38 protein-coding genes and 1 pseudogene (1 of these 39 only partly in view) are annotated in these 43293 nt (G+C 73.2%); 16 read left to right on the top strand and 23 right to left on the bottom strand.

Features of this window, described 5'->3' with window-relative positions; genetic code table 11:
- The 3 genes from ACFV57_RS03110 to ACFV57_RS03120 form a co-directional block, all read right to left on the bottom strand.
- Positions 1-160, bottom strand: partial view of a class I SAM-dependent methyltransferase gene (locus tag ACFV57_RS03110; RefSeq protein ID WP_385225053.1) — the start only. 566 nt of this gene lie to the left of the window's left edge; the window shows 160 of its 726 coding nt (coding positions 1-160); its start codon is at positions 158-160; its stop codon lies beyond the left edge, outside the window.
- Between the two features lie 7 nt (positions 161-167).
- Positions 168-1376, bottom strand: coding sequence for a glycosyltransferase family 4 protein (locus ACFV57_RS03115; protein WP_385225055.1), 1209 nt, complete (start codon positions 1374-1376; stop codon positions 168-170).
- Positions 1377-1633: 257 nt separating this feature from the next.
- Positions 1634-2581 carry a DUF3068 domain-containing protein gene (locus ACFV57_RS03120; RefSeq protein ID WP_385225057.1) on the bottom strand — a complete coding sequence of 316 codons (948 nt, stop codon included), beginning with the start codon at positions 2579-2581 and terminating at the stop codon, positions 1634-1636.
- Between the two features lie 202 nt (positions 2582-2783).
- Here ACFV57_RS03120 and ACFV57_RS03125 point away from each other — a divergent pair, with 202 nt between their 5' ends.
- Complete coding sequence (locus tag ACFV57_RS03125; RefSeq protein WP_385225059.1) at positions 2784-2927, top strand: hypothetical protein; 144 nt, start codon at positions 2784-2786, stop codon at positions 2925-2927.
- A gap of 13 nt (positions 2928-2940) precedes the next feature.
- Positions 2941-4176 carry a helix-turn-helix domain-containing protein gene (locus ACFV57_RS03130; protein WP_385225061.1) on the top strand — a complete coding sequence of 412 codons (1236 nt, stop codon included), beginning with the start codon at positions 2941-2943 and terminating at the stop codon, positions 4174-4176.
- Here the strand turns inward: ACFV57_RS03130 and ACFV57_RS03135 are convergent.
- Entirely contained in the window at positions 4142-5149 is a 1008-nt protein-coding gene (locus ACFV57_RS03135; RefSeq protein WP_385225063.1) for a GntR family transcriptional regulator, read from the bottom strand. The genes ACFV57_RS03130 and ACFV57_RS03135 overlap by 35 nt on opposite strands.
- A gap of 159 nt (positions 5150-5308) precedes the next feature.
- Between ACFV57_RS03135 and ACFV57_RS03140 the strand changes: the two genes are divergently transcribed.
- On the top strand, positions 5309-6961 hold the full coding sequence (locus ACFV57_RS03140) for an MFS transporter (RefSeq protein ID WP_385225065.1): 1653 nt from the start codon (positions 5309-5311) through the stop codon (positions 6959-6961).
- Between the two features lie 134 nt (positions 6962-7095).
- Here ACFV57_RS03140 and ACFV57_RS03145 read toward each other — a convergent pair whose 3' ends face one another.
- Both ACFV57_RS03145 and ACFV57_RS03150 read right to left on the bottom strand, forming a co-directional pair.
- Positions 7096-7734 (bottom strand): disulfide bond formation protein DsbA, encoded by a 639-nt coding sequence (locus ACFV57_RS03145; RefSeq protein ID WP_385225067.1) that lies wholly within the window; start codon positions 7732-7734, stop codon positions 7096-7098.
- A 169-nt stretch (positions 7735-7903) separates the two neighbouring features.
- Positions 7904-8335, bottom strand: a complete 432-nt coding sequence (locus tag ACFV57_RS03150; protein ID WP_385225069.1) for a MarR family winged helix-turn-helix transcriptional regulator — start codon at positions 8333-8335, stop codon at positions 7904-7906.
- 86 nt (positions 8336-8421) lie between these two features.
- Between ACFV57_RS03150 and ACFV57_RS03155 the strand changes: the two genes are divergently transcribed.
- The 6 genes and pseudogenes from ACFV57_RS03155 (at position 8422) to ACFV57_RS03180 (ending at position 16020) form a co-directional block, all read left to right on the top strand.
- Positions 8422-9444 carry an NADP-dependent oxidoreductase gene (locus tag ACFV57_RS03155; protein WP_385225071.1) on the top strand — a complete coding sequence of 341 codons (1023 nt, stop codon included), beginning with the start codon at positions 8422-8424 and terminating at the stop codon, positions 9442-9444.
- 94 nt (positions 9445-9538) lie between these two features.
- Positions 9539-9967 (top strand): organic hydroperoxide resistance protein, encoded by a 429-nt coding sequence (locus ACFV57_RS03160; protein WP_385225073.1) that lies wholly within the window; start codon positions 9539-9541, stop codon positions 9965-9967.
- Positions 9968-10302: 335 nt separating this feature from the next.
- A complete protein-coding gene (locus ACFV57_RS03165) occupies positions 10303-11355 on the top strand; it encodes a LacI family DNA-binding transcriptional regulator (protein WP_385225075.1) in 1053 nt (350 codons plus the stop codon).
- Positions 11352-13097: a sugar ABC transporter ATP-binding protein gene (locus ACFV57_RS03170; RefSeq protein ID WP_385225077.1), complete on the top strand. Its 1746-nt coding sequence runs from the start codon at positions 11352-11354 to the stop codon at positions 13095-13097. The genes ACFV57_RS03165 and ACFV57_RS03170 overlap by 4 nt, the downstream gene beginning before the upstream one ends.
- Before the next feature lie 127 nt (positions 13098-13224).
- Positions 13225-15113: pseudogene (locus ACFV57_RS03175) on the top strand (substrate-binding domain-containing protein).
- 7 nt (positions 15114-15120) lie between these two features.
- On the top strand, positions 15121-16020 hold the full coding sequence (locus ACFV57_RS03180) for a ribokinase (RefSeq protein WP_385225152.1): 900 nt from the start codon (positions 15121-15123) through the stop codon (positions 16018-16020).
- An 82-nt stretch (positions 16021-16102) separates the two neighbouring features.
- On the opposite strand, the gene ACFV57_RS03185 is transcribed toward ACFV57_RS03180, so the two are convergent.
- Together ACFV57_RS03185 and ACFV57_RS03190 are read right to left on the bottom strand one after the other, a co-directional pair.
- A complete protein-coding gene (locus ACFV57_RS03185; RefSeq protein WP_385225079.1) occupies positions 16103-17452 on the bottom strand; it encodes a pyroglutamyl peptidase in 1350 nt (449 codons plus the stop codon).
- 110 nt (positions 17453-17562) lie between these two features.
- Positions 17563-18270, bottom strand: coding sequence for a TetR/AcrR family transcriptional regulator (locus tag ACFV57_RS03190; protein WP_385225081.1), 708 nt, complete (start codon positions 18268-18270; stop codon positions 17563-17565).
- A gap of 133 nt (positions 18271-18403) precedes the next feature.
- Between ACFV57_RS03190 and ACFV57_RS03195 the strand changes: the two genes are divergently transcribed.
- Positions 18404-21085, top strand: coding sequence for a glycoside hydrolase family 3 protein (locus tag ACFV57_RS03195; protein WP_385225083.1), 2682 nt, complete (start codon positions 18404-18406; stop codon positions 21083-21085).
- A gap of 40 nt (positions 21086-21125) precedes the next feature.
- On the opposite strand, the gene ACFV57_RS03200 is transcribed toward ACFV57_RS03195, so the two are convergent.
- Positions 21126-21857: a DUF4097 family beta strand repeat-containing protein gene (locus tag ACFV57_RS03200; RefSeq protein WP_385225085.1), complete on the bottom strand. Its 732-nt coding sequence runs from the start codon at positions 21855-21857 to the stop codon at positions 21126-21128.
- Between the two features lie 247 nt (positions 21858-22104).
- Positions 22105-23010: an SGNH/GDSL hydrolase family protein gene (locus tag ACFV57_RS03205; RefSeq protein WP_385225087.1), complete on the bottom strand. Its 906-nt coding sequence runs from the start codon at positions 23008-23010 to the stop codon at positions 22105-22107.
- A 326-nt stretch (positions 23011-23336) separates the two neighbouring features.
- Between ACFV57_RS03205 and ACFV57_RS03210 the strand changes: the two genes are divergently transcribed.
- Positions 23337-23831 (top strand): DUF3145 domain-containing protein, encoded by a 495-nt coding sequence (locus tag ACFV57_RS03210; protein WP_385225088.1) that lies wholly within the window; start codon positions 23337-23339, stop codon positions 23829-23831.
- Positions 23832-23898: 67 nt separating this feature from the next.
- The gene (locus ACFV57_RS03215; protein WP_385225090.1) at positions 23899-24768 is read left to right on the top strand and encodes an NAD(P)-dependent oxidoreductase; all 870 of its coding nucleotides are present in this window, start codon (positions 23899-23901) and stop codon (positions 24766-24768) included.
- 108 nt (positions 24769-24876) lie between these two features.
- Here the strand turns inward: ACFV57_RS03215 and ACFV57_RS03220 are convergent, their stop codons facing one another.
- The 5 genes from ACFV57_RS03220 to ACFV57_RS03240 all read right to left on the bottom strand — a co-directional run bounded on the left by ACFV57_RS03220 (position 24877) and on the right by ACFV57_RS03240 (position 29872).
- Positions 24877-26142 carry a beta-ketoacyl-[acyl-carrier-protein] synthase family protein gene (locus ACFV57_RS03220; protein ID WP_385225091.1) on the bottom strand — a complete coding sequence of 422 codons (1266 nt, stop codon included), beginning with the start codon at positions 26140-26142 and terminating at the stop codon, positions 24877-24879.
- Positions 26143-26220: 78 nt separating this feature from the next.
- A complete protein-coding gene (locus ACFV57_RS03225; protein WP_073761647.1) occupies positions 26221-26469 on the bottom strand; it encodes an acyl carrier protein in 249 nt (82 codons plus the stop codon).
- A gap of 121 nt (positions 26470-26590) precedes the next feature.
- Positions 26591-27637, bottom strand: coding sequence for a ketoacyl-ACP synthase III (locus ACFV57_RS03230; protein WP_385225094.1), 1047 nt, complete (start codon positions 27635-27637; stop codon positions 26591-26593).
- 13 nt (positions 27638-27650) lie between these two features.
- Positions 27651-28592 (bottom strand): ACP S-malonyltransferase, encoded by a 942-nt coding sequence (locus tag ACFV57_RS03235; RefSeq protein ID WP_385225096.1) that lies wholly within the window; start codon positions 28590-28592, stop codon positions 27651-27653.
- A gap of 89 nt (positions 28593-28681) precedes the next feature.
- Positions 28682-29872, bottom strand: a complete 1191-nt coding sequence (locus ACFV57_RS03240; protein ID WP_385225098.1) for a PucR family transcriptional regulator — start codon at positions 29870-29872, stop codon at positions 28682-28684.
- 31 nt (positions 29873-29903) lie between these two features.
- Between ACFV57_RS03240 and ACFV57_RS03245 the strand changes: the two genes are divergently transcribed.
- On the top strand, positions 29904-30620 hold the full coding sequence (locus ACFV57_RS03245; RefSeq protein ID WP_385225100.1) for a pirin family protein: 717 nt from the start codon (positions 29904-29906) through the stop codon (positions 30618-30620).
- Between the two features lie 50 nt (positions 30621-30670).
- Here ACFV57_RS03245 and ACFV57_RS03250 read toward each other — a convergent pair whose 3' ends face one another.
- A complete protein-coding gene (locus ACFV57_RS03250; RefSeq protein WP_385225102.1) occupies positions 30671-31489 on the bottom strand; it encodes a serine hydrolase domain-containing protein in 819 nt (272 codons plus the stop codon).
- 199 nt (positions 31490-31688) lie between these two features.
- Here ACFV57_RS03250 and ACFV57_RS03255 point away from each other — a divergent pair, with 199 nt between their 5' ends.
- Both ACFV57_RS03255 and ACFV57_RS03260 read left to right on the top strand, forming a co-directional pair.
- Positions 31689-32162 (top strand): MerR family transcriptional regulator, encoded by a 474-nt coding sequence (locus ACFV57_RS03255; RefSeq protein WP_385225104.1) that lies wholly within the window; start codon positions 31689-31691, stop codon positions 32160-32162.
- Positions 32163-32170: 8 nt separating this feature from the next.
- A complete protein-coding gene (locus ACFV57_RS03260; RefSeq protein WP_385225106.1) occupies positions 32171-33199 on the top strand; it encodes an aldo/keto reductase in 1029 nt (342 codons plus the stop codon).
- A gap of 73 nt (positions 33200-33272) precedes the next feature.
- Here ACFV57_RS03260 and ACFV57_RS03265 read toward each other — a convergent pair whose 3' ends face one another.
- From ACFV57_RS03265 to ACFV57_RS03295, 7 genes are all read right to left on the bottom strand, one after another.
- The gene (locus ACFV57_RS03265) at positions 33273-34499 is read right to left on the bottom strand and encodes an acyltransferase (RefSeq protein WP_385225108.1); all 1227 of its coding nucleotides are present in this window, start codon (positions 34497-34499) and stop codon (positions 33273-33275) included.
- A 78-nt stretch (positions 34500-34577) separates the two neighbouring features.
- Entirely contained in the window at positions 34578-35744 is a 1167-nt protein-coding gene (locus ACFV57_RS03270; RefSeq protein ID WP_385225110.1) for an alpha/beta hydrolase, read from the bottom strand.
- A gap of 247 nt (positions 35745-35991) precedes the next feature.
- On the bottom strand, positions 35992-36672 hold the full coding sequence (locus ACFV57_RS03275) for a response regulator (protein WP_385225112.1): 681 nt from the start codon (positions 36670-36672) through the stop codon (positions 35992-35994).
- A complete protein-coding gene (locus tag ACFV57_RS03280) occupies positions 36669-38006 on the bottom strand; it encodes a sensor histidine kinase (RefSeq protein WP_385225114.1) in 1338 nt (445 codons plus the stop codon). Before ACFV57_RS03280 ends, ACFV57_RS03275 begins: the two co-directional genes overlap by 4 nt.
- Positions 38007-38215: 209 nt before the next feature.
- Complete coding sequence (locus ACFV57_RS03285; RefSeq protein WP_385225116.1) at positions 38216-39118, bottom strand: DUF4429 domain-containing protein; 903 nt, start codon at positions 39116-39118, stop codon at positions 38216-38218.
- Between the two features lie 189 nt (positions 39119-39307).
- Positions 39308-40531: an alpha/beta hydrolase gene (locus tag ACFV57_RS03290; protein WP_385225118.1), complete on the bottom strand. Its 1224-nt coding sequence runs from the start codon at positions 40529-40531 to the stop codon at positions 39308-39310.
- Positions 40532-40791: 260 nt separating this feature from the next.
- Complete coding sequence (locus tag ACFV57_RS03295) at positions 40792-41547, bottom strand: TetR family transcriptional regulator (RefSeq protein WP_385225120.1); 756 nt, start codon at positions 41545-41547, stop codon at positions 40792-40794.
- A gap of 114 nt (positions 41548-41661) precedes the next feature.
- Between ACFV57_RS03295 and ACFV57_RS03300 the strand changes: the two genes are divergently transcribed.
- The gene (locus ACFV57_RS03300) at positions 41662-43266 is read left to right on the top strand and encodes an MFS transporter (RefSeq protein WP_385225122.1); all 1605 of its coding nucleotides are present in this window, start codon (positions 41662-41664) and stop codon (positions 43264-43266) included.
- Positions 43267-43293: the final 27 nt, after the last annotated feature.

Raw genomic sequence — 43293 nt, forward strand, 5'->3', positions numbered from 1 at the left:
CGCCGATGTCCGCGACGACGCGGCCGGCGAGCGGCTCGTACCGTTCGATCTGGTCGGCGGCGTCCCGCGCGAGCAGGCCGTAGCAGTGCTCGGGGTCGTGCTGCTCGCGCAGGAAGGCGCGGAAGAGGGTGAGAGATCTGCGCAGGGAAGGGTCCCGCACCTCAGCATCACCGCCCGGCGGGGAGGTCGAGGTGCGCCTCGGCGTACGACTCGCCCGCCACCGCCCGGAAGCTGCGGACCGTGGCGCTCCACCGGAACCGGGCGGCCCGTCGGGCGGCGGCGGCGCCCAGGGCCAGCCGGCGCGGGTGGCTGAGCGCCAGCGTGCACCAGTGCGCCGCGAAGGAACTCTCGCCGCGCGCCAGCAGCCCGGTCACCCCGTTGTCGACCGAGTCGCGCAGGCCGGGGATGTCGAAACCGACGGCAGGGGTGTGCCGGGCAGCCGCCTCCATGACCACCAGGCCCCAGCCCTCGACCAGCGACGGATGCAGCAGCAGCCAGGCGCGGCACAGGAGTTCGTGCTTGTCCTGCTCGCTGATCCGGCCCGTGAAGTGCACGTCGGGCCCGGCCAGGGCCGCCAGACGGGCGCGCTCGGGACCGTCGCCGACGATCACCAGCCGGCCGCCGGTGACCGGCCGCACCCGCTCCCACAGGCGCAGCAGCAGGTCGACGCGCTTGTACTCGACCAGCCGGCCCATGGCCAGGAACAGCGGCTCCGGCGACTCGGGGAGCAGCGGCCCCGGCTCCTCCACACCGTTGTGCACCAGCCGGATGCGCTCGCGCTCCACACCGAGCCCGCGCAGCGCGGCGGCGGTCGAACCCGACACGGCGACCATGAGGTTGCCGCGGTGGGTGCCCGCCAGCGCCCAGTGCTCCAGACGGCGGCCGAGCCGGGCCGCGGGCGCCGGGTAGCGCATCCCCCACAGGTCCGTGTGGACGTGGTTGACCAGGCACAGCGTCGGTCCGCTGTGCCACAGCGGGGACAGGTACGGCATGCCGTTGCAGACCTCGACCAGCAGGTCGCACGCGCCGATCCGACGGCTGAACTGCCGCCGCACCCGCAGGTAGTGCCCGGCGTCGCCACCGGCGGAGAGCACCCGGTAGCCGCGGTCGGCAGCCGGACCGCCGCACAGCAGGGTGACCTCGTGGCCGTACGCGGTCAGCCCCTCGGCGATGCGGTCGACGAGCAGTTCGGAGCCGCCGGCCGCGGGGTTGCCCAGGTCGCGGCGGGCGAGGAAGACGATGCGGTGGGGGAGCGGGGGTGCCTGCCGTGCGGGGGGTGCGGCTGGTGCCTGCCGGGTGGCAGGTGTCTGCTGTGCGGGCGGTGCGGGCGGTGCTGGGTGTGCGGCGGACAAGGACGGTCGTACGTGCTGGGGCATGTGCGCTCCAACTCGTCTCAGGGTGCGGTACCAGTGGTGTGGGGGGACGTACTGCGTACTGAGTCGTGCGGACCTGCCGGCCTGGGACTGCGACTGCGGACTGCTGCTTGCGGACTGCGGACGGGAGGTGGGGGCCGGGTTACGGGGATGTCGGTGCGTGAGCTGGATAGTTTTCGCCGCCCTGTTCGATGCGGCTACTCACCGGCGTGACAATTTCGGCCCCGGCTCCGCCTGACGCCTCATCACTTCGCGCAGGATCAGCTGAACCGCCGCCTCCCGCGTATCACCAGCACCACCCCGAAGAGCGTCAATCCGCCGCCCGCCACGGCCGCCGCGAGCGGCGCCGTCTCGCCGACCGTCTTGAGCCGGGTGCTGTCCGCGTCGGCCAGCGCCACCTGCTTGCGCTGCGTCGCGGGCGTGAACTCGATGTCCGTACCGCGCAGCAGGGTCACCGCGTCGGCCCGCGCGCCGGGCGCCCGCAGCGTCTTGTGCGGGGAGACCGACGCGTCGATGATCCGCCCGGTCCGCTGGTCGACGACCAGCTCGATACCGCTGTTCGCGTACCACTCCTCGGCCTGGACCTGGCCCTGCCGCGGCCGCCCGACCAGCCGTCCCGGCACCTGCCGGCTGCCCGTCCTGGTGGGCTCGACGGTCCCCGTGAAGCGGTAGCCCTCGTACCCCTGCACATGCTTGGTGCCGGCGAAGCGGAGCGGGACCGCGGCGCCGAGCGTGGCATCCCACCAGCGGTAGGTCCGGCGCTGCACATCGAAGGGGAACTTGAGGTAGGCGTCCCCCTCGAAACGGGTGGGCGCCTCCTCGCAGCAGTGCACCGGGGCGTTGGTGCGCCGGTCGGTGACCCACCGTTCCAGCGTCCACTGGAACGCCTTGCGCGGGTCCCTCAGCTCCAGCGTCACCGGGGTGTCGACGGTCGTGGACACGTCCCACACCGCCCGGCCGCTGCGCTCGCTCTCCGGCACGTCCCCCAGTACGTGCCGGGTGATGGTGATCTTCTGCCGGTTCCTGGTCCGCAGCGTCCCGGTGTCGAAATAGCTGCCGGTTCCGGTGAAGACGGTGGTCGCGTCGATGTCCACCGGGGTGCGCTGGGCGCGTGGCGTCACGTACCAGGCGAGCATCGGGGCGAGCACCAGGAGGAAGACGCCGACTCCCAGCAGGACCAGGGAGAAGGGCGAGGCGGTCTTGCGCATACGAGCACTCCTGAGGGCTGCGGGGGCAGTGCACGTGCGGCGTGGCGGTCGGTCCGGGGAACGGGCGGGAACCGTAGGCGACTGCTTGACATGCCGTCAATGCCTCTGGACACTCGGCAGGCACCGCGGCCGACGCGGACCGGGCCGGGCCGGTGCGCCGCGCAACCCTCGACGTACCCGCCACGAAGGGGATCGCCGCGCCATGCACAGACTCCTCGCCGCCGTACTGACCTCGCTGGCCGCCGCCGCCCTCGCCGTCGGCGCCGCCCTCGGCCTCGTCGCCGTCCTGAGCGCCACGCCCGAACAGCCGAACGTGCCCCTGGTGACCTTCGACCGGACGCCCTAGGAGGTCGGCAGGCGTGGTGGAGACCGTCCGCTCGGCCTGGCACGACGTACCACCCGCGCAGGTACGGGAGTTCGCCTCCCGCGCCCTCGACGAGGTCCCGGCACTCGCCCGGCGCATCCTGGCCGAGATCCGCCGCGAGTACCCCCAACTGCCGCTCGCCCTAGACGAGTACGGCGAGCCGCGCGCCCTCACCGGCATCCGGCAGTCCCTGGAACACTTCGTCGAGCACATGTCCGCCGGGCTGGACCGCCCGCACGTCCACCCCCGCATCTTCCAGGAGTTCGGCCGCGGCGCGGGCATCCAGGGCCGCAGTCTGGACGCCCTCCAGGCCATCTACCGCCTCGGGGTACGGCTGGCCTGGCGGCGGCTGGCCGAGATCGGCCAGCAGGTCGCGATCCCGGCACCCGCCATGTACGAACTGGCCGAATCGGGCTTCGAGTACCTGGACGGGCTGGTGGCCGAATCCGTACGCGGCTTCGCCGAGGCCGCGGCCCGCCAGGCGGGCGAACGGCTGCGGCACCAACGGCGGCTCATGGACCAGCTGTTCGCGGCCGGGGCGCGGGCGCACACCGCCCCCGCGCTCACGGACCGCGCGGCACGGATCGGCTGGACGCTGCCCGAACGGGTCGCCGTGGCCGTACTGCTGCGCCCGGCCCGCGAGTCCGTCGCCCCGGCCGTCGGCACGGACGTCCTCCTGGACATGGAGTGCGAGCGGCCCCGCATGGTGGTGCCGGAGCCGGACGCCGCCGGGCGCAGCGAACTGCTCCAGCGGGCCACCGCCGGGTGGTCGGGAGCGCTCGGCCCGGCCGTACCCCTGGCGGACGCGGCGAAGTCACTGCGCTGGGCGGGCGCGGCGGTCGATCTGATGGAGCGGGGACTGCTGCCCGCCGGGCAACTGCTGCACTGCACCGAGCACACCGAGGCGCTGGTCCTGCTGCCGCCCGAGGAGCTGATCGAGGACCTGACCCGGCGGCGCCTGGAGCCCCTGGCGCACTGCGGGCCCACCCACGGACGCCGGCTCGCCGAGACCCTGCTGGCCTGGCTGGAGACGCGCGGCGGCGCGCCCGAGGTGGCCGCCCGGCTCGGCGTCCACCCGCAGACGGTGCGCTACCGGCTGCGCCAGATCCGGGAGCTGTGGGGCGACGAGGTGGACGACCCGGACCGCCGCTTCGAACTGGAGCTGGTGCTGCGGGCCCGTCGGCTGCGCGGCGAACTCAGCGTGCCGGGCGGCCCTCCCTGCCCTCGTTGAACATCTCGAAGCCGTCGAGCAGCCGCGCCAGACCGAACTCGAACATCGCGTCCAGCCGCAGCGTCCCCGCGTCGTCGATGCCGTTGATCCCCTCGTACATGGGAAACGAACCGGAGCCGATGATCCGCTCGTACTCCGGCTCAAGCGACGCCATCCACTGTTCCCGGTCCATGCCGGTCCGCTGCTCGGCCTCCAGGTCCTCCTCCAGCGAGACGGCCGTGCCGCGTACGTGGTTGAGCAGGGTCATGGCCAGCCGCAGCCTGGTCAGCGGGTCGAACTGCGTCATCGTGGCCATGGTCCACTCGATGAGGACCATCGCGTGCGGCATCGGCTGCGGGCGGGTGAGCGACAGGTACTGGGCGACCCACGGGTGCCGCTGGTACAGCTTCCACTGGAGGCGGGCCCCGGCCTCCATCCGCGCGCGCCAGTGCGGCGGCGCCGGGTCGGGCAGTTCCACCTCGGCGAAGGTGGCATCGGCCATCAGCATGACCAGCTCTTCCTTGTTCGCCACGTGGCGGTAGAGCGCCATCGAGGACGCGCCGAACTCGGCCGCCACGCGGCGCATCGACAGCGCGCGCAGCCCTTCCGCGTCGGCGATCCGGACGCCGGCCCGGACGATGCGTTCGCGGCTGAGGCCGGGGCGGGTGCCGAGGGCGTCGCCGGGGCCGGGGGCGTCGCCGTGGTCGAGGGCATGGCCGGGGGCGTCGCCGCCACGTACCCGGTGCTGGGGCCCGCCGTCCGCGCGCGCACCGGTGTCCGCGACCACCGTGCCCACTCCCGGCACGGCCCGGACCAGCCCGTCCTGGCGCAGCGCCGTGAGGGCCTTGGTCGCGGTCGCCATCGCGACCCCCCACTCCTGGGTGATCCGCCGCGTCGAGGGCACGCGGTCGCCCGCGGCCAGCTCTCCCGCGTCGATGCGCCGCCGGATCTCCGCCACGATCCGGCGGTACGGGGGTGCGGGCGAACGGTCCACGGTGACCACCTCCGTACTAGTGCACCAGGGGTGCGAGGCTAGCAGGGCCCGGGGTGACGCCGGTGAAAGCGTCCTAGGTGCACTAGTGTGATGCACGCCCAAAGGCTCTGTCTCGGCTATGGTTTGCGCCGTAAGCGGGCACTGTCTACGTTCCTGACTATGACGTTTACCCCGTACGCGCGCCCACCTCGCGCCGGGCGCCGCGAGTGGACCGCCCTCGTGGTGCTCCTGCTGCCCTGCCTGCTCGTCTCGATGGACGTCTCGGTCCTCTACTTCGCCCTGCCGTTCCTCTCCGCGGAACTCGCCCCCACCGGCGTCGAACAGCTGTGGATCTTCGACGTCTACGGCTTCGTCCTGGCCGGACTCCTGATCACCATGGGCGCGCTCGGCGACCGTATCGGCCGCCGCAGGCTGCTGCTCTGCGGCGCCGCCCTCTTCGGCGTCGCCTCGGTCCTGGCCGCGTACGCGCAGAGCGCCCCGATGCTCATCGCCGCCCGCGCGGTGCTCGGCATCGGCGGCGCCACGCTCATGCCGTCCACCCTGGCCCTGATCCGCAACCTGTTCCACGACGCCGAGCAGCGCGGCAAGGCCGTCGCGATCTGGTCCGGCGGCACGATGGGCGGCATCGCGATCGGGCCGGTGCTCAGCGGCGTGCTGCTGGAGCACTTCTGGTGGGGTTCGGTGTTCCTGATCAACACGCCCGCGATGGTGCTGCTGCTGGTGGCCGGGCCCCTGCTGCTGCCGGAGTTCAAGAGCCCGGCGGCGGGCCGCTTCGACCTGCCGGGCTCGCTGCTCTCCCTGGCCGCGGTGCTGCCGGTCGTCTACGGCATCAAGGAACTGGCCCGCAGCGGCTTCGAGGTGCTGCCCGCGTGCGCCGTCGTGGCCGGACTGCTGGCCGCCGTCGCGTTCGTACGCCGTCAGCGAGCCGCCCGGCAGCCGATGCTGGACCTGGAACTCCTGCGCCACCGCGGCTACTCGGGCTCCGTCCTGATGAACCTCCTGGCGATGTTCGCGCTGGTCGGCAGCGCGGTCTTCTTCACCCAGTACCTCCAGTCCGTACGGGGCATGAGCCCCCTGGAGGCGGCCCTGTGGAACGTCGTGCCGACCCTCGCGGTGGGCGCCGCCGCCCCGGCCGCGACCGCCCTCGCGCGGCGCATCGACCGGACCTTGGTCATCATTGGCAGCTTCCTGGCCGCGGCCGGCGGATTCCTGTGGGTGTCCCGCATGGCGGCGGACACGCCGCTGTGGACCGTGCTGCTCGGGGCCAGTGTCTACGGGGCGGGGGTGGTCATGGTCATGTCGCTCGGCACCGAACTGGCCCTCGGCGTCACCCCGCCGGAGCGCGCCGGCTCGGCCTCCGCCCTCCTGGAATCCGGCACCGAACTGGGCGGCGCCCTGGGGATGGCGATCCTGGGCACCCTCGGCAACGCGGTCTACCGCGGCGGCATCGACGACGCCGTGCTTGAAGGGCTCCCCGCGGGCGCGGCGGACACCGTACGGGAGACCCTGGCCGGAGCCGCGGCAGTCGCGGGAGAACTGCCGGGCCGGGCGGGGGAGGCGCTGCTGTCGGCGGCCCGTACGGCCTTCCTCGGAGGGCTGTACACGGCGATGCTCGGCGCGGCGGGCGTGATGGCGCTGGGTGCGCTGCTGACGGCGCTGTTGCTCAGGGGCACACGGACGCAGCCGCCGCCGGTGGAGGGCGCGTCCGCCCCGTCCGCCTCAACGGCTTCGGGCACCTCGACGTCACCGACCACCTCAGCCGACCCGGCGACCTCAACGGCCTCGGCTCCCTCAACTACCCCGGCTTCCTGACGGGAACGGGCGCCGGCCGTCCGAATCCGGCCCGCCCCGGCACTCCGAAGCCGGCCCGCCCCGGCACTCCGAAGCCGGCCCGCTCCGGCCGGAAGTCCGGCAGCGCGGCGCCCTCGCCCGGGTCGGGGCCGGGGTCAGCTGAAGTCCAGGTCTCCCGTCCGGGTCCGCTTCAGCTCGAAGAACTTGTCGTAACCGGCGAGCAGCCGGGCGCCGTCGAAGATCCGCGCCGCTTCCTCGCCGCGCGGGATCGCCGTCAGCACCGGGCCGAAGAAGGCGACGCCGTCGATGTGGATGGTGGGCGTGCCGACCTCCTGGCCGACCGGGTCCATGCCCTCGTGGTGGCTCTTGCGCAGCGCGTCGTCGTACTCCGTGCTGTCGGCGGCGCCGGCCAGCTCAGCGGGCAGCCCGGCCTCGGCGAGCGCCTCCTCGATGACGGTCCCGTAGTCCTCCCGGCCGCCGTTGTGCAGGCGCGTGCCGAGCGCGGTGTACAGGTCGCGCAGTACGCCCTCGCCGTGCTTCTGGGCGGCGGCGATGCACACCCGTACGGGGCCCCAGCCCTTGGTCAGCAGCTCCTGGTACTGCTCCGGCAGGCCTTCGCGGCCCTCGTTGAGGACGGACAGGCTCATCACGCGAAAGCGCAGGTCGAGGTCGCGGTGGGCCTCCACCTCAAGAATCCAGCGGGAGGTGATCCAGGCGAACGGGCAGAGGGGGTCGAAGTAGAAGTCAACCGTGTGACGGGTGGTGCCCGGGGCAGAAGCAGTCTGAGCAGTCATGACGCCACGATAGTTCGATTCGGAACTTTCGGCCGGGCGTTGATCCGGGACATCCGGCCGGAACGCGTCCGTCCGGCGCGTACCCGGCCGGAAGGTGCTCGTCCGGCCCGTGGGCGGGGTCGTGTCCGTACGGCGCGGGTCCGCACGTCCCGTGCCCGGCTGGTTCCGTCTACTCCGGCGGTATGCCCAGCATCCGCTGGAGCAGCTCCTTGAGCAGCGCGCGCTCCGCCACGGACAGCTCGCCGAGCGGCTCGCGCGCGAAGTCCAGAGAGTCACGCAGCCGTTCGGCCGTCGTCAGTCCGGCGTCGGTGGGGGCGGCGAGCTTGACCCGGCGGTCGGCCGGGTCCGGACGGCGCTCCACGAGGCCGCGGGACTCCAGCCGGTCCACGATGCCGGTCACGTTCGACGGCTCGCACTTCAGGTGCCGGGCTATCCGCCGCATCGGCATCGGCTCGCGGGCGAGCAGGCCGAGGACACGGGCCTGGGCGCCGGTGAGGGAGTGCTCGGCCGCGGCGTGCTCGTACTCCTCGTGATAGCGGGCCACGACGGTGCCGATCAGCTCGACGACCTCGACGGTCAGGTGGTCTGCGCGAGGAGTCATGACATCAGGATAGCGAATTGCTTGACAACATGAAATATCGAGGAGCATTGTTGTTTCACGTCCTGAAGCATTTAGGAGGAGCATCCATGTCCGCACTGCCCACGTCCAGCCGCGAATGGCACCTGGTCGCCCGTCCGCACGGCTGGCCGAAGCCGGAGGACTTCGCGCTGCGCGAGGCCGAGGTGGCCGAGCCCGGCGAGGGGCAGCTCCTCGTCCGCAACCTGTACTTCTCCGTCGACCCGTACATGCGCGGCCGGATGAACGACGTGAAGTCCTACACCCCGCCGTTCCGGCTGGACGAGCCGATGGAGGGCGGCGCGGTCGGCGAGGTCGTCGCGTCGAACGCGGACGGCTTCGCCGTCGGTGACCACGTCCTGCACTTCAAGGGCTGGCGCGAGTACGCCGTCGTGGACGCCGCCAAGATCGCCAAGGTGGACGGGTCCCTGGCCCCCCTCTCCGCCTACCTGGGCGTGCTCGGCATGCCGGGCCTGACCGCCTACGCGGGCCTGCTGGAGGTCGCCTCCTTCAAGGAGGGCGACGCCGTGTTCGTGTCCGGCGCGGCCGGCGCGGTGGGCAGCGAGGTCGGCCAGATCGCCAAGCTCAAGGGCGCCTCGCGCGTCATCGGCAGCGCGGGCTCCGACGAGAAGGTCAAGCTCCTGACGGAGGAGTACGGCTTCGACGCCGCCTTCAACTACAAGTCCGGCGGCTCCGTCGCCGAGCAGCTCAAGGAAGCCGCCCCCGACGGCATCGACGTCTACTTCGACAACGTCGGCGGCGACCACCTGGAAGCCGCCATCGGCGCGCTGAACCTGCACGGCCGCGTCGCCGTCTGCGGCATGATCTCGCAGTACAACGCCACGGAGCCGACCCCCGCGCCGCGCAACCTCGCGCTGGTCATCGGAAAGCGGCTGCGTATCCAGGGTCTGCTCGTCGCCGACCACACCCACCTCCAGGAGCAGTTCGTCTCCGAGGTGTCGGCGTGGGTGCGTTCGGGTGAGCTGAAGTTCAGCGAGACGAAGGTCCCCGGCATCGAGAACGGGTTCGAGGCGTTCCTCGGCCTGCTGCGCGGTGAGAACACCGGCAAGATGATCGTCGATCTCACGGACTGACCCCTCGCGGAACCGGTCCGGCCGGGCCACTAGGCTCGGCCCCAAGCCGTCGCGACCGTGGGCGCGAGTCGCGGCGAACCACAGGAGGATCTCTATGTCCATCCAGCCCGTAGACGTCGTCTACACCGCCGTCGCCACCGCCGAGAACGGCCGGGACGGCCGCGTCGCCAGCGACGACGGCAAGCTGGACGTCGTCGTCAACCCGCCCAAGGAGCAGGGCGGCAGCGGCGCCGGCACCAACCCCGAGCAGCTCTTCGCGGCCGGCTACAGCGCCTGCTTCCAGGGCGCGCTGAGCGTCGTCGCCCGTCGTGAGAAGGCGGACGTCTCCGGCTCCCGGGTGACCGCCAAGGTCGGCATCGGCAAGACCCCGTCCGGCGGCTTCGGTCTCACCGTCGAGATCGCCGCCACCATTCCGAACGTGGACGCGGCCACCGCCAAGGACCTCGTCGAGAAGGCCCACCAGGTCTGCCCGTACTCGAACGCCACCCGCGGCAACATCGACGTGACGCTCACCGTCGCCTGACGCGCGCACGCGAACCCCGGGCAGCCGGGCCCCCGAGCCCGGAGCCCCGGGCAGCAGGGGTGCCGGGGTGCCGGGCACCCGAGTCGAGGCCGCACTCCCGCTACGGGGTGCGGCCTCCGGCCGTCCCAGGACCGCGGGCGGCTCCGGAGCGGCCCGACTCCACCCCCTGTGACGCAGGCCACTTCACCGCCATCTTGACGCCACCGGCGTGTAATCGATTACGTAAGCCCACACGAAATCGATTACACGCCGACGTGCGATCGGGACGCCCTGCTCCTCGGTGTCCGCGACCGGCCTGCGCGGACCGCGTACCTGCACGGAAGGGCAAGGGCGGCATGGCGAAGATCAAGGATGTGGCCGAGCGGGCCGGGGTGTCCGTGGCGACCGTCTCGCGGGTGCTCAACGGGCGCAGCCCGGTCGCCGAGACCCGGGAGCGGGTGCTCGCCGCCGTCGAGGAGCTGGGGTACCGCCCCAACAACGTCGCCCGTGCCCTGCGCACCGCCCGTACCGGCACCCTCGGCCTGGTCATCAGCGACCTGACGAACCCGTTCTTCACCGAGCTGGCCGACGCCGTCGAGGAGGCGGCGCGCGGCCTCGGCTACAGCCTCATCATCGGCAACGCCGCCGAACGCCCCGGCCAGCAGGACGACTACATCCGTACGCTGCTGGACCGCCGCATCGACGGCCTGCTGGTCAGCTCGGCCGGTACCGGGTCCGCGATGCTGCGCGAGGTCGTCGCCTCCGGCACCCCGCTGGTGCTGCTCGACCGGATCGTGCCCGGCGTCGACGCGCCGTGCGTACGGGCCGACGGCGCCGCGGCGCTCACCGGACTCGCCGCCCACCTCGCGGCCCTCGGCCGGCGGCGCCCCGCCATCATCGTCGCCCCGGCCGGCACACCGACCGGCGACGAGCGCCTGGAACTCTTCCGTACGGCGCTGGCCGCGCACGGCATAGCGCTGCCGGCCGAGCGCGTCGGCTCCACGCCCGACCTCCAGCACACCGGCGGACGGCAGGTCATGCGCGCCTTCCTGGACCTGCCCGAGCGGCCCGACGCCGTACTGGCCACCGACAACCTGATGGCACTCGGCGCGATGGACGAGATCCGGGCGCGCGGGCTGCGGGTGCCCGACGACGTGGCGCTGGTCGTGTACGACGACGTGCCGTGGTTCGCGCACATCGACCCGCCGCTCACCGCCATCGCGCAGCCCACCCGCGAACTGGGCCGGGCCGCCGTGCGCACCCTGCTGGAGCGGATCGAGGGGCGCGCGGCCGGCTCCGTACTGCTGCCGGCCCGGCTCGTCACCCGCCGCTCGTGCGGCGAACCGGGCACCGGCGAACCGGGCACCACGCACGAGGAGAACACCCGACAGGAGAGGGGCAGCGCATGACCGACGTCAACGACGACGTTCGGGGCGACGCACCGGCCGGCCGCGAACTGCTGCGCGTGGAGGGGGTGACGAAGTCGTTCCCCGGCGTCCGGGCCCTGGACGGCGTGGACCTGAGCCTGCGCGCGGGCGAGGTGCACGTACTGCTCGGCGAGAACGGCGCGGGCAAGAGCACGCTGATCAAGATGCTCTCCGGCGCCCACCGGCCGGACGCCGGACGCATCCTCGCGGCCGGCGGCCCCGGCAACGCCCCGGACGGCAACGCCCCGGACGACAGCGGACCGCCCGGCGACGACGCCCGCCCCGGCTCCCGGCCCGGCCCGCACCCCGGCTCCCGCCCAGCCTCCCCCAACACCCCCCATCAAGCCCTCCGCGAAGTCCACATCCGCTCCGCGCAGGACGCCGAACGGCTGGGCATCGCCACCATCTACCAGGAGTTCAACCTCGTCCCCGGCCTGACGGTCGCCGAGAACATCTTCCTCGGCCGGCAGCCGCGCACCGCGCTGCGCCTGATCGACAAGAAGACCATGCGGGCCCGGGCCGCCGAACTGCTGCGCCGGGTACGCCTGGACGTCTCCCCGGACACGCCGGTCGCCGAACTGGGCATCGCCCGCCTGCAGATGGTCGAGATCGCCAAGGCGCTGAGCCTGCGCGCCCGCGTCCTGATCATGGACGAGCCGACCGCCGTACTGACCTCCGAGGAGGTCGGGACGCTCTTCGCGATCGTGCGCGAACTGCGTGCCGAAGGCGTCGGGATCATCTTCATCACCCACCACCTGGAGGAGATCGGCGCCCTCGGCGACCGCGTCACCGTGCTGCGCGACGGCCGCTCGGTGGCCGAGGTCCCGGCCGGTACGGACGAGGACGAGCTGATCCGGCTGATGGTGGGCCGCGACATCGCCGAGCAGTACCCGCGGCAGCGCCCGGACGCCCCGGGCGCGCCCCTGCTGCGCGTACGCGGCCTGACCCGCAACGGCCCCAACGGCACCCCGGTCTTCGAGGGCGTCGACTTCGAGGTGCGGGCCGGTGAGGTCGTCGGCCTCGCGGGCCTGGTCGGCGCGGGCCGCACCGAGGTCGCGCGGGCGGTCTTCGGCGTGGACCGCTACGACGCCGGGACCGTCGAGATCGACGGACGGGTACTGGCCCGCGGCGACGTACGGGCCGCGATGCGCGCCGGGCTCGGCCTGGTCCCCGAGGACCGCAAGGGCCAGGGCCTGGTCCTGGACGCCTCCCTCCAGGACAACCTGACGCTGGCCCGGCTGGACCGGGACACCCGCGGCGGCCTGGTCGACCGGCGCGGCCAGCGGCGCGCCGCGGCCGATGTGGCGGCGCAGCTGAAGGTGCGGATGAGCGGCCTCGGGCAGCGCGCCCGCACCCTCTCCGGCGGCAACCAGCAGAAGATCGTCATAGGCAAGTGGCTGCTGGCCGACACCCGGCTGCTGATCCTGGACGAGCCGACGCGCGGCATCGACGTCGGCGCCAAGGTCGAGATCTACCAGCTGGTCAACGAGCTGACGGCGGCCGGCCGCGCGGTGCTGATGATCTCCAGCGACCTGCCCGAGGTGCTCGGCATGAGCGACCGGGTGCTGGTCATGGCGCAGGGGCGGCTCACCGGTGAGCTGTCCGCCGACGAGGCGACGCAGGACGCGGTGATGGAACTGGCGGTGCGGTCCGCCGACGGCGCGGCCGGGCCCGGACCGCAGAACCCGAACGAGAGCGCGATGGAGGGCTCCGATGTCCGCTGATGTGAAGACGGGAGCGGGCGCCGAGGCGGTCGGCGCCGCCCCGCCCGGTGACGGCTTCGGCCCCTGGTTCACCCGGGCCGTCCTGAAGAACGGCCCGCTGGGCGGCCTGATCGCCCTCGTCGTGGTCATGACGGCCTTGTCCGGGGACTTCCTGAACGGACAGAACCTCCTCAACGTCGGCGTCCAGGCGTCCGTCACCGCCATCCTCGCCTTCGGCGTCACCTTCGTGATCGTCTCGGCCGGCATCGACCTGTCGGTCGGCTCGGTGGCCGCCCTCGGCGCCACCGTGGTCGCCTGGGCCGCGACCGACGCCGGCCTGCCGGTGTGGATCGCCGTCCTGCTGGGGCTCGCGGTCGGCGCGGCGGCGGGCCTGGTCTCCGGCGCGCTGGTCGCGTACGGGAAGCTGCCCGCCTTCATCGCCACGCTCGCGATGCTCTCCATCGGCCGCGGCCTCGCCCTGGTCATCACCGGCGGCTCGCCGATAGCCTTCCCCGCCTCGCTCGGCACGCTGGGGGACACCCTCGGCGGCTGGCTGCCGGTGCCGGTCCTGGTCATGATCGCGATGGGTCTGACAGCGGCACTGGTCCTCAACCGTACGTACGCGGGCCGCGCGATGTTCGCGATCGGCGGCAACGAGGAGGCCGCGCGGCTCTCCGGCATCGACGTCAAGCGCCGCAAGCTGGTCGTCTACGCGCTGTCCGGGCTGTTCGCGGCGGTCGCCGGCATCGTGCTCGCGGCCCGGCTGACCTCCGCCCAGCCGCAGGCCGCCGGCGGCTACGAACTCGACGCCATCGCCGCCGTCGTCATCGGCGGCGCCAGCCTCTCCGGCGGCTCCGGCAAGGCGTCCGGCACCCTCATCGGCGCGCTCATCCTCGCCGTACTGCGCAACGGGCTGAACCTGCTGAGCGTCTCGGCGTTCTGGCAGCAGGTGGCCACCGGTCTGGTCATCGCGCTGGCGGTGCTCCTGGACACGCTGCGCCGCCGGAGCGCGCGATGAGGCGGCGTACGGGCCTGCCCGGCGGCGGGACCGACCCGCGCGGCGGGCGCGGGGGACCGCGTAGTGGGCGTACGGGGCTGCCCGGCCGGGGTACGGGTGCGTTCCGCAGGCGTACGGGGCTGCTCGGCGCGGCGGCGCTGGCCGGTGCCCTCGTCCTGTCCGGCTGCGACCGCGGCGGCGACACGGACCTGGGTCTGGCCCTGTCCACCCTCAACAACCCGTTCTTCGTCGGCATCAAGGAGGGCGCGCAGGCCGAGGCGGACCGGCGCGGCCTGCACGTCAACATCACCGACGCACAGAACGACCCCATGCAGCAGATCAACCAGATGGAGACGTTCACCAGCCAGAACGTCAAGGCGGCGATCATCAATCCGGTGGACTCCGACGCCGCCGTGCCCGCCGTCGGCGTCGCCAACCGGGCGAAGGTGCCGGTGATCTCCATCGACCGCGGTGTCAACGGCGGCGACGTCGGCTCGACCATCGCCTCCGACAACGTCGCGGGCGGCCGCCTCGCCGCGAAGACCCTCGCCGAGTCCCTCGGCGGCAGGGGGAAGGTGGCCTTCCTGGAGGGGCAGCCCGGCACCTCCGCCGCCCGCGAGCGCGGGCAGGGCTTCGAGGAGGGCATCAAGGCGTACCCGGGCATCGAGGTGGTGGCGCGGCAGCCCGCCGACTTCGACCGGACCAAAGGTATGGACGTGATGTCCAATATGCTCCAGGCACACCGGGACATCGGCGGCGTCTTCGCCGCCAACGACGAGATGGCGCTCGGCGCGGCCAAGTCGCTGGGCGCCCGGGCGGGCAAGGACGTGAAGATCGTGGCGTTCGACGGGACGCCGGACGGCGTCGCGGCGGTACGCGGCGGCACGCTCACCGCCACGGTCGCCCAGCAGCCGAAACTGCTCGGCAGGCAGGCCGTGGACCAGGCGCTCAAGGCGGCGCGCGGCGAGCGGCTGCCGAAACAGGTGAAGGTGCCGGTGGTCCTGGTGACCGGCAGGAACGCGGCCAGATTCGATGGGTGAGAAGCAGATGTACGACGTACTGGTAGTGGGCTCGGCCAATGCGGACCTCACGGTCCGGGTGGCGCGGCGGCCCGGCGCGGGGGAGACCGTGCACGGCTCCGACCTGGTCGAGTCGGCGGGCGGCAAGGGCGCCAACCAGGCCGCTGCCGCCGCCCGGCTGGGCGGCCGGGTCGGCCTGCTGGCCCGGGTCGGTGACGACGCGTACGGCGAACTGCTGCTGGACGCGCAGCGCGCCGCCGGCACGGACGTCGCGCATGTGATCGTCGAGTCCGGTACCCGTACCGGCACCGCGATGATCATCGTGGGCCCGGACGGCGACAACAGCATCGTCGTCTCCCCGGGCGCCAACGCGGCGCTGACCCCGCGGGACGTGGCGGCGGCCCGCGACGTCATCGCGGCGTCCGCCGCGGTCTCCCTCCAGCTGGAGGTGCCGATGGAGACCGTACGGGCCACCGCGGCCACCGCCACGGAGACCGGCACCCGGGTCGTCCTCAACCCGTCCCCGACCCCGGAGCGCCTGGACCCCGAACTCCTCGCCGCCGCCGACCCCCTGGTGGTCAACGAGCACGAGGCGCAGCAGCTCGCGGACCGCGCCGAAGGCGGCCCGGAGGACTGGGCCCGCGCACTCCTCGGCCAGGGGGCCCGCTCGGTCGTCGTCACCCTGGGCGGCGACGGCGCGCTGGTCGTGGACGGCGAGGGGCACACCGACCGGGTCCCCGGCGTCAAGGTCGAGGCCGTCGACACCACGGGCGCCGGCGACGCCTTCACCGGCGCCCTCGCCACCCGCCTGGCCCGCGGCGACTCCCTCACGGAGGCGGCCCGCTTCGCCGTACGGGTCGGCGCCGCCGCCGTCACCAAGCCGGGCGCCCAGCCGTCCTACCCGACGCCGGACGAACTGCCGTCCTGACCCGGAGGCCACGGCGGGGGCGCCGTACCCGCCCCGTCCCCGCCAGGCCCGCGCGCCTCCGGGAACTGCGCTGCTGCGACGGTCATTTCTCCATCATGACCGGTGCCACTGACAACGCGGCGGTGAGGATGCTCCGCACCTGCTTGGTGATCGCGGTCCGGTTCCGTACGAAGTCCGGATCGGTGACCTCGCCGGTCGCCGGATCGGTGTTCCCGGCGCCGAACTTGAGCACCGGGGTGTGCAGATGGCCGCCCGGCACCTTCAGCTTCAGCGCGTCCCGCAGCAGCGTCGCCCGGTAGCCGATCTCGTTGGACAGGTAGTCACCACCGCCGCCCGCACGGGCCGTCGAGCCCGGCGTCGGCCCGTCCGGCCGCTCCACGGGCGCCCCGCCGCCCGCCGGGATCTCGGTCACAGCCGTGTTGTCCCGGACCGGGAACGGCCCGGTGCCGGCCGAGGCGAGCCGCGCGTACGGCAATGTCGTGGTGGTCCACTGCGGCTGCGGACGCACGGTCGGCACGCCCTTCGGGACCGGCACGGTCTCGGTCCGCGACTCCCGCGCGTTGTCCGGATAGCCGCCCCGCCAGGCGCCGTTGGTCCGCTCCAGGTCGAACTGCCCCGGCCGGCCCTGGCTGATGGTGGTGAACAGGTCCACCTGCCGCGGCCCGCGCCGGAAGTGCGGCAGCAGCGTCCGCTCGACCGTGCCCGCCGCGAAGTCCGCCCACCGTACGGGGAAGACGGCCGTCTCCACACGGGCGAGCCGTCCCGAGGACGTACGGACCGTCGTGCCGTCCAGCGCGAGCGCGGCGGCCCCCGACGGGTTGCTGCGCCGTGCGTCGGCGTCCAGCTGGAACGGGTCGAAGCCGGTCACCACGACGCGCAGCACACGGTTCCTGGCGTGTCCGCCGCCGGGCAGATCGATGGAGTCCTGCCCGCGCGAACCGCGCTCCAGCGCCCCCAGCAGCGCGTTCCGCCGGGTGTCGGTCAGCCGGAACTGCGGCTTCCACTCCCGCAGCGCCTTGGTCATCCCCAGCCGTGCCCAGTACAGCGGCCGGTCGTCGTCCCGGCTCAGGTCGCCGCCCTGCGGCCCGCGCCCCTGGACGCGGTCCACCGCGCGCCGCCACAGGCCGTGCCCCGCGTCCGCGACGTACCGTTTCGCCTCTCCGTACGAGTGCACCCGCGCCAGCCCGCCGCCGAACGTCCCGGCCACCCCGGCGAAACCGCTGCGCCGCAGGATCTCCTGCGGCGCGCGCTGCGACAGCCGCTGCTCCTCGGCGGTCGGCGCGGTGACGGCGGACGGCCGCGACGCGGTGGCGGCGGCGTTACCGGTGGTGTCGGACGTGGCGGCGGTGGCGGAAGGTGCGACGAGGGCGAGCGGGGCCGCGGTCAGCAGCGCGGCGCCGAGCACCCCCGTCTTGGTGCGTATGCGTCTCATGGGGTGAGTAAACCGGCGCCGTGCCGCCGACGGAAGGGGTTGATCCGTTTCGCGGCGGGGGAGGCGCCACGAGAAGCGCTCCCGCCCGGCCCCTGAGACGGCTCGCGCGGTCACTCAGGACGGCGCCTCCGCGCCTCCTGGGCGCTGCGCCCCTTACCGGGCCCGTCCGGACCTGCGCCCTCCCCGGAACGGGACTTCGCGCCGCCCTCCTCCTTGAGCAGCGACAGGAAGTCCCGGAATGCCGCCGGCATGTCCACCTCCTCCGGCTCCAGCAGCCACTGGAGCTGGAGCCCGTCCATCACGGCGGCCAGCAGCGGTGCCGCCCGCTCCGGCGTCAGCCCGCCCGGCAGCCGGTCGCCGAACTCCGCCCGCAGCGCCTCGGCCAGCGTCTCCCGTACGCGGCGGAAGCGCTGTTCGAAGAAGTCGCGGGCCGGGTGGTCCTCGGTGACGCTGTCCCCGGACAGGACCGTGTACGTCTGCACGACGCCGGGGCGCTCGGCGTTGTACTCGACCAGCGCGGCGAGGGTGTCCGTGCGCCGGACGCCGGAGGCGGCGGCCGCGGCGGCGGTGTCCCAGCGGTCGCGTTCCTCCAGCACGCCGACGAGCAGCAGTTCCTTGCTGGGGAAGTGGTGGAGCAGCCCCTGCTGGGTGAGTCCGGCGCGCTCCGCGACGGCCGCCAGCGACGTGCCCCGGTAGCCGCGCTCGGCGATCAGCCCCATGGCGGCCTGGAGGATCGCCGCGCGCCGCTCCGCGCGCTGCGCCTCGCGTCCGCCACCGCCGCGGCGGCCGCCCGGCCGCGCCTCGTGTCGTGCAGTCACCGGGCGAGCGTAACTCCGCCGCGCACCCGGCTCGTAAGATTACGTGACAGTAACGATACCTACCCTATGCCAGGTGAAACGGTCACAATCGGAGCGGCAGGTCCGGACCGCACGTCCACGTCAGGGAGAGCCGATGACCGACCACCGAAGCGCCCACACCGCGGCAGCCGCCCCCGCCGTCGAGGCGGCCCTCGGCGGACTGGACCTCGACACCAAGACCCGGCTGCTGTCCGGACAGGACGTCTGGACGCTGCCCGCCGTCCCGGAGATCGGGCTGCGGTCCCTGGTCATGTCGGACGGGCCGGTCGGCGTACGGGGCCGGGGCTGGGGCGCGGAGGACCCGTCCGTCGCGCTCCCGAGCCCCACCGCGCTGGCCGCCACCTGGGACCCTGCGCTGGCGCGCCGCGCGGGCCGGCTGCTCGCCCAGGAGGCGCGCCGCAAGGGCGTGCACGTCCTCCTGGCGCCCACCGTCAACCTGCACCGCTCGCCGCTCGGGGGCCGCCACTTCGAGTGCTTCTCCGAGGACCCGTACCTGACCGGTGTGATCGGGGCGGGATACGTCGGCGGAGTCCAGGACGGCGGGGTGGGCACGACCGTCAAGCACTTCGTGGGCAACGACGCCGAGACCGAGCGCTTCACCGTCGACAACAGGATCGCCCCGCGCGCGCTGCGCGAGCTGTACCTGGCGCCTTTCGAGTACATCGTCGAGAACGCCCGCCCCTGGGGCATCATGACGGCCTACAACCAGGTCAACGGTTGCACGATGACCGAACACCGTGAGCTGGTCGCCGGCGTCCTGCGGGGCGAATGGGGTTTCGACGGGGTCAACGTCTCCGACTGGACGGCGGCCCGCGACACGGTGCGGGCGCTGCGCGGCGGCCTGGACATCGCCATGCCGGGCCCGCACACGGTCTTCGGCGCCCCGCTCGCCGAGGCCGTACGCGCGGGCCGGGTCACGGAGGCCGAGGTGGACGACGCGGTGCGCCGGGTGCTGCTGCTCGCCGCGCGCGCGGGCTGCCTGGAGGGCGTCCCGGCCGCCGTCGCCCCGCAGGACGTACCGCAAGACATCGACGGCCGCGCACTGGCCCGCGAGGTCGCCCGCCGCTCCTTCGTCCTCGTACGCAACGAACCAGTCGTACGCGCCGAACCCTCCCCGGAGAACCAACCGGCCGTACGCGCCGAACCCTCCCCGGAGAACCAACCGGCCGTACGCGCCGAACCAACCCCGGAAAACGAACCGACCCCGGAAAACGAACCAACCTCGGAAACCCCACCGCCCCCGGAACGCGAGCTGCCTCCGCAAATCCAACCAACCCCCACCCCACCACGAGCCCTCCCCCTCGCCCCCGCCGCCCTCCGCAAGCTCGCCGTCATCGGCGCCGCCGCCAAGGACGCCCGGGTGCTCGGCGGCGGCTCGGCCACCGTCTTCCCCGAGCGGATCGTCTCCCCGCTGGAGGGCCTGCGCGCCGCCCTGCCCGGCACCGACGTCGTCTTCGCGGTCGGCGCCGACCCGCGCACGAAGGTCCCGCACGCCCGCGCGGGCTTCGAGCTGTGCGCCCGCTACCGCGACGCGGACGGCACGCTGCTCGCCGAACAGCCGCAGTCCGACGGCAAGGTGCAGGCCATGGGCAGCTTCCCGGACGGCGTCCGCCCATCCGGTCTGCACAGCGTCGAGCTGGCCGGCACCTTCACCCCGCAGACGTCCGGCACCCACACCTTCGCCGTCTCCGGCACCGGCGAACTGCGCCTGACCGTCGGCGGCCGGGTGCTGTTCGACGCCCCCTGCGCCCCGGACACCGACGACCCGTTCGAGGCGTTCATGAACCCCGCGGAACACCGCCTGGAGGCGGAGCTGTCCGCGGGCCGGGCCCTGGACGTGACGCTGCGCTTCGTCCCGCGCGCCACCGGGCTCGGCGCCGACCTGCCCGTACTGACCTTCGCACTCGGCCACGCGGAACCGCGGCCCGCCCCGGATGCCGAGATCGAGGAGGCGGTGCGCACCGCGGCGGAAGCGGACGCCGCCGTCGTGGTCGTGGCCACCACGGAGGAGACCGAGTCCGAGGGCTTCGACCGTACGGGCCTGGCCCTGCCGGGCCGCCAGGACGAACTGGTCTCGCGGGTGGCCGCCGTCAACCCGCACACCGTCGTGGTCGTCAACTCCGGCTCGCCCGTGGAGCTGCCGTGGCGCGACGAGGTGCCCGCCGTGCTGCTCGGCTGGTTCCCGGGCCAGGAGGCGGGGGCGGCGCTGGCCGACGTACTGCTGGGCGCCTACGAGCCGGGCGGCCGGCTGCCGACCACCTGGCCCGCCCGCCTCGCGGACGCCCCGGTGACCCAGGTCACCCCGGACGGCGGCGAGGTCGTGTACGGGGAAGGCGTCTTCATCGGCTACCGGGCGTGGCAGCGCCGTGCCCGCGAGCAGGCGGGCCCGGCACCGGCGTACCCCTTCGGGCACGGACTCGGCTACACGGAGTGGAGTTACGAGTCCCTGGAGGCCACCCCGGCCCGCGCCCGCGTCCGGGTGCGCAACACCGGTACGCGCCCCGGCCGCGAGGTCGTGCAGATCTATCTCGCGCCGCTGACCAGGGTCGCGGGCGCGGCGCCCGTGGACCGCCCGGACCGCTGGCTGGCCGGTTTCGCGACGGTGGAGGCCGCCCCGGGCGAGACGGCCGAGGCCGAGATCGTGCTGCCGCGCCGCGCCTTCGAGATCTGGGACGAGAAGGCCGGCGCCCACCGCTTCGCCGACGGTACGTACGCGATCGAGGCGGCCCGCAGTGTCACAGACCGGCGGCTGCGGGCGCAGGTCACGGTGGCCTGACTGCCGACGCCCCGCGGCGGGGGCGGCGCCGCGCCGGGCCTCAGCGGCCGGCCAGCACCTCCACGTCGCCCCCGTCGCTGTGCACCTTGACGTGGTGCGGCGAGCCGCTGTCCACGCGGGCGGTGACCGTACGGTCGCCGCCGTCCGTGGTGGCGTCCACCGCGTAACGGCCCTGCGGCAGCCGGACGGAGACCTGGCCGCCGCTGCTGTGGCCGTCCACCCGGTCCGGTACGGCGGTGAAGCGCGCTTCGACGTCGCCGCCGTCGGTCCGTACGTTCGCCTGCTTGGCCGTGCAGTCCCTGAGCTCGATGTCGCCGCCGCTGCTCTTGGCGCCGACGGCCCCCGAGGTGCCCTTGACGTCGATGTCGCCGCCGTCGGTCTCCAGCTCCACGGCCACCGACGGCGCCACCCGTACCTCGTAGGCGACGCTGCACCTGCCACTGACGCCCCCGCAGTCGTCCGCGGTGAGCTTCAGCGTGCCGTTTTCGAGCGAGTGCCGGGTGGCGGGCTTCTTCTTGCCGTAGGCGATGCGCTCCGTCACCTTGACCCGGTCACCGGCCGTCTCGTCGGCGACCACGTGGATGTTGCCGCCCGGCGTCGTCACGTCCAGCTTCGCCGCCTTGCCGTCCACCGTGTAGGTCTGCTCGCTCTCGGTGACCTTTTCGGTCAGCTCGCAGCCGGTGACCGCGACGGCCACCGTGACGAGGGCGGCCGAGGCCAGCGCGAGGCGGGTGGTGCGGTGTCCCGGCCTGGTGGCGCGGCGTGCGGTCATGACGGGTCCCCCAGGAGACGAAGCGGTGTGCGGGTGCGGGGCGGCGTACGGGTGCCGTGTGCGCCGCCGCTCGGGTCGGCAGCCATCGTCTCGTGGCGGACGCCGCGTTCGAGTCCTCAGGTGGGACGATCTCCCGGGCGTCTCCCTTAAGGGGCGTCGCACCCACGGCCCGCATTACGGGTGCCGCACCCGCGGTCCGCCTCGGAGGTGCCGTGTCCACGGCGCTCCTCAGTGCCCGTCAGGTCCGCTACGTCCCCTTACGGGTGATCTCCTGGAACGCCATCCGTGCCAGTTCCCGCTGGCCCTCCCGGCCCGGGTGGAACCAGTCCCAGGCGCTCAACTCGGCACCGGTGAAGCGGAAGTCGAAGACGGACCGGTCGAAGCGGCACAGCCGGTCCCGCTCGCACACCGACTCCAGGGCCTTGTTGTACGCCATCACCCGGTCCCGCACGCTCTGCCGCCGGGTGTCCGCGGCCTTCGACAGGTCGTCCGGGTCGCGCAGCATCGAGCCGCATATGCCCAGCTTCCACACTTCCTTGCCCAGCGGGTTCTGCCGCCCCTGCGACCACAGCCGCAACAGATCGGGCACGGCCGCGACGTACACCTGCGTCTTGGGCAGGGCGTGCCGCAGCTTGCGCAGCGACGCCTCGAAGTCGGCGCGGAAGGCGTCCGGCGAGGTCATCGCGGCGACGTCGGTGCGGCAGGCGTCGTTCGCGCCCACCATGACGGTGACCAGCTCGGGCCGCTGCCGCACCGCCCGGTCGACCTGGGCGGGCAGGTCGTGCATCAGCGCGCCGGTCTTCGCGAAGTTCCAGCTGTGCGTGGCGGGGTCCTTCACCAGCCGCCGGGCGACGCTGTTCACCTGCGGGTCGGTGCCGGTGGCCCAGGAGACGGCGGGGCAGTCGGACAGCACCGAACAGGCGTCGAAGCCGACGGTGATGGAGTCGCCGACCGCGGCCACCGAGGCGGGGTCGGTACGCCACGCGGGAGAGGGCTTGGGGGAGGGGCTCGCCGCCGTACGGCCGCCCGCCCCGCCGCCGTCGTCCGGATCGCCGCAGCCGGTCAGGGAGACGAGAAGCGCGGCCGACGCGAGGGCGGCGGCCGCGGCGTGGCGGGTCCGGATTGGCCGAAAGGGCCGATTGACCACCGTCATGCCCTGTCCCCCTCCGGCGTGCGAGTGATATCTGTTCCGGTACCGACGGTACGTCACACCCCGACCGCTGCCGCGCGGTAGCTTGTGCCGAGACCCGTAGGGTCCTCGCCCGACGGCACGGGCACAGTCGGCACACGTGTGTTACATCACGTCATTTACTGTCCCTTTTGCGGCAAATTGGGGCTAATGGTGTTTACTGTAGGTAACCTCGGATGCTGGTGCCGACGTGATCACTGGGGCAGAATGTTTGCAGCTGTCCCGGCCGCGACCGGAACGGGCACGAGGCCGCTGGGGAAGGCGAACCTCGAACCGTACTGGAGGTCCCGGTGACGACACGTGGAGTTCTGTACGTCCACTCCGCGCCCCGCGCGCTGTGCCCGCACGTCGAGTGGGCCGTCGCGGGCGTGCTCGGTGTGCGCGTCAACCTCGACTGGATCCGCCAGCCGGCGTCCCCCGGCACCTGGAGAGCCGAGTTCTCCTGGCAGGGCGAGTCCGGCACGGCCTCCAAACTGGCCTCCGCGCTGCGCGGCTGGCACCTCCTGCGCTTCGAGGTGACCGCCGAACCCTGCGCGACCGCCGAGGGCGAGCGCTACAGCGCCACGCCCGAGCTGGGCATCTTCCACGCCGTCACCGGCATCCACGGCGACATCCTCATCCCCGAGGACCGGCTGCGCGCCGCCCTCGCCCGCTCGGCGGGCGGCGAGACGGAGCTGGCGGGCGAGGTCGCCAAGCTGCTCGGCAAGCCCTGGGACGACGAGCTGGAGCCCTTCCGGTACGCGGGCGAGGGCGCCCCGGTCCGCTGGCTGCACCAGGTCGTCTGAGGCCCCCGCCACGGCACGCCGGTTCCGGGCTTGTCCTGGAGTCCGCTCCAGGCCGTAGCGTGCGGACATGTCCTCCAAGACCTCAGTGGCGGTGCTCGGCACCGGAATCATGGGCTCGGCGATGGCCCGCAACCTCGCCGGCGCCGGCCTGGACGTACGCGCCTGGAACCGGACCCGCGCCAAGGCCGAACCGCTGGCCGCCGACGGCGTACGGATCATGGACACCCCGGCCGGGGCGGTGGACGGCGCGGACGCCGTCCTGACCGTCCTGCTGGACGGACCCGCCGTCCTGGACGCGATGCGGCAGAGCGCCCCCGCCCTTCGCGCGAAGACCCTCTGGCTCCAGATGAGCACCGTCGGCGCCGACGGAGTCGCCCCGCTCGCCGCCCTCGCCCGCGAACACGCCCTGGACTTCGTGGACGCGCCCGTGCTCGGCACGAAGGAACCCGCGGAGAAGGGCCTGCTGACCGTTCTCGCGGCCGGGCCCGAGGAGGTGCGGGACCGGGCCGCGCGGGTCCTCGACGTCGTCGGACAGCGCACCCTGTGGGTCGGCGACGACGCGGCGTCCGGCGCCGCCAGCCGCCTCAAGCTGGTCGTCAACAGCTGGGTGCTCACCGTGATCAACGGCACGGGCGAGGCGCTCGCCCTCGCGCAGGGGCTCGGTGTGGACCCCCGCTCCTTCCTCGAAGCGGTCGCGGGCGGGCCGCTCGACCTGCCCTACCTCCGGACGAAGGCGGAGCTGATCCTGTCCGGCGAGTATCCGGCCAGCTTCACGGTGTCCGCCGCGCGCAAGGACGCGCGGCTGATCGAGGAGGCGGCCGAGGCGGGCGGGGTGCATGTGGACCTGACGGCCGCCGCCGCGGAGCGCCTGCGACGGGCGGAGGCGCAGGGACACGGCGACGAGGACGGCGCGGCCGCGTACTTCGCCAGCTTCTGAGGCGTCCGGCCCGCGCGCCGTACGCGGGCACGCGGGCACGCGAAAGGGGCCGCGCCCGACGGGCACGGCCCCTTCCCGCTTCTCACGGGCCGACGGGCCCGGCTCCGGTCAGACGGTCCGGAAGGCCAGCACCACGTTGTGGCCGCCGAAGCCGAACGAGTCGTTCAGCACCGCGATCGGGCCCTCGGCGGGCAGCGCGCGCTTCTCGTCGCGGACGATGTCCGCGTCGGCCTCGGGGTCGAGGTTTTCGATGTTGATGGTCGGCGGCGCCACCCGGTGGTGGATCGCCAGCACCGAGGCGACGGTCTCCACGCCGCCCGCGCCGCCCAGGAGGTGACCGGTCATCGACTTCGTGGCGGAGATCGCCATGTGGTCGACGTCGGTGCCGAAGACCTTGCGCAGCGCCTTGATCTCGGCCAGGTCCCCCAGCGGCGTCGAGGTCGCGTGCGCGTTGACGTGCGCGATCTCGGCCGGCTTGAGGTCGGTGCCCGCGAGCAGGTTCTGCAGTGCGTGCGCGATGCCGTTGCCGGAGGGCTCGGGCTGCACGATGTCGTGGCTGTCGGCGGAGATGCCCTGGCCCAGCGCCTCGGCGTAGACCTTCGCGCCGCGCTTGGCGGCGTGGTCGGCCGACTCCAGGACGATCACGCCGGAGCCCTCGCCGAGCACGAAGCCGTTGCGGTCCGCGTCGTAGGGGCGGGAGGCGCCCTGCGGGTCGTCGTTGTTCTTCGACATCGCCATCATGTTGCCGAACGCGGCGATCGGCAGCGGGTGGATGGCCGCCTCCGTACCGCCCGCGACGACGACGTCGGCACGGCCCGTACGGATCATCTCGATGCCGTAGCCGATGGCCTCGGCGCCGGAGGCACAGGCGCTGACCGGGGTGTGCACACCGGCGCGCGCGTTGACCTCCAGGCCGACGTTGGCCGACGGGCTGTTGGGCATCAGCATCGGCACGGTGTGCGGGGAGACGCGGCGCGAGCCCTTCTCCCGCAGGATGTCGTACTGGTTCAGCAGGGTGGTCACGCCGCCGATGCCGGAGGCGATGACCGCGCCGAGCCGGTCGGGGTCCACGGCCGGGTCCTCGCCCGCACGGGCCTGGAATCCGGCGTCCGCCCACGCCTCACGGGCCGCGATCAGCGCGAACTGCGCCGAGCGGTCCAGCTTGCGGGCCTGCGCCCGGGGGATGACCTCACCCGGGTCGACGGCGGCCGCAGCGGCGATGCGGACCGGGAGGTCGGCAGCCCACTCCTGGTCGAGGCCGGCCACGCCGGAACGTCCGGCGAGCAGCCCCTCCCAGGTCGAGGCACTGTCGCCACCCAGCGGTGTGGTTGCGCCGATACCGGTGACGACCACGGTGCGATTGGTCGCATTCACGGGAATTCTTACTCCACAGGTAGAGGGGTTGAGAATCGACGGCGCCACCGCGGGGTGGCGACATGCTCCGGGGCCGGATCAGCCCTGGTGCTTGAGGATGTAATCGGTCGCGTCGCCGACCGTCTTGAGGTTCTTGACGTCGTCGTCGGGGATCTTCACGTCGAAGCGCTCCTCGGCGGCGACGACGACCTCGACCATGGACAGCGAGTCGACGTCCAGGTCATCGGTGAAGGACTTGTCCAGCTGGACGTCCTCGGCGGGGATCCCGGCGATCTCGTTCACGATCTCGGCGAGACCGGCGACGATCTCTTCCTGAGTGGCGGCCATGATGGCGCTCCTTCGGTAATTTGTCGGGGGAACGGTAGAAAGTCTGCAGTTCCGGATGGTGGAACAAGCTCCGTACGGCCGCCGGGACACAGGGGCACCGACGGCACTGCGCGAAACTTGCCTAGGGGAGGGTAACGACCGTCGCGGCGTAGACGAGACCCGCCCCGAAGCCGATGACGAGCGCGGTGTCCCCGCTCTTGGCCTGCCCGGTCGCCAGCAGCCGCTCCATGGCGAGCGGAATCGAGGCGGCCGAGGTGTTGCCGGTGGTCTCCACGTCACGGGCGACCGTGACGCTCTCCGGCAGCTTCAAAGTCTTCACCATCGAGTCGATGATCCGCATGTTGGCCTGGTGCGGGATGAAGACGTCCAGGTCGTCCGGGCTGACTCCGGCCGCGTCCAGCGCCTGCTGGGCGACCTTCGCCATCTCGAACACGGCCCACCGGAAGACCGCCTGGCCCTCCTGGGTGATGGCGGGGTAGCGGATCTCGTCCAGCGCCACCCGGGCGTCCGGACCGTTGCCGCCGGGCACCGGGGTGCGGCGGTAGACGTCCCAGCCGAGCGTCTGCTTGATCGTCTCGGCCTTGTCGCCCTCCGAGCCCCAGACGGTCGGGCCGATCGCGGGCTCCTTGCCGGGGCCGACGACCACGGCGCCCGCGCCGTCGCCGAAGAGGAACGCGGTCGCCCGGTCCTCCAGGTCGGTCAGGTCCGAGAGCCGCTCGACGCCGATGACGAGCACGTACTCGGCGCTGCCGTCGGTCACCATGCCCCTGGCGAGCGTCAGACCGTAACCGAATCCGGCGCAACCTGCGGAGATGTCGAACGCGGCGGGCTTGCCCGCGCCGATCTTGTGGGCGATCTCGGTCGCGATGGCCGGGGTCTGCTTGAAGTGCGAGACGGTCGAGACGACGACCGCGCCGACCTGCTCGGGCGTGATGCCGGCGTCCGCGATGGCCTTGCCGGCCGCCTCCACCGACATGGCCGCCACGGTCTCGTCCGGGCCGGCCCAGTGACGGGTGGCGATGCCGGAGCGCGAGCGGATCCACTCGTCGGAGGAGTCGATGTGCTTGAGGATCTCCTCGTTCGGCACCACGCGGGTCGGGCGGTAGCCGCCGACGCCCATGATGCGCGCGTAAGCGGCGCCCTTGGCGGGCTTGATCTTCGAGGTCATGCTCTCGGGGCTCCTATTCGGCCTGGGCAGAGTGCTCGGCGATCAGCGTGCGGGCCGCGTCGAGGTCGTCGGGGGTCTTCAGCGCGAGGGTCTTGACGCCGGGCAGGGCGCGCTTGGCGATGCCCACCAGCGTGCCGCCGGGGCTCACCTCGATGATGCCGGTGACGCCCAGCTCCTTGAACGTCTCCATGCACAGGTCCCAGCGCACCGGGTTGGCCACCTGGCCCACCAGGCGGCGCACCACGTCCTGCCCGTCGGCGACGACACGGCCGTCCCTGTTCGAGACGTAGCGGGTGTGCGGGTCGGCGGGCGTGAGCTGCCCGACCGCTTCCTCCAGGACCGTCACGGCCGGGGCCATGTGGACGGTGTGGAAGGCGCCGGCCACCTTCAGGGGCACGACGCGGCGGGTGCCCTCGGGCTTGTTCTCGGCCAGCGCGGTCAGCTGCTCGGCGGTGCCCGCGGCGACGATCTGGCCCGCGCCGTTGACGTTCGCGGGGGTCAGGCCCAGCGCGTCCAGGTGCGGCAGGACCACGTCCTGCTCGCCGCCGAGGAGGGCGGCCATGCCGGTCTCGGTGACGGCCGCGGCGTCGGCCATGGCCAGACCCCGCTTGCGTACCAGCGCCAGCGCGTCGTCCTCGGACAGCACGCCGGCCAGGGCCGCGGCGGCCAGCTCGCCGACGCTGTGCCCCGCGGTGGCGCCGACCAGCCGGGAGAAGTCCTCCGGGGTCGCGAAGAGCTGCCGTGCGGAGACCAGGGAGGCCGCCACCAGCAGCGGCTGTGCCACCGCGGTGTCGCGGATCTCGTCCGCGTCGGCCTTCGTGCCGTAGTGGACCAGGTCCAGGCTGATGGCGGCCGACCACGCGCGAAGCCGGTCTTCGACACCGGGGAGGTCGAGCCAGGGAGTCAGGAAGCCGGGCGCCTGAGCGCCTTGGCCGGGAGCGACGAGTACGAGCACCCTCACACTCTCTCTTGTGGGAGGTCCCGCCCGCCCGTGGGGACAGGGACGAAGAACCATCAGGGGAATTGTCGGTGTTCTACAAAAGTCTAGAGTTGGCTGTCACTGTCGGCCAGGCGCCCCAGGATCAGCGCGATACGCAGCGTGAAGGCGGAGCGTACGTCCGAAGGTGACCATCCGGTGACGTCGGTCACACGTCGCAGCCGGTAGCGCACGGTGTTGGGGTGCACGAACAGCATCCGCGCCGCGCCCTCCAGGCTGCTGGCTTGTTCCAGATACACGCTCAGCGTCTCCAGCAGCGCCGAGCCCGCTTCCTCCAGCGGTCTGTAGATCTCCTCCACCAGCTGGTCACGCGCCGCCGGGTCGGACGCCATCGCCCGCTCCGGGAGGAGATCGTCGGACAGTACGGGACGAGGCGCATCCGGCCAGGCCGCACACGCCTTCAGCCCGGCCGCGGCGGCCTGCGCCGAGCGGGTCGCGGCCAGCAGGTCGGAGACCACCGGACCGGCCACCACCGGGCCCGCCGCGAACGGTCCGATCAGGGCTTTCGCCGCTTTGAGCGGATCGTTGGAGCCGCCCGCGATGACCACCAGACGGCTGCCCAGGACACCCGTGAGCACCTGGAGCTTGGCGTGCCGGGCCGCACGGCGGATGGCTTCCACCGTCAGCTCGCTGTCCCCGTCGGGGGCCGTACCCAGCACAACGCACACATGTTCGGGAGAATTCCACCCGAGCGCGGCGGCCCGCGACACCGCGCCCTCGTCCGCCTCCCCGGAGAGCACCGCGTTGACGACGAGGGATTCCAGCCGGGCGTCCCACGCGCCCCGGGCCTCGGCGGCCTGCGCATACACCTGGGCGGTGGCGAAGGCGATCTCCCGCGCGTAGACGAGCAGCGCCTCGCGCAGCACGCCCTCGTCGCCGGGCGCCGCCACGTCGTCGATCGCCGCCTCCATGACCTCGATGGTCGTACGGACCATCTCGACGGTCTGGCGCAAGGTGATCGCCCGGGTCAGCTCGCGCGGCGCCGTACCGAACACATCGGTGCTGATCGCCTGCGGTGTCTCCGGATGCCGGAACCACTCGGTGAAGGCCGCGATGCCCGCCTGGGCCACCAGCCCGATCCACGAACGGTTCTCCGGCGGCATGGCGCGGTACCACGGCAGCTGCGCGTCCATGCGGGCGATGGCGTTGGCCGCCAGCTTTCCCGACGACTTCTCCAGCCGGCGGAGCGTCGCGGTGTGCGGATGCGGGTGCGGGTCGCGCGATGCGGGTTCAGACACGGGGACAAGCCTGCCTTATCGGGGCGGTGTGATGGCGCGGTGGGCTCACGGGGGCGGGAGCTACGGTGTCGGGGTGATCCAGGTACACAGAGGCGACGAACGGTATCCGGGCGGCGACGCGGCGGCCGGCATCGAGACCCGGCACGCCTTCTCCTTCGGCCCGCACTACGACCCGGACAACCTGCGCTTCGGCGCGCTCATCGCCTGCAACGAGGAACGGCTCGCGCCGGGCGCCGGATTCGACGAGCACCCGCACCGCGACACCGAGATCGTGACCTGGGTCGTCGAGGGCGAGCTGACCCACCGCGACTCCACCACCGGCCACGAGACGGTGGTGCGGCCCGGCGACGTGCAGTGGCTCGGTTCGGCGGACGGCGCGCGGCACGAGGAGCGCAACGACGGCGCCGAGCTGCTTCGCTTCGTGCAGATGTGGCTCGCGCCGGCCGACTTCGGCGGCGAACCGGCGTACGAGGTGGTGCGGGGCATCGCCGACGGGACGCCGTACGCGGTGCCGCGGGCCGCCGCGATGCTGCACGTCCGGCGGCTGGCCGACGGCACCCGGTCCGCCGTACCGGACGCGCCCCGGGTGTACGTGCACGTCGTGCGCGGCGCGGTACGGCTGGCCGGTGAGCGCCTGGCGGCGGGCGACGCGGCGCGGATCACGGACGCGGCGGACCTGGAACTGGCCGCCGAGGGCGCCGCGGAGTGCCTGATGTGGGAGATGCCGGGCGAACCGTCGTACGGCTGAGTGCCTGGAGGAACGCTCCGCCGGGACCACCGTGGCGCCGCCGCGCGCGTTCAGCGCAGCTCGGCGAGGATCGCGTCCGTGAGGGGCGGCCACGCCTCGACCGCCCAGGGGCCGAAGGCCCGGTCGGCCAGCGCGACGCAGGCCGCGCCCGCGTCCGGGTCCACCCACAGGAACGTCCCGGCCTGGCCGAAGTGCCCGAACGTGCGGGGCGAGGAGGAAGCGCCCGTCCAGTGCGGCGTCTTGCCGTCGCGGATCTCGAAGCCCAGGCCCCAGTCGTTCGGGTTCTGCATCCCGTAGCCGGGCAGCACGCCGCGTACGCCGGGGTAGACCACCGACGTGGCCTCGGCGAGCGTCTGCGGCGCCAGCAGGCGCGGCGCGAGCAGTTCGGCGCCGAAGCGGGCCATGTCGGCGGCGGTGGAGACGCCGTCCTTGGCGGGCGAGCCCGGCAGGTCGGTGGCGGTCATGCCGAGCGGTTCGAGGACCGCCTCGCGCAGGTACTGCGGGAAGGGGATGTCGGTGGCCTTGGCGATGTGGTCGCCGAGCGCCTCGAAGCCCGCGTTCGAGTACAGGCGGCGCTCGCCCGGCGCGGCCTGCACACGGTCCTCGTCGAAGGCCAGCCCCGCGGTGTGCGCGAGCAGATGGCGGACGGTCGAGCCCGGGGGCCCGGCCGACTCGTCCAGCTCGACCGCGCCCTCCTCGACGGCGAGCAGCGCGGCGTACGCGGCGAGCGGCTTGGTGACCGAGGCCAGCGGGAAGCGGTGCTCCTGGGGGCCGTACGATCCGGCCACCGTCCCGTCGGTCCGTACGACGGCGGCGGCCGCGGTCGGCACCGGCCAGTTCTCGATCATCCGAAGGCTCTGCAAGGACATGGCCCTGAGCCTAACGCCCCGGGTGGCGCGGGCGGGACGGCCCGGGGAAGCGGGCACCGCGGCCGGAGCCTCCTCAAAAACCGGGTCAAGTCTTCCCTTGCTTGGAGTGCACTCGAAGTCTTTAGCGTTGGAGTCGTCGTGAGAGATCCGGGAGAGGCGTCCCGGGACCGGGACATCCGGCGACTACGGGAGGCACGGCATGACGGTGACGGCGACGGACAGGACGATGGCGGACGGGGAACCGGCGCGCCTGGCCGCCTGTAAAGGAACGGTTCTGCACCCGCGGCCCACCGGCCGCGACCAGTACACGATCAGCGAGGTCGCCGACCACACCGGACTGAGCGCCCACACCCTGCGCTGGTACGAACGGATCGGGCTGATGCCGCACGTGGACCGTACGCACACGGGCCAGCGCCGCTTCAGCAACCGCGACCTGGACTGGCTGGACCTGGTGACCAAGCTCCGCCTGACCGGCATGCCGGTCGCGGACATGGTCCGCTACGCCGACCTGGTGCGCGAGGGCGAGCACACCTTCCCCGAGCGGGAACGGCTGCTGACCGCGCACCGCGAGGACGTACGGCAGCGCATCGCCGAGCTGCAGAGCACCCTCCAGGTCCTCGACTACAAGATCGATTATTACGCCGACGCCCACCGGGAGTCGGAGAGAGTCTGAGGTCGGACATGACCACTGAGAAGATCGGGACCGTTCAGCTGGGAGCCTCCGGACCGCTGGTCGGGGTCCAGGGCCTCGGCTGTATGGGCATGAGCTTCGCGTACGGGCCGACGGACGACGAGGGCGAGGCACGGGCCACGCTGGAGCGGGCGCTCGAACTGGGCGTGACGCTCTTCGACACCGCCGACATGTACGGGATGGGGCACAACGAGGAGTTCATCGCGCCGTTCGTCCGGGCGCACCGCGACGAGGTCGTCGTGGCCACGAAGTTCGCGATAGCCGCGGACCCGGCCGACCCGCTGAACCCGGCCAGGCGGTCCATACGCAACGACCGCCCCTACATCCGCCAGGCCGTCGAGGCCAGTCTGCGCCGCCTCGGCGTCGACGAGATCGACCTCTACTACATGCACCGCCGCGACCCGGCCGTCCCCATCGAGGACACCGTCGGCGCGATGGCGGAGCTGGTGGCCGAGGGCAAGGTCAAGCACCTGGGCCTGAGCGAGGTCACCGGCGGCGAACTGCGCGCGGCGCAGGGCGTGCACCCGATCGCGGCCGTGCAGTCGGAGTGGTCGCTGTTCAGCCGGGACGTGGAGGACGGCGTGGTGCCGGCCGCCCGCGACCTGGGCGTCGGCTTCGTGCCGTACTCGCCGCTCGGCCGCGGGTTCCTGACCGGCTCGTTCGTCAGCGCCGAGAAGGAGCTGGGCGAGGACGACTTCCGCCGCCAGCAGCCCCGCTTCACCGGCGACAACGCGAAGGCCAACGCGGCTCTGCTGGAGCCGGTGCGCGAGGTCGCCGCCGCGCACGGCGCCTCGCTCGGGCAGGTCGCGCTGGCCTGGGTGCAGCAGCAGGCGAAGGTGCGCGGTCTGGCCGTGGTGCCGATCCCGGGGACGCGCAAGCGCAGCCGGATCGAGGAGAACGCCGCCGCCACGCGCCTCGTGCTCAGCGACGAGGATCTGGCCCGGCTGGAGCCGGTCGCGAGCAAGGTCGCCGGCGACCGGTACGCGGACATGACGTCCACCTCGGCGGGCCGGGAGTAACGAAGGGCACGGGCAAGGCGGGTGGTGCCGTCCCCCGTGGCGGCACCACCCGCCGGTCCTGTCCCGCGCCGGCTCAGGCGAGCCCCAGCGCGAACACCGCGAAGGCCGCCGCCAGCGTCCCCGCGACGGCCCGCCGGGCCGCCGTGACACCGGTCCACGGGGCCTCGAAACGGCGGGTCACCCGGCCGATGAGCAGCAGCGCCACGGCGAAGACGGGCAGCCAGGCCAGGCGGGCGAGAATCCAGCCGGCGGTGTCCGGCGCGGTGGTCAGGCCGGGGACGGAACCGAGGAAGGACGCCGGTACGGCCGCCGCGAACATCGCCGTCTGGTGCCAGCACAGGACCGTCATCGCGCAGAGGTTGACGACGACCACGGGCGCCCAGAGGGCGGGGCGGCGCAGCAGCCGGGCGATGCGGTCGCGCAGCAGGATCGCGGCGCCGGACTGGGCGGCGGCCAGCGCGAGGACCAGCAGCGACGGCGGGTGCGAGTTGGTGCGGTCCTGGCCCGGGACGCCGACCATGCTCGCCGGGTAGTGGAAGAACAGCAGCAGCGCGGCGAACAGCACGGTGCCACCGAGCAGCAGCGTCCAGGCCGCCCGCCTGCCGAGCCGCTTCTCGCCCCAGGACACACCCAGTTGGTACGCGAACATCCACCCCGGCAGCAGGTTCAGCAGACTCAGCCAGGACGGCATGGCGTCGGCGTACGGCCCGTAGCGCAGGAAGTCGACGACGGCGACGGCGCCCATCAGCGGCGCCGCGGCCCAGGCGCCCATGCGGCGGGCCGCGCGGACGCAGTACGGCGTGAGCGCCGTGATCCCCGCGTAGACGCCGACGAACCACAGGGGCTGGATGACCAGCGTCGCCCCCGTACGGAGCGAGGCCTCGGGCACGCCGAACGTGGACAGTACCGGGATCAACGCCGCCCAGACGGCGGTCACACCGAGGACCGGACGGCCCAGCCGGGCCAGGCGCGCACGCACCCAGCGGCCCGTCGACTCGCCGCGCCCGGCGGCGCGGTGGAAGGAGAGCACCGACGCGTAGCCGCCGACCAGGAAGAAGATGCCGAGCATCTGGAGTACCCAGCTCGCGGGCGCCAGGGCGGCGAAGGACGACAGCGGGCTCGCGTTGTGCAGCGCGCCGCCGGCGTCGAGGGTGAAGCCGCCGAGCAGCCAGTGGCCCGTCGGCACGGCGAGCAGCGCGAGGGCGCGCAGGCCGTCGACGGCGCGGTCGCGGTGGGCGGGGGTGCGGCCCTCTATGGTGCGGACGGCCTTGCGGGCCGGAGTCAGGAGTGCGGTGGCCATGAGGGCCTCCTTCTGGGGAGGTTCGGGAAGGCGGGAGCAGATGCGGGCGCGGGGGCGCGGGGGCGCGGGACGCGCCGGTCAGCGCACCCGGTCGTAACGGCCGAGCGCGATGTCGGCGAAGTTGCGCAACGAGTCCGTGCCGGGCGCGAGATAGCCGGTATGGCCTTCGGCCGTCCGCGCGGGCACCCGGCGCGCCCCGAACTCTGGGTCGGTGGGGTCCGTACCGTGGCCCAGCCCCAGGAACTCGACGTGCGGCACGTTGCCGATCCAGTCGGAGGCGTCACGGGCGGCCCACACCCGGGCGGTGGTCCGCAGCGCCGCCGCGCTGTCCGTGCGCATCCCGGGGGAGCCGAAGACGATGAGGTCGGCGATCCGCCCCGGCTCCAGCCGGGGTACGGCCAGGGCGCAGACGACCGTTCCGTAGCTGTGGCACAGCAGGGCGGGGGCCGGGACGCCGACGGCCGCCAGGCCGTCCAGGAAGCGGGCCAGGCGCGGGGCGCCGGCCTCCGCCAGACGCCCGGTCGCGGCGTCCGGGCCGAGGCCGACCGGCGTGGTGTAGCCGGTCCAGGAGATCGCGGCCGTGGGGACACCGGGCGCCTCGGCGGCCATCCGGGCGCGCAGCGACTTGGCCATCCCGGACGGCGTGCCGTACGGGTCGCGCCGACGGTCGGACGACGACAGGTCGATGTCCGAGCCCGGCACGAACACGGATGTGTGCCGCGCCGCCGCCAGGTCGCCGAACACCTCGGCCACCTGGCCCCGGCCGCGCGGGTCGAAGGCGAGTATCTGCCGCCCGGGGCGGAGCAGTTCGGCGTAACGGTCGGCGAGCCGGCGCGCCTCCTGGTGGTCCTGCAGGGTTCCGGCGGGGTCGGTGGCGCGGGCCGTCTGGCGGTCGCGCTCCGCCTTCAGCGCGAGGGCGTTGGCGCGGTAGCGCAGGGCCACCGGCGCGCCGTCCAGGTTGCCCACGGTGAGCGGGTGACGGGCCGCCAGCGCCTGCCGCTGCGCCTCGCTCAGCGAGCCGAAGAACCGGGCCACCTCGGCCGGGGTCGCGGTCGCCGGGTCGGGCAGCCGCTTGCCGGCGACGTGGTCCGCACGCCAGGCGGCGGCGCCGGGCGGGGGCCCGGTGACGGCGTCCTCCGTGGACCCCGCGGCCCAGCCGCCGGTGCCGCCGACGACCGCCGCCGTCAGCGCGACCGCGACGAGCGTGCGCCTACCGCGTTGGGTGAACCGGCGCAGCAAGGACATGGTGGGGTCTCCCTCTTCCGTTGGTGTGGCGGAGGGAAACGTAGGAAGCGGACGTATGACACGGCGTCACACCGCGGAGCCAACTGTCCACTGATACCGGGGTAGGGGGTGCCTGACCTGCTCGTCCTTCAGTACGACCGGCCAGCCCCAGGCACTTCAGGGGGGTTGTCCCCACCTCCGGACGCGCCGGCCGGCACGGCGACGGCGGCCGGGCCCGAACCGGCCGGGCCCGGCCGCCGCCCGCCGGTCAGCCCGCCCCCGGCGACACCAGCCCCGACTCGTACGCGAAGATCACGGCCTGGGCGCGGTCGCGCAGCCCCAGCTTGGCCAGCACCCGCCCGATGTGCGTCTTCACGGTCTGCTCGGCGAGCACCAGCGCGTCGGCGATCTCCTGGTTCGACAGGCCGCGGGCGATCAGCTCCAGCACCTCCGTCTCGCGCGGGGTCAGCCCGTTGAGCCGCAGCGCGGTGCGGTCCTTGCGGGGCGCCGGCCGCTGCCGGGCGAAGTCGGCGATCAGCCGCCGCGTCACGGACGGCGCGAGCAGCGCCTCGCCCGCCGCCACGACCCGTACCGCCGAGATCAGGTCGGCCGGCGGCGCGTCCTTGAGCAGGAACCCGGACGCCCCCGCCCGCAGCGCCTCGTACACATAGTCGTCCACGTCGAACGTGGTGAGCATCAGCACCTTCGGCCGGTGCACCACGCCGGCCGGCGGGTCCAGCAGCTGCCGGGCCGCCTCCAGCCCGTCCATCTCGGGCATCCGGACATCCATCAGCACCACGTCCGGGTGCGTACGGCGGCTCAGTTCGACGCCCTGTACACCGTCCGGCGCGTCGCCGACGACGTCGATGTCGCTCTGGGCGGCCAGCAGCGCGGCGAAGCCCGCGCGCACCATGGCCTGGTCGTCGACGATGATCACCCGAGTGGTCATGCGGGGTTATGGTCCTTTGCTGTTATGGGGAGTTGGGCGGCGACCCGGAAGCCGCCGTCGGGCAGGGGCCCGGTGTCCAGGGTGCCGTCCACCAGCCGTACGCGCTCGCGCATGCCGACCAGGCCGTGGCCCGTACCGGAGGGCTCCAGCGGCGCGGCGGCGCGCGGCGGGGCGCTGTTGACGACCAGGACGGTCAGCCGGCCGCCCCCGCCGTCGGCCGTGACCGAGACGCGGGTGGGCGCGCCCGGCGCGTGCCGTACGACGTTGGCCAGCGCCTCCTGCACGATGCGGTACGCCGACAGGTCCACCGCGGACGCCAGGGCCACCGGCTCGTCGGGCATCGCCAGCTCGACCGGCACCCCTGCCCGCACCGTCCCCTCGACCAGCTTCGGCAGCTGGGCCAGACCGGGCTGCGGCGCCTTCTCCGGGCCGCCGTACCGCTCCGTCTCCTCGCTGCGCAGCACGCCCAGCAGCCGCCGCATCTCGGCCAGCGACTCCCGCGCGGTGGCCGCGATCGTGCTGAACTCCTCCTGGGCCGCCTCCGGTATGCCGCTGATGCGGTACGGGGCGCTGTCGGCCTGGACCGTGATCACCGACATGTGGTGGGCGACGACGTCGTGCAGCTCGCGCGCGATGCGTGTGCGCTCCTCCAGCAGTGTGCGCATGGCGCGCTCCGCCTCGCTGATGTTCTCCTGCTCGATCAGCTTGCGCTGGGCCGCCCCGCGCTCGCGGAGCGCGCCGCCCACCAGCAGTACGAGACCGGAGAGAACGAACAACAGCACCCACGTGCCGTCGCTGCGGTCCGGCCGGGCGAGTTCGAAGAGGACGCTCACGGCGCCGGTCGCTCCCCAGACGGCTATCAGCGTGCGGCGCCGTTCGCGCAGCGAAAGCGCCAGCATCAGCGCCAGGTAGCCGATGATGACCGTCGGGGGCCAGGGCCAGATCCCGCCTGCCTCCGGTACGGCGGCCAGGACGATACCTCCGACGACATCCGCCGCGAAGATCACCCACCACGCCTGGAGCGGCCGGGTCACCGCCAGCAGCAGCGGCACGGTCTGGGCGGTGGCCAGCGCACCGGCCGGGCCGCCGCCGAGCCCGTAGTCGTGGGTGAGGATGCTCACCGACGAGGGCAGCAGAGAGGCCACGAAGGTGAAGGCGATCACGTACGGCAGCAGGCGCAGCCAGCGGTTCTGCACCTGACCGAAGAGCGGGGCGCCGGAGCCGGTCGGTGTCCCGAGGTCCTCGGCGAGGGTGCGCAGCGCCTGTTGCCCGGCCCGCAGGGAGCGGGCGAGGGCGGGATGGCGGTCGCCCGGCGGGCGTGGTGTCGTCTTCATGGCCTGGTCAGCGTATGCGGCGGCCGGGGGCGGGGCGTCATACCGAGGGGGCCACTCGTCGTCATACCCCGGTACGGGGGGGCGGCGACGACGTCCTTCGGCACGGCACCGGGGCGTGCCGGACAGCCGGAAGCGGAAGCGGAACTGGAACCGGAACCATCGGAGCCGGCGATGGCCGCCCGCGACCGTCGGCCGCCCGGCCCCATCCGCTACAGCTCCGCCAGCAGCTCGGCCTTCTTGGACGTGAACTCCGCGTCCGTCAGCAGCCCCGCCGTGTGCAGCTCGCCCAGCTGCCGTATGCGGTCGGCGATGTCGGCGGGATCGCGCCGGGCGTCGGTACGGGTCCGTACCGACGCCCGGCACGGCGCCGCGTCCGCGTCCGCGTCCGGCCCCGTGGCCCGTACCGCCTGGAGCACCGCGGCCGCGAACGGCAGCGACTCGTGCACCGGCCCGTACCCCAGCCCGAAGACCACCGAGGCCGGGTCCTGGTCCGCCTCGCCGGGCCGCCGGTCCTGCGTGCCGCGTTCCACCAGCCGCAGGTACCCGTTGCCCGACAGCACCCCGGCGCCGTCCGGCGAGCGCCACTCCACCCCGGTCAGCCTGCCGACCGGGAAGTGCTGGTCGCCGCTCTTCCACTTGGCCGACGACGCGCCCGTCCAGAACCAGCGGAACGCGACCGAGGTGCCGTCGAAGGACGCCTTGCCGTCGTACGCCTTGAACGTCAGCGGCGGCTCCGGCGCGGTCACCAGGTGTTCGTCGGCGGGGAGCGCGGCGGCGGGGCCGAGCGCGGTGCGCAGCTCGTCGCGGTAGTACTCGGCGAGGGCCTCGCGGTCGGCCGGCAGCGTCAGGCGGTAGGGGTCGAGATCGTCTTTGAGCTGGCCGTCGGCGGCCTCCATCAGCGGGTCGGCGCCCGGCCGGGGCACCGCGCGCAGCACCACCGTGCCGCGTCTGCCCGGCGACAGCTCGACGGACCTCAGCGCCTCGTAGGGGACGCGCCGCTCGCCGAGCGCCTGGAAGAGCTTCGGCCTGCGTATCCCCCGTTCGAAGCGGATGAGCACGGAGTCCGTGTCGAACTCCCAGACGGCGTGAAAACCGGCCAGCACATCACCCATGCGGCTCATCGTAAGCGGCGGTCGCCCGCCCGTCCCCCTTCCGGACATCATGCGCTACGCGCGTCAAGCCGCTTTTGCCCCATGCCGCTCCCGTGCCCGGCCCGCCCACCACGCGTCGTGCACCACCGCCTGCCGCGCCCCGCGGAACCCGCCGCGGAACCGCGCGGCCGGGGCGCCGCACCCCGCCGCTCAGGCAAGGCCGGCCGAGCAGTCCCGGTCCTGCGTGGCGCAGTTCACCGATGTGACGGCGCCCACCCCGATCATCGCGAAGTTGCGCAGGCTCTGGGTGCCGGGCGCGAAATATCCGGCGTGCCCCTCGGCGCCGGCGGCCGACAGCACCCGGGAGCCGAAGGCCGGGGTGACCGGGTCGGCGCCGTGGCCGAGCCCTCCGACCTCCATGTACGGCACGTCCTGGATCCAGTCGTCGGCGTCCCGCATCGCCCAGACCCGGGCGTGGGTGCCGAGCCCCGCCGCGGTCTCCGCGCGCATCCCGGGGCTGCCCGCCACCGCGATGTCGCTGACGCTCGACGGCAGCCGGTGGGCCGCCACGCCGCACACCACGGAGCCGTAGCTGTGGCACATCAGCGAGACGGAGGCGGCCTTCGGCAGCGCCCGGACCAGCGCGTTCAGCCGTACGGCGCCCGCCTCGGCGAGCTGCCCGGTGGCCGCGCCGACCCCGAGCCCGGCGGGCGCGGTGTAGTCGGCCCAGGCGATCACGGCCGTACGGGAGTCGCCGCCGCGCACGGACCGCTCGGCGTCGTGGAGCGACTTGGCCATGCCCGCGGGCGCGCTCGTCGCCCGCGCGGTGCGCTCGAAAGTGCCGAGATTGGTGTCCACACCGGGGACCACCACCGAGACGCGGCGGGCCTGCCGCAGGTCGCCGAAGACCTCGGCGGCCCGGCCGCCACCGGCCGGGTCGAAGGCGAGGATCTGCCGGCCGGCGCCGCGCATCGACTCGAAGCGGTGCATCAGCCGGCTCGCCTCCTGGCGGCCCACCGGTGTCAGCCGCCGGTCCTGCACCCGGTGCCGTTCCACCTCGGCGGCCTGCTGCAACGCGTTCTTGTTGGCCCGGTAGCGCAGGTCGACGGGGGCGCCGCCCATGTTGCCGACCACCAGGGGATAGCGGTCGGCGAGCGCGGCCCGGTCGGCGCCGCTCAGCGCCCGGAAGAAACCGGCGAGCACACCGGGCGCGGCGTCGGTGTCCGGCAGCCGGTGGCCGCGGAAGGAGGCGTGCTCCCAGGCGGACCGCGCGGTGGCCAGCGGGTTGGCGTCGTCCTTGCTGCCTCTGACGGCCGTCCAGCCGGTCATCGCGAGCATCACGAACACCACCACCAGGGCGAGTGCCGCACGCCATGCGGTGGACTGCAGGAAACCGAAGGAGGGGGCGCCGAGGCCCGAGAACGAAGAAGTCACCGCGGGCCACCCTAGGAGAAGTGACGGGGTGCCCGCTGAGGGGGTGAGTCATATCACGTTTCAGCCTGGTCATATGGGATCAGTTCGGACACGCTGTGGCGCGCCGCAACGCTCAGACGTGCGGAAACGCTCTCAGGCAGGCGTGCGGGGGGTGTGCGGGCGTGCGAGCGCCGGGCGGTGCGGGATACGGGTGCGTAGGCGGCCGTAGGGGGCGGTCTGCGTGACCCACCGGCCGTCGGGCCTGCCCTGGTCCTCTCGGCTCACTGGCCGCCGCGGTCTCCCCGGCTCGCCTGCCCGTCGTCCCCCTGGTCGCGCCAGTCGCCGCACACCGCCGGAACGATCTTCGCCAGGTACTTCTCGGTGATCTCGCGGATCGACTCCACGCTGAGGTCCTCGCCCTCGCCCCACACCTTCCCGGCGACCCGCATCGCGCCGCTGAACATCGCGACGACCACCCGCGGCCGCGGGTCCACCGTCACGTCCAGCCCCTCGCGCCGCGCGACGAGCCGGGCGATCTGCTCCTCCAGCTCCGCGTAACGGCGCAGGTGGGCGGCGACGAGCGCGGGCGTCGACTCGATCATCTGGTACGTCCGCATGTGCAGCTCCAGCGGAATCACCGACTGGATCGCGCCGCCGATGTCGTTCCACGACGTCATCACGGCGTTGTGCAGCGCCTCCAGGGGCGCCTCGGCCGCCGGCCGCCGCTCCAGCTCCTCGACGTAGCGCGCCTCCACCATCTCGTGGACGGCGAAGACGACCTCCTCCTTGCTGGCGAAGTAGCGGAAGAACGTGCGCTGCGAGACGTCGACGGCCTCGGCGATCTCGTCGATCGTCGTCTCGTCGTAGCCGTGCGCCGTGAACAGTTCGAGGGCCGCGCGGATCAGCGCGTCGCGGGTGCGCTGCTTCTTGCGCTCGCGCAGCCCGCCGAGGGCACCGACGGAGGGCTCGGGCGGCCGTTCGCCTTCGTGGTGCCAGGCGGTGTCAGGTCGTGTCACCTGCGGCGTGGAGCCGGTCATCCCTGCGGCCTTTCTCGTTTGTCGCCGCTGCTCAGAATACCTGTGAGGTAAAAGACAGTTACCGACTGTTGAATTATTTTGTCAACTGTCAGCGGCTGACATTAGCCTCGGAGGATGAGCTCTCAGACCCCGGTTGCCCACGCCGCGCCGGACCTCTTTGCACCGGAGCCTCGCAGGGGACTCCGGGGCCATCCGTGGCTGACCCTGATCGCCGTCGCGATCGGTGTGATGGTGGTGGCCCTCGACGGCACCATCGTCGCCATCGCCAACCCGGCCATCCAGGCGGACCTGAAAGCGTCGCTCGCCGACGTCCAGTGGATAACCAACGGCTATCTGCTGGCCCTGGCCGTCTCGCTGATCACGGCCGGCAAGCTCGGTGACCGCTTCGGCCACCGGCAGACCTTCCTCATAGGCGTGGTGGGCTTCGCGCTCGCCTCCGGAGCCATCGGCCTGTCCGGCGACGCCTCGCTGATCATCACCTTCCGTGTGCTCCAGGGCATCTTCGGCGCGCTCCTGATGCCCGCCGCCCTGGGCCTGCTGCGCGCGTCCTTCCCGGCCGAGAAGCTCAACATGGCCATCGGCATCTGGGGCATGGTCATCGGCGCCTCCACCGCGGGCGGCCCGATCGTCGGCGGCCTGCTCGTCGAGCACGTCAGCTGGCAGTCGGTGTTCTTCATCAACGTGCCGGTCGGCCTCGTCGCCCTCGTCATGGGCATGGTGGTCCTCAAGGACCACCGCGCCGAGAACGCCCCGCGCTCCTTCGACATCCCCGGCATCGTGCTGCTCTCCGGCGGCATGTTCTGCCTCATCTGGGCCCTGATCAAGGCCGGTGAATGGGGCTGGGGCGACGCCAGGACGCTGGGCTTCCTGGCCGCCGCGGTCGTCGTCTTCGCCGTCTTCGCGGTCCTGGAGACCAAGGTCCGCGAGCCGCTCATCCCGCTGCGGATGTTCCGCTCCGTACCGCTGACGGCCGGTACGGTCCTGATGGTGCTGATGGCCTTCGGCTTCATGGGCGGCCTCTTCTTCGTCACCTTCTACCTGCAGAACGTGCACGGCCTGAGCCCGGTCGACAGCGGTCTGCGCCTGCTGCCGCTCACCGCGATGATGATCGTCGGCTCGCCGGCCGCGGGCGCCCTGATCACCAGGTTCGGCCCCCGCGTCCCGCTCGTCGGCGGCATGGTCTGCACCGCCGTCGCCATGTTCGGCATGACGACGCTGACGACCGGTACGGGCACGCTGGCGATGTCCGTGTGGTTCGCGCTGCTCGGCCTGGGCCTGGCGCCCGTCATGGTCGGCGCCACCGAGGTCATCGTCGGCAACGCGCCGCTGGAGCTGTCCGGCGTGGCCGGCGGCCTCCAGCAGGCCGCCATGCAGGTCGGCGGCAGCCTCGGTACGGCGGTGCTCGGCGCCGTGATGTCCAGCAAGGTCAACTCGGACTTCGCCGGCAACTGGACCAAGGCCGGCCTCCCGGGCGCCCCGGACCCGGCGCTGAAGGCCGCGGCCGAGGTCGGCGCGGTGCCGCCGCAGGTCACCCAGGCCCCCGGAGTGACGCCGGAGATCGCCGGCCGCATCGGCGGCGCGGTGCACGACACGTTCGTCTCCGGCATGGGGCTGGCCTTCACCGTCGCCTGTGTCGTGTCGGTGGTCGCTGCCGTCGTCGCGCTGTTCACCAAGCGCGGCAGCAACGCGGAGGCGGGCGCGGGCATGGGTCACATCTGACCCTCCGCCGCACCACAGGGTCGCGTC

The sequence above is a fragment of the Streptomyces sp. NPDC059788 genome, from assembly GCF_042732265.1.
Taxonomy (GTDB): Bacteria; Actinomycetota; Actinomycetes; order Streptomycetales; family Streptomycetaceae; genus Streptomyces.

Coding starts and splice junctions, on each gene's coding strand:
- ACFV57_RS03230 (WP_385225094.1), bottom strand. CDS start 27,637: ATGACCTCGAAGATCAAGCCCGCCAAGGGCGCCGCTTACGCGCGCATC.
- ACFV57_RS03200 (WP_385225085.1), bottom strand. CDS start 21,857: ATGACCGCACGCCGCGCCACCAGGCCGGGACACCGCACCACCCGCCTC.
- ACFV57_RS03270 (WP_385225110.1), bottom strand. CDS start 35,744: ATGTCCTTGCTGCGCCGGTTCACCCAACGCGGTAGGCGCACGCTCGTC.
- ACFV57_RS03205 (WP_385225087.1), bottom strand. CDS start 23,010: ATGACGGTGGTCAATCGGCCCTTTCGGCCAATCCGGACCCGCCACGCC.
- ACFV57_RS03225 (WP_073761647.1), bottom strand. CDS start 26,469: ATGGCCGCCACTCAGGAAGAGATCGTCGCCGGTCTCGCCGAGATCGTG.
- ACFV57_RS03255 (WP_385225104.1), top strand. CDS start 31,689: ATGACGGTGACGGCGACGGACAGGACGATGGCGGACGGGGAACCGGCG.
- ACFV57_RS03155 (WP_385225071.1), top strand. CDS start 8,422: ATGTCCGCACTGCCCACGTCCAGCCGCGAATGGCACCTGGTCGCCCGT.
- ACFV57_RS03280 (WP_385225114.1), bottom strand. CDS start 38,006: ATGAAGACGACACCACGCCCGCCGGGCGACCGCCATCCCGCCCTCGCC.
- ACFV57_RS03275 (WP_385225112.1), bottom strand. CDS start 36,672: ATGACCACTCGGGTGATCATCGTCGACGACCAGGCCATGGTGCGCGCG.
- ACFV57_RS03185 (WP_385225079.1), bottom strand. CDS start 17,452: ATGAGACGCATACGCACCAAGACGGGGGTGCTCGGCGCCGCGCTGCTG.
- ACFV57_RS03215 (WP_385225090.1), top strand. CDS start 23,899: ATGTCCTCCAAGACCTCAGTGGCGGTGCTCGGCACCGGAATCATGGGC.
- ACFV57_RS03265 (WP_385225108.1), bottom strand. CDS start 34,499: ATGGCCACCGCACTCCTGACTCCGGCCCGCAAGGCCGTCCGCACCATA.
- ACFV57_RS03180 (WP_385225152.1), top strand. CDS start 15,121: ATGTACGACGTACTGGTAGTGGGCTCGGCCAATGCGGACCTCACGGTC.
- ACFV57_RS03160 (WP_385225073.1), top strand. CDS start 9,539: ATGTCCATCCAGCCCGTAGACGTCGTCTACACCGCCGTCGCCACCGCC.
- ACFV57_RS03245 (WP_385225100.1), top strand. CDS start 29,904: ATGGCGCGGTGGGCTCACGGGGGCGGGAGCTACGGTGTCGGGGTGATC.
- ACFV57_RS03170 (WP_385225077.1), top strand. CDS start 11,352: ATGACCGACGTCAACGACGACGTTCGGGGCGACGCACCGGCCGGCCGC.
- ACFV57_RS03285 (WP_385225116.1), bottom strand. CDS start 39,118: ATGGGTGATGTGCTGGCCGGTTTTCACGCCGTCTGGGAGTTCGACACG.
- ACFV57_RS03260 (WP_385225106.1), top strand. CDS start 32,171: ATGACCACTGAGAAGATCGGGACCGTTCAGCTGGGAGCCTCCGGACCG.
- ACFV57_RS03195 (WP_385225083.1), top strand. CDS start 18,404: ATGACCGACCACCGAAGCGCCCACACCGCGGCAGCCGCCCCCGCCGTC.
- ACFV57_RS03125 (WP_385225059.1), top strand. CDS start 2,784: ATGCACAGACTCCTCGCCGCCGTACTGACCTCGCTGGCCGCCGCCGCC.
- ACFV57_RS03300 (WP_385225122.1), top strand. CDS start 41,662: ATGAGCTCTCAGACCCCGGTTGCCCACGCCGCGCCGGACCTCTTTGCA.
- ACFV57_RS03295 (WP_385225120.1), bottom strand. CDS start 41,547: ATGACCGGCTCCACGCCGCAGGTGACACGACCTGACACCGCCTGGCAC.
- ACFV57_RS03150 (WP_385225069.1), bottom strand. CDS start 8,335: ATGACTCCTCGCGCAGACCACCTGACCGTCGAGGTCGTCGAGCTGATC.
- ACFV57_RS03250 (WP_385225102.1), bottom strand. CDS start 31,489: ATGTCCTTGCAGAGCCTTCGGATGATCGAGAACTGGCCGGTGCCGACC.
- ACFV57_RS03145 (WP_385225067.1), bottom strand. CDS start 7,734: ATGACTGCTCAGACTGCTTCTGCCCCGGGCACCACCCGTCACACGGTT.
- ACFV57_RS03115 (WP_385225055.1), bottom strand. CDS start 1,376: ATGCCCCAGCACGTACGACCGTCCTTGTCCGCCGCACACCCAGCACCG.
- ACFV57_RS03120 (WP_385225057.1), bottom strand. CDS start 2,581: ATGCGCAAGACCGCCTCGCCCTTCTCCCTGGTCCTGCTGGGAGTCGGC.
- ACFV57_RS03140 (WP_385225065.1), top strand. CDS start 5,309: ATGACGTTTACCCCGTACGCGCGCCCACCTCGCGCCGGGCGCCGCGAG.
- ACFV57_RS03165 (WP_385225075.1), top strand. CDS start 10,303: ATGGCGAAGATCAAGGATGTGGCCGAGCGGGCCGGGGTGTCCGTGGCG.